46 protein-coding genes and 1 pseudogene (1 of these 47 running past the window's edge) are annotated in these 57,671 nt (G+C 66.6%); 34 read left to right on the forward strand and 13 right to left on the reverse strand.

Translation table 11 applies throughout. The features are described from left to right. Positions 1-263: 263 nt before the first annotated feature. Positions 264-944: a hypothetical protein gene (locus tag VIM26_RS26445; RefSeq protein WP_331956318.1), complete on the forward strand. Its 681-nt coding sequence runs from the start codon at positions 264-266 to the stop codon at positions 942-944. A gap of 122 nt (positions 945-1,066) precedes the next feature. Here VIM26_RS26445 and VIM26_RS26450 read toward each other — a convergent pair whose 3' ends face one another. The 6 genes from VIM26_RS26450 to VIM26_RS26475 all read right to left on the reverse strand — a co-directional run bounded on the left by VIM26_RS26450 (position 1,067) and on the right by VIM26_RS26475 (position 9,673). Beyond that, positions 1,067-2,185, reverse strand: coding sequence for a hypothetical protein (locus VIM26_RS26450; RefSeq protein ID WP_331956319.1), 1,119 nt, complete (start codon positions 2,183-2,185; stop codon positions 1,067-1,069). A 1,357-nt stretch (positions 2,186-3,542) separates the two neighbouring features. Next, positions 3,543-3,995, reverse strand: a complete 453-nt coding sequence (locus VIM26_RS26455; protein WP_331956320.1) for a hypothetical protein — start codon at positions 3,993-3,995, stop codon at positions 3,543-3,545. Positions 3,996-4,008: 13 nt separating this feature from the next. After that, positions 4,009-4,914: a nucleotide-binding protein gene (locus VIM26_RS26460; protein ID WP_331956321.1), complete on the reverse strand. Its 906-nt coding sequence runs from the start codon at positions 4,912-4,914 to the stop codon at positions 4,009-4,011. 677 nt (positions 4,915-5,591) lie between these two features. Further along, positions 5,592-6,128: a hypothetical protein gene (locus tag VIM26_RS26465; protein ID WP_331956322.1), complete on the reverse strand. Its 537-nt coding sequence runs from the start codon at positions 6,126-6,128 to the stop codon at positions 5,592-5,594. A 225-nt stretch (positions 6,129-6,353) separates the two neighbouring features. After that, the gene (locus tag VIM26_RS26470) at positions 6,354-7,496 is read right to left on the reverse strand and encodes a DUF4062 domain-containing protein (protein ID WP_331956323.1); all 1,143 of its coding nucleotides are present in this window, start codon (positions 7,494-7,496) and stop codon (positions 6,354-6,356) included. Between the two features lie 839 nt (positions 7,497-8,335). Next, complete coding sequence (locus VIM26_RS26475; protein ID WP_331956324.1) at positions 8,336-9,673, reverse strand: DNA cytosine methyltransferase; 1,338 nt, start codon at positions 9,671-9,673, stop codon at positions 8,336-8,338. On the opposite strand from VIM26_RS26475, the gene vsr reads away from it, so the two are divergent. The 7 genes from vsr to VIM26_RS26510 all read left to right on the forward strand — a co-directional run bounded on the left by vsr (position 9,648) and on the right by VIM26_RS26510 (position 22,765). After that, positions 9,648-10,031 carry a DNA mismatch endonuclease Vsr gene (gene vsr, locus VIM26_RS26480; protein ID WP_331956325.1) on the forward strand — a complete coding sequence of 128 codons (384 nt, stop codon included), beginning with the start codon at positions 9,648-9,650 and terminating at the stop codon, positions 10,029-10,031. The two genes, VIM26_RS26475 and vsr, sit on opposite strands and share 26 nt — an antisense overlap. A gap of 325 nt (positions 10,032-10,356) precedes the next feature. Continuing rightward, positions 10,357-11,022, forward strand: a complete 666-nt coding sequence (locus VIM26_RS26485) for a hypothetical protein (protein ID WP_331956326.1) — start codon at positions 10,357-10,359, stop codon at positions 11,020-11,022. Then, a complete protein-coding gene (locus VIM26_RS26490) occupies positions 11,019-13,802 on the forward strand; it encodes a DUF1156 domain-containing protein (protein ID WP_331956327.1) in 2,784 nt (927 codons plus the stop codon). Before VIM26_RS26485 ends, VIM26_RS26490 begins: the two co-directional genes overlap by 4 nt. A gap of 31 nt (positions 13,803-13,833) precedes the next feature. Continuing rightward, positions 13,834-17,256: a Swt1 family HEPN domain-containing protein gene (locus VIM26_RS26495; protein WP_331956328.1), complete on the forward strand. Its 3,423-nt coding sequence runs from the start codon at positions 13,834-13,836 to the stop codon at positions 17,254-17,256. 3 nt (positions 17,257-17,259) lie between these two features. Then, positions 17,260-18,795, forward strand: coding sequence for an ATP-binding protein (locus VIM26_RS26500; protein WP_331956329.1), 1,536 nt, complete (start codon positions 17,260-17,262; stop codon positions 18,793-18,795). Beyond that, the gene (locus tag VIM26_RS26505) at positions 18,795-19,793 is read left to right on the forward strand and encodes a PD-(D/E)XK motif protein (RefSeq protein WP_331956330.1); all 999 of its coding nucleotides are present in this window, start codon (positions 18,795-18,797) and stop codon (positions 19,791-19,793) included. Before VIM26_RS26500 ends, VIM26_RS26505 begins: the two co-directional genes overlap by 1 nt. Further along, complete coding sequence (locus tag VIM26_RS26510) at positions 19,790-22,765, forward strand: Z1 domain-containing protein (RefSeq protein WP_331956331.1); 2,976 nt, start codon at positions 19,790-19,792, stop codon at positions 22,763-22,765. Before VIM26_RS26505 ends, VIM26_RS26510 begins: the two co-directional genes overlap by 4 nt. Here the strand turns inward: VIM26_RS26510 and VIM26_RS26515 are convergent, their stop codons facing one another. Beyond that, positions 22,766-23,986 carry a DNA sulfur modification protein DndB gene (locus VIM26_RS26515; RefSeq protein ID WP_331956332.1) on the reverse strand — a complete coding sequence of 407 codons (1,221 nt, stop codon included), beginning with the start codon at positions 23,984-23,986 and terminating at the stop codon, positions 22,766-22,768. Between the two features lie 137 nt (positions 23,987-24,123). On the opposite strand from VIM26_RS26515, the gene VIM26_RS26520 reads away from it, so the two are divergent. Beyond that, positions 24,124-24,588: a hypothetical protein gene (locus VIM26_RS26520; RefSeq protein WP_331956333.1), complete on the forward strand. Its 465-nt coding sequence runs from the start codon at positions 24,124-24,126 to the stop codon at positions 24,586-24,588. Positions 24,589-25,335: 747 nt separating this feature from the next. Beyond that, the gene (locus tag VIM26_RS26525; protein ID WP_331956335.1) at positions 25,336-27,639 is read left to right on the forward strand and encodes a hypothetical protein; all 2,304 of its coding nucleotides are present in this window, start codon (positions 25,336-25,338) and stop codon (positions 27,637-27,639) included. Positions 27,640-28,003: 364 nt separating this feature from the next. On the opposite strand, the gene VIM26_RS26530 is transcribed toward VIM26_RS26525, so the two are convergent. Next, entirely contained in the window at positions 28,004-28,336 is a 333-nt protein-coding gene (locus VIM26_RS26530; protein ID WP_331956336.1) for a helix-turn-helix domain-containing protein, read from the reverse strand. Positions 28,337-28,540: 204 nt separating this feature from the next. Then, positions 28,541-28,750, reverse strand: a complete 210-nt coding sequence (locus VIM26_RS26535; protein WP_331956337.1) for a hypothetical protein — start codon at positions 28,748-28,750, stop codon at positions 28,541-28,543. 153 nt (positions 28,751-28,903) lie between these two features. Here VIM26_RS26535 and VIM26_RS26540 point away from each other — a divergent pair, with 153 nt between their 5' ends. The 13 genes from VIM26_RS26540 to VIM26_RS26600 all read left to right on the forward strand — a co-directional run bounded on the left by VIM26_RS26540 (position 28,904) and on the right by VIM26_RS26600 (position 40,884). After that, positions 28,904-29,449 carry a hypothetical protein gene (locus VIM26_RS26540; RefSeq protein ID WP_331956338.1) on the forward strand — a complete coding sequence of 182 codons (546 nt, stop codon included), beginning with the start codon at positions 28,904-28,906 and terminating at the stop codon, positions 29,447-29,449. 226 nt (positions 29,450-29,675) lie between these two features. Beyond that, positions 29,676-30,275 carry a hypothetical protein gene (locus VIM26_RS26545; RefSeq protein ID WP_331956339.1) on the forward strand — a complete coding sequence of 200 codons (600 nt, stop codon included), beginning with the start codon at positions 29,676-29,678 and terminating at the stop codon, positions 30,273-30,275. 197 nt (positions 30,276-30,472) lie between these two features. Beyond that, a complete protein-coding gene (locus tag VIM26_RS26550; RefSeq protein WP_331956340.1) occupies positions 30,473-31,189 on the forward strand; it encodes a hypothetical protein in 717 nt (238 codons plus the stop codon). A gap of 30 nt (positions 31,190-31,219) precedes the next feature. After that, on the forward strand, positions 31,220-31,933 hold the full coding sequence (locus tag VIM26_RS26555) for an SAF domain-containing protein (RefSeq protein WP_331956341.1): 714 nt from the start codon (positions 31,220-31,222) through the stop codon (positions 31,931-31,933). Continuing rightward, the gene (locus VIM26_RS26560) at positions 31,933-32,712 is read left to right on the forward strand and encodes a hypothetical protein (protein WP_331956342.1); all 780 of its coding nucleotides are present in this window, start codon (positions 31,933-31,935) and stop codon (positions 32,710-32,712) included. The genes VIM26_RS26555 and VIM26_RS26560 overlap by 1 nt, the downstream gene beginning before the upstream one ends. Before the next feature lie 170 nt (positions 32,713-32,882). Continuing rightward, positions 32,883-34,211 (forward strand): CpaF/VirB11 family protein, encoded by a 1,329-nt coding sequence (locus VIM26_RS26565; RefSeq protein WP_331956343.1) that lies wholly within the window; start codon positions 32,883-32,885, stop codon positions 34,209-34,211. Next, complete coding sequence (locus VIM26_RS26570) at positions 34,208-35,122, forward strand: type II secretion system F family protein (RefSeq protein WP_331956344.1); 915 nt, start codon at positions 34,208-34,210, stop codon at positions 35,120-35,122. Before VIM26_RS26565 ends, VIM26_RS26570 begins: the two co-directional genes overlap by 4 nt. After that, on the forward strand, positions 35,119-36,015 hold the full coding sequence (locus VIM26_RS26575) for a type II secretion system F family protein (RefSeq protein WP_331956345.1): 897 nt from the start codon (positions 35,119-35,121) through the stop codon (positions 36,013-36,015). Before VIM26_RS26570 ends, VIM26_RS26575 begins: the two co-directional genes overlap by 4 nt. Before the next feature lie 45 nt (positions 36,016-36,060). Beyond that, positions 36,061-36,270, forward strand: a complete 210-nt coding sequence (locus VIM26_RS26580) for a hypothetical protein (RefSeq protein ID WP_331956346.1) — start codon at positions 36,061-36,063, stop codon at positions 36,268-36,270. Positions 36,271-36,288: 18 nt separating this feature from the next. Then, positions 36,289-36,741, forward strand: coding sequence for a TadE family protein (locus VIM26_RS26585; RefSeq protein WP_331956347.1), 453 nt, complete (start codon positions 36,289-36,291; stop codon positions 36,739-36,741). Then, positions 36,738-37,175 carry a TadE/TadG family type IV pilus assembly protein gene (locus VIM26_RS26590; protein WP_331956348.1) on the forward strand — a complete coding sequence of 146 codons (438 nt, stop codon included), beginning with the start codon at positions 36,738-36,740 and terminating at the stop codon, positions 37,173-37,175. Before VIM26_RS26585 ends, VIM26_RS26590 begins: the two co-directional genes overlap by 4 nt. Then, entirely contained in the window at positions 37,172-37,621 is a 450-nt protein-coding gene (locus VIM26_RS26595) for a pilus assembly protein TadG-related protein (RefSeq protein ID WP_331956349.1), read from the forward strand. Before VIM26_RS26590 ends, VIM26_RS26595 begins: the two co-directional genes overlap by 4 nt. Positions 37,622-37,650: 29 nt before the next feature. Further along, positions 37,651-40,884 carry a BTAD domain-containing putative transcriptional regulator gene (locus VIM26_RS26600; protein ID WP_331956350.1) on the forward strand — a complete coding sequence of 1,078 codons (3,234 nt, stop codon included), beginning with the start codon at positions 37,651-37,653 and terminating at the stop codon, positions 40,882-40,884. A gap of 328 nt (positions 40,885-41,212) precedes the next feature. Here the strand turns inward: VIM26_RS26600 and VIM26_RS26605 are convergent, their stop codons facing one another. The 4 genes from VIM26_RS26605 to VIM26_RS26620 all read right to left on the reverse strand — a co-directional run bounded on the left by VIM26_RS26605 (position 41,213) and on the right by VIM26_RS26620 (position 44,627). Continuing rightward, the gene (locus tag VIM26_RS26605; protein WP_331956351.1) at positions 41,213-42,052 is read right to left on the reverse strand and encodes a DUF3883 domain-containing protein; all 840 of its coding nucleotides are present in this window, start codon (positions 42,050-42,052) and stop codon (positions 41,213-41,215) included. A 285-nt stretch (positions 42,053-42,337) separates the two neighbouring features. After that, positions 42,338-42,733: a hypothetical protein gene (locus VIM26_RS26610; RefSeq protein ID WP_331956352.1), complete on the reverse strand. Its 396-nt coding sequence runs from the start codon at positions 42,731-42,733 to the stop codon at positions 42,338-42,340. Between the two features lie 813 nt (positions 42,734-43,546). Beyond that, positions 43,547-44,068 carry a hypothetical protein gene (locus VIM26_RS26615; protein ID WP_331956353.1) on the reverse strand — a complete coding sequence of 174 codons (522 nt, stop codon included), beginning with the start codon at positions 44,066-44,068 and terminating at the stop codon, positions 43,547-43,549. Between the two features lie 298 nt (positions 44,069-44,366). Further along, positions 44,367-44,627 carry a hypothetical protein gene (locus tag VIM26_RS26620; protein ID WP_331956354.1) on the reverse strand — a complete coding sequence of 87 codons (261 nt, stop codon included), beginning with the start codon at positions 44,625-44,627 and terminating at the stop codon, positions 44,367-44,369. A gap of 537 nt (positions 44,628-45,164) precedes the next feature. On the opposite strand from VIM26_RS26620, the gene VIM26_RS26625 reads away from it, so the two are divergent. The 11 genes and pseudogenes from VIM26_RS26625 to VIM26_RS26670 form a co-directional block, all read left to right on the forward strand. Next, a complete protein-coding gene (locus tag VIM26_RS26625; RefSeq protein ID WP_331956355.1) occupies positions 45,165-45,476 on the forward strand; it encodes a DUF6112 family protein in 312 nt (103 codons plus the stop codon). Between the two features lies 1 nt (position 45,477). Continuing rightward, entirely contained in the window at positions 45,478-46,623 is a 1,146-nt protein-coding gene (locus VIM26_RS26630) for a hypothetical protein (RefSeq protein ID WP_331956356.1), read from the forward strand. Then, positions 46,620-48,056, forward strand: a complete 1,437-nt coding sequence (locus VIM26_RS26635; RefSeq protein ID WP_331956357.1) for an SCO6880 family protein — start codon at positions 46,620-46,622, stop codon at positions 48,054-48,056. The genes VIM26_RS26630 and VIM26_RS26635 overlap by 4 nt, the downstream gene beginning before the upstream one ends. Positions 48,057-48,136: 80 nt before the next feature. Continuing rightward, positions 48,137-49,420 carry an ATP-binding protein gene (locus VIM26_RS26640; protein WP_331956358.1) on the forward strand — a complete coding sequence of 428 codons (1,284 nt, stop codon included), beginning with the start codon at positions 48,137-48,139 and terminating at the stop codon, positions 49,418-49,420. Further along, on the forward strand, positions 49,417-50,559 hold the full coding sequence (locus VIM26_RS26645) for a DnaB-like helicase N-terminal domain-containing protein (protein ID WP_331956359.1): 1,143 nt from the start codon (positions 49,417-49,419) through the stop codon (positions 50,557-50,559). The genes VIM26_RS26640 and VIM26_RS26645 overlap by 4 nt, the downstream gene beginning before the upstream one ends. Then, positions 50,556-52,385, forward strand: coding sequence for a type IV secretory system conjugative DNA transfer family protein (locus VIM26_RS26650; RefSeq protein WP_331956360.1), 1,830 nt, complete (start codon positions 50,556-50,558; stop codon positions 52,383-52,385). The genes VIM26_RS26645 and VIM26_RS26650 overlap by 4 nt, the downstream gene beginning before the upstream one ends. Next, on the forward strand, positions 52,382-53,620 hold the full coding sequence (locus VIM26_RS26655; protein WP_331956361.1) for a transglycosylase SLT domain-containing protein: 1,239 nt from the start codon (positions 52,382-52,384) through the stop codon (positions 53,618-53,620). The genes VIM26_RS26650 and VIM26_RS26655 overlap by 4 nt, the downstream gene beginning before the upstream one ends. 210 nt (positions 53,621-53,830) lie before the next feature. After that, positions 53,831-54,454 (forward strand): hypothetical protein, encoded by a 624-nt coding sequence (locus tag VIM26_RS26660; RefSeq protein WP_331956362.1) that lies wholly within the window; start codon positions 53,831-53,833, stop codon positions 54,452-54,454. Further along, the gene (locus VIM26_RS26665) at positions 54,444-55,616 is read left to right on the forward strand and encodes an XRE family transcriptional regulator (RefSeq protein WP_331956363.1); all 1,173 of its coding nucleotides are present in this window, start codon (positions 54,444-54,446) and stop codon (positions 55,614-55,616) included. Before VIM26_RS26660 ends, VIM26_RS26665 begins: the two co-directional genes overlap by 11 nt. Before the next feature lie 720 nt (positions 55,617-56,336). Beyond that, a pseudogene (locus VIM26_RS27260) lies at positions 56,337-56,468 on the forward strand (AAA family ATPase); the annotation flags it as partial. Between the two features lie 102 nt (positions 56,469-56,570). After that, positions 56,571-57,671 carry the 5' portion of an AAA family ATPase gene (locus VIM26_RS26670; protein WP_331956364.1) on the forward strand. 327 nt of this gene lie beyond the right edge of the window, so only the first 1,101 of its 1,428 coding nucleotides appear in the window; the start codon lies at positions 56,571-56,573; the stop codon falls past the right edge of the window.

Below are 57,671 nucleotides of genomic sequence, written 5' to 3' on the forward strand. Positions count from 1 at the left end.
ACCAAGCGACGGTCCTCCCATCCGGCCAAGGATTGAGGGAGGGCCGTTGCGCTTCGATGGACGTCATCACGCTCTCGTCGCCAACAAAAAAGGGCAACCCCGGCGGGCCGCCCAAAACGCATGATCACCCTCAGTGACGCCGACCCACCCCCACGTGGTCACCCACGGTGTCGCTCAACAACAGGCGTTGGTCTCGGCGTGTTCGAAGTGATGTCCGCGATGTTCCAGTTGAATTGCTCTCGCGCCGACGAGAGGAACTTCAGATGACGAAGAGGCGGGTGGCAGCGTCGCTGGTCGTCATCTTCGTCGCGGGAACTCTGTCGAGCACTGCGATCGACAACCTGGAACTACCGGCCCGTCTTCCACTTTTCGTGGCAGGTTCGATCGCTGCCTGGGCGGTGCTGGGGGCCTTGCGCGCAGCAGTGCCATCCGGTGCTGGGCGAGGTCCGCTGCTTCTGCTGGGTGTCGCTGCAGTAGTCGTCGCTTGGCAAGCCGAGGCCTGGTTGCCGATTCGCGAACTTCTCTTGCCGCTGGTACTAATTGCCGCTGCGGTTCTTCTCTCCGGCATTGCACGCGAGACGAGTCAGGTATCGAATGGTCCATACGCGATGAACTGTTGGTTTTGGACCGCCAGGCCGGTTGCATGGACTGGCCCGCTGACGCCGCGATTGTCGGCAAGTGTGGTAGCGGGGTCGGCAACTATTGATATGACGCAGGCATTCCTCAGTGGTGAGACCGAACTGAACCTCACTCTGGCCATTTCTCGTCTGACCATACTTATTCCGTCAGAATGGCCACTGGTCACATCTGGCCCGATCGCGGGATGGGGAGTAAGGGTCGAGGACGACGCCCCTGCTCAAGCCACGGATGCCGACCCTCCAATCATTGTTCACGTTCTAGGACTTTGCGGCGTCGTTGCCTTTCGTCGTTCAGGTTCTTCTTGAAGTGATGGGAGAACTGAGCCCCATCCGGGAGCTCGCCTCCGCATGACGCAGGCTCAAGCGCCGGGCGAGGCATCCGCGCCCGGGCCGGGGAAGTCGGGGAAGACGCGTCATTAACCGACCAATCAGGCTTCTCCCAAGTCGCCATCGTGCGCGACCGCGCCCGGACCGTCCGGCGTGCCTTGTGCCTGATCCGGGGCAACGTGCTCTTCGACCGGGATAGCTAATACTGGGTCCTGCGCAGTTGGTGCATGGGAATAGTCAAAAGGAAAGGCGTTGCCGCTGTTCTGAGTCCGACGCAGCGCCAGAAAGCTCGACAACTTGATGTTGTCTTCTTTTTCACGGGCCGGATCAGTTGGAAGGTCAAGATGAAGTCCAGTCATGAGATCAAATCTGTGAAGGTCGAACGCTGTCGCGAGCAGATCTCCGTGGAAACTTGCCGCCGTTTGCGCGCCCTGGTAAGCGAGTGCCGCTAGCAGCAGACAGAGTAAAGGCGTCAGTGCCCACCACCCATAAGCGAGCAGCGGAGTCGACGCGACGGCGGACATCAAGAACGAGACACAAAGAGCCGATGCGGTGTCTAGTTGCGTCAACATGTTGCCTAGCGCTCCGTCGAGCCGCGGTGAAAGAAAGTTTCGTAGGCGCGGATAGACGACATTTGTCGTTAAGCCGTATTGTTGCCCGGCACTGTCTTCAGAAGCTCGAAGATTATTGCCGAGCGAGGTAGGGAGGAGGCGTTCCGCAAGAGGCATATGGCCAGCTGTTCTGTTTGCTCGTTCGGCGTTAGCCACTATCCGGACGCTTCTCTTCCTGCGCTCGAACTGCTCAGATAGACTCGCGCTTTGATCGGCGTTGAGAGACAGAAGTTCAGCGCCAGCGATACGCATCGCATCGTCCGCAGCTGCGAGCCGACGACGTTGCAATTCAACGCCGATATCGCTAAGGCGTCTGGCCAGACGGCCGCTGCCCCAATAGCCCTCTAGAAGGCGCACCACTGCAACCTGAAATGGTGCCAGCACCACACCTATTAGCAAGACCGCGAAGGCGAACAGCACCGCGCCTCCAGTCGTGATTTCTTTGAGGTTCGGAATAGCTAGTCTTGGTTGAAACGAGCCGGTGTAAGCGCCCGATCTTACGAGGCCGATTACGAAGGCGCCGAAGACTGCGGGTGGCACGACGTTGACGAGGTTGAATCGATCTCCAAGCGCTTTGCCACCACTGCCTGCGATTGACGTCAGGGACACGGTTTCTAAACCTTAAGTCGCCGGCTTAGCCGGGATCGCTGGATCATTCGGTTCAAATCTCGACATCGCCGACTTAGCGTGCTTGCGAAGTGGCGCACTATCGGGGTGTCCGCCGTAGCATAAAACTGGCCTAGTCGGAAATCCGAGATAGTTGACCCTGTGCCCGCACTCAGCGCAACAAAGAACGATCGGGGGCGCCTCAACTGGGCCACGAGTCCAACCGTCGAAGCTGCTCATGTTGACTGCAGAGCTCGGGTAAACGGCACGATCGTTGCCTGTGGGCACAAGACCTCATCGTGCTTGTGGCCTACTCCCGGGTCATCGCCCATGGAACCGATCATGCTCCTCCCGCTCCGTTTGCGAAAGAGCACGGGTGCAACTGCGAAGCGCCGGCGGGCGGACCCCAACTTCAAGGTCGATGCCGCATGGAACGAGACAGTGTGGACTGGCGGCATCGATACAAGGCTCAGATCGTGAATCGAACCATGCCCTCGCTGCTACGTGACCTCGGCGGCGCTGCTCATTGGGTTGGCCCCGGCACGGTAAGCCGGTTGCAGCCGCGCCGCGGAACACAGACCGCCTGGCGCCGCCAGCGCGCCACGCGCCTGCACCCTCCCTATCGCACATTGGCGGGCGAGAACGTGCCCGTCGCTAGATGCATCTCCCGAGCGTGAACTTGCACACTGCCCACGTTGAGGTCGTCAACCGCTGGCTGTTGGCGGAGCCGAGTGCCGGGTACGCCGATTCAGTGGATGTCGGGCCTGCTCAAGTTCCATCGGCGCGCTCGGCGGCGGCGAGCTAATCAACAGGCGGGTCCGCTCTGGCGAGCAACCAAGGGGAACTCATCGGCGGGCACATCGGAGGGGTCAATTCCTGGTCCGTATCCGGCACCGACCAGCGACTGGCGGATGAGGACGGCACGGTCCGCATGGTCCTCGACGTAGACCGCCACGGGCATCGAGTCATTTCAAGCCCACAAGTTCCGCGCGCAGTCGGCCAACCGTCTACGGCTGAAAGCTTTCGGGCGAGGGCATGTCGCCCATCGTGGACCTGCCATGCGGACCGTGGGCCGCCGTCACGGAGGATCTGTATGACAACGTCTGTGCGTGCGGCGACCCCTCGTGTCGGTACTTCTCTTAGCCGGGAGGAAGGCGTCGGCGAGCGGAACGCGGTGCAGGTGCTCCACGGCGCCGACATCAAGTGGCCCGGACTGATGAGTTGCTCGGAAGCTTCTTGGGCCACAGGACAGCCAGGTCGTCGATCGCGAAGGATCCGTCGATCAGCGGCGAGTCTCCGTCGAAGAAGGAAAGCATCCCAAGTGACGGACGGCTATCCGCGCAGCCCAAGGCCTCCGTAGTCAGGTGCTGAATAGCGTGCCGCAGATCAGGCAGTACACGCGGGCCGCGTCCTCCTCGGGGACCTTGATCGGTTCACTCGGATGGCAGGGCGGCTCGACGATCATCATGTCGTCCGGCTCCGCGAGGGCGTCCGGTGCCTCGATGCCGAACGAGAATGAGCGGTTCGGCTTGAAACTCATCCCCTTAAAGGCGTCGGCAAGAATGTCCTGCGCGAACTGGTCGATCGCTGGTCCGCTGACGCCCTGCACATACTCGAGCTGGGCGGTGGTCCACCACGAGTCCGTAGGTGAGGCGACGCCGCAGAGCGGGCAGAAGTACTGATTGACGGCGTCGGCGTCGCCTTCCTCTTGGTTGAACCACTTGAACTCGCGCTCGCAGGTGGGGCATTCGCGGCGGAGGAAGCCGTCGGAATCCAGCGGCAGACTCACGGGGACTCGAATCTCATCGTTCACTCGCTCGATCTCCTCACCCGTTGGTGTCCAGGAAGACCTCCTGGATGACGCTCTCGCCTGCTTCGCTTCGCGCGCTGAGGCCGACATCGAACACGTCCACCTTCTCAGCACCGCCGAACGTGTGGCGGTAACTGATCACGTCGATCGTGACTGAACGTCCGCCGCCCGGGATCTTCGCGATCGGCTTGAAGTCGTTCAGCTGCAAGGAGGCATCGCCCGGCAGCGCGACGTCGACGTCGAACGCCGTCTCGGTGCCGCGATTGACGATCTGCAGCTTGCCGATCCGGTTCCCGCCCCTGTCGAAATACTTCAGGTCGAAGTCGATGGCCTTACGGGTGGTCGTATTGGATGGCAGCCGGCGGCCGAGCGGCAGTCTCTCGCCAGGCGGCGACGGCGCTGTGAAGTCGCCGGTCGTGTGCCAGTCCGTGCCCTTTAGGTCTACCTCGCAGCCAGCCGTTTCGAGGCGGGTGGCAAGTTCCTGACGATGGGCGACATCGTTGGAGAGCCGAACAGCGTGCCGTCCCGCTACATCACTGAATGGGCGGACCCGACCAACCTCGACGAGCACCGTGCGGCGCGGGTCGCGGCCGAGCGCCATGCCAGCCTCGAAGAGCACATTCGGGCGCGCCTGGGCTGCGGGCTTCGTCTCAGGATCGCTGTCACCGTGGCCGAACTGCGGCTGAAGATAGGCGATCTCATCCGGCGTCATCAGGACGACGATGGCGGCCGCACTGGAGAGCGCGGCGTCAAGCACCTGGCCGATATAGGGAGAACCTTCGCCAGTGAGTTGCAGGGCGTGACTCCACTCCATCGGGGAAAGATTGATGCTGCGCAGGAAGTCAAACATTGCCCTGCGGAGCGCCTCGTTGCATCCGTGCACAACAAAAACGGAACGTGCGTCGACGGCTGGTTCGGCCATGCCAACTCCTGCCCTGTCCAAGCACACGCCAAAGTCGACGATGCATCAGCAATAGCCTACGACCGAAGTACGACGCCACGAGGACGGTCGGCCCGGACGCACCGGTCCGAGATGTGCGGCGGACCAACGATCTGTGCTCTGAGCCAGACCCGCGAGTAGAGGCGGTTCGGGCTGACATTCCGCACATCTCGCACGGTCTATCTCGTTGATTTCGCGGGCTGTGTAGGCCCTGTGCTGCAGGCCGAGGAGGTCGAGGACATGCTGTTGCTGGGCAGTGAGTTCGGGCTCGTCGGGCTGGGTTCGCGCGCCGATACGATCCTGATGGTTTCGGGACACGGGAGTTGCGCTGACGTGGACGAAGAGGTTGCGCGCCTCGCGGACCGGGTTGCGTGTCCCGCGCTTGCACCCTCCCTATTGCACCTTGGCGGGCGAGAACTACCCCGTCCGCTTTCGCAACCGTTGAGCGGGGGAGTGCACGCTCCCCGTGTTGGTGGAGCGCTCGTGCACCTGGACGACCGGCCGTTCGCGCGATGCTTAACGACCGCTGTGTGACGGGTGGGGCCGTGGCAGCTGGTGCGGGATCGCCCCTGAACTTCAAAACCTGGCGAGGAGGTCAGGCCGCACTCGGCGACTCACGACGACAGGGAGTCCAAGCCGCGGCGGTCAGGGTTTGCGAATTAATCGCATTGGGCCTCGCCCGACTCGGCGGAGCCAAGCGGGTCGGGAGGTTCAGTGAGCAGGTCCGGGTACTTTGAGATGACACCATCACCGCGTCCGCTCTGAGCCTGGTGGCGCAAGTACTCCAGTGCGTCTCGCCGGGTCTGTTGTGAAGCCCGCGGATGATCGGCCGCCATAGTCAATTCCTGCAGCCACTCAGCGCGCTCGGGCCGATCCGCGTTGAGGATCCGGTTGACCATCCACACTGAAAGTGGCCCGGGCTTGCGCCGCAGGGAAGCCTTCAGCAGCAACTCGTAGGCCGGGCTTGTCGCTTCGAGGGCGTGGACGAGCGGACCTGGCGATCCCAGGTCCACGTGATCAAGCCGCTCCATCAGATCGAACAAGTCGTCGGCGCATTCGACCACAGTGCCGTCTTGCTGGAGCGCATCGCAGATGGACTGGAGTTCTACCCGGCCGGTTGACGCCTGCCGGTTGTCGTCGAAGTCGTTGGCGGTCAGCAATCGCAACCTCTGGCGCAGGCGTGCGGTGGGCGGCATCCCCCTCCATTCCACACGACTCGCGCCGTCGACTGCGGGCGATCGCTCATCGACCTGTCCAGACATGGTCGTGCTGCCCGGCCGCCGAACACCGCCACCCAAGTCGCTGGCGGGACGTTTCGGCGCCGTGCCACTCGAGCGCGGTCAGCGCGCGAGCCGTTGGTCGGTTGGGAAGCCATGGTGACATTGGCCGGGCGGGACTAGCGCGCTGGCGAGGGGACCCGGTCAGATGCCGGAGATCGTCCCCTCGACGGTCATCGGGTGTGGATCCGGTGCATCTAAGTAGGGGCTTTCTGGAGACCACGTGACACGGAGGTTGCGCCGGCCCTGCCGTTCGGGCCCAAGGATGAATGCATCGACGGTCGACGCAGCCCCGGTGGTGAGGAGGTGCTCGGTGATGAGAAGTTGCGCGACGGGCCGCGCGATTGTGTCGTCGAGTCCCAGACCTCGGATCGGCTCGAGGGGGTCGACCGGGTCCGGCAGGAAGTGCGGTTCACGCGAAGTGGCTGTCCCGAAGAGGCCATCTTCGAGCGTCTGGCGTGCGATGTCGTCCGCTGACATGCCGTTCATGCTGAAGCGCATCGACACGCCATGCTGCTCCTGGACCGTCAGGGTCAGCGATTCTTGATGGGTGGCGCTGGAGACGGTACGGCTCCCCAAGCCAGCGACCTGGACCCGTCGCGCGAGATGCGGGGCGGCGAAGGGCAGATCTCCGGAGCGGTGCTCGCGGAGCCGGTCAAGCTCGGCGTGGACGGCCTTGCTGCGCACGTCGGCGGCCACGGTGATGGAGCGGCCGTCGTAGTCAATCTGCCTGGCCCTAAAGACCGTGCGCCCCACGCGCACCCAGGGCGAAAGCTCCTGCGCGGCCAGGTCCCGCAGCCGTCGCTTCACTCTCTCGGTTAGGTCCGCCGGATCGGTCCAGCCGCTGGTCGTGTAGGAGTTGCGGGCACTGGCGATCAGGTCTCGCTGCCCGCCGTCCATCTCCGCGGTTCCTTCGGCATGGACAAACAGGCACAGACGTAGGCCGTATCTTTCGGCCTCGAGGAACTCGGCGTGCGTTGCTGAGTACCCATCGGGCATCCGCACCCCGTACCGCTCGCCCCACAGCCCGATGTACACCTGCGAGCTGTGCACGCCGGCGAGGTAGGCGCGGTCGGCGGGTACATCTTGAGCGCCGAGGTCGTCCTCGAACATCACCGTTGTGGCGCCGACGCTCACGATTGCGGCACGCACGGCGGCCCGCTCCGCGGGCATGTCGGTGATGAGGCTGGAGACGAACACCCGCCGCCCGGACGCCCACGCGCGTAGGTCTGCGTCGGTGACCTGGAGTGAGGCCGAACCCTGGTCGATGATCAGTGGTGCCGTCATGTGCGCCAGTTCACCACGACAAGCGGAGCGGCGACGGATCCGATCAGCTCGCAGCGCTCCATCCTGCTGGACTGAACAGTGGCGAGCCGACGTCGTGCTGCCTTGAGCCCGCACCGTCTAGCACGGGGCACCTCACGCCCAGACCTGCGCGCTTGCCCGCGCCGAAGGGGTGCCGGGCTTGCACCCTCCCTTTCGTACATTGGCGGGCGAGAACGTTGGAAGCGGAGAGTGCAGTGGGGGCAGCCCAGACGGTTCATGTCTCAAGTCATGACGGGGCCTTCGCGGCGATCCCAGCTGGTCGCTAGAATTCGTCCGAGAGTCTCTTGTCCGCTCGGCAGGCCTTTGGCGGCTCACGCTGAGCTTCGGGCGATCCAGTGGGGGAGAAGTCACGGGGCGTTAACGGGGGAAAAACCCTCGGTCCCGAGCGGACTCCCTCGTACTCGCTCGGATAGCCATCATCAACGAACGTGCAGGTCATCGGTCCTTTTCGGACACGCTCGGTTGCAGTCGGTCCCGCCCGAAACTGGAGGGATCTCTGCAGGGGGTCGCAGGTTCAAATCCTGTCAGCCCGACGGTATAACAGCAGGTCAGAGGGCCGGGACGCGCAAGCGGACCGGCCCTTCTTGCGTCCGGGTTGCCTAACGGATGGCCTAAGTACGCCCTGGACGAACATGGACATCGGTGCAGCTCGATGGATCGACGGAACTCCTCGCCAGTCCGCCTGTGCCGGAACGTCTTCCGGTCGGCTCCGGCCGAGAATGGGCGCACTCGACAGTCACACTCGCGCCCGGAGCAGCAGGCGGTCTCCGCTGGGCGAAGATGTGTGTGACGACCTCTAATCAGGCAGGTGCCGCACTACCCGTCGGAACCAGCGCCTGTCCTGCGGCCTCCGCCAGGACCTGCCCGATCGCGCGGCCCAGCGGTATCGGCACAGCGTTACCGATCTGTCGCGCGATGGATGTCTTCGACCCCACCCAGAGGTAGTCGCGCGGGAACCCCTGTAGCAGCGCGGCCTCCAGGTGCGTGATCGCTCGGTCGGCCTCGGGGTGCAGGTAGCGACCCTTCTCCGGCTTGAAGAACTCCGTTCGGACGGTCACCGACGGCGCATCCCAGTGGAGTCGACCCATCACGTCCGCTGACCCCGAATGGTGCTTGCGCCAGCACGGCGCAAGCAGGCCGTACGGGATGTCAAAGCGGTTCCCGCCCTCGGGGATATGACGGAAGCGCTCGAGCGAGACGGGCGAGTAGTTCCGACCCAGATGGAGTTCGGTCGTGCGGAAGGCACCCGGAAGGTCGAAACCCTCGAACATGACGCGGCGCTCGGGCAACTCCACCGAGTCCCACTCGTGGGCGACTCCGCGAAGAGCCTTGCGCACGGTGAGGTGGTCACCTCGATGTGTCGCCTTCGGCCAGTTCGGCGCTGGTAAGTCGCGCCGGTGCCCGATCAGCACCGCACGCTTACGTGCCTGGTAGGCGCCGTAGTCGGCGGCGTTGAGGACCTCGGCCCGGAACGTGTAGTCCTCGAGGATGCCCCCAGGCTCGATGGCCTCCTGGAACTGCGCGAACTGCGGGGACTTCATGAACGCCGCGACATTTTCAACGACGAAGTAGCGAGGCTTGGCTTTGGTGATCGTCCGTGCGTACTCGAGCCAGAGGGCGTTTCGGTCGTCCTCGACGTCCTGCTTGCCGAGGGTCGAGAAGCCTTGGCAGGGCGGACCTCCGATGATGACGTCAACCTCGGGGACTGTCGAGTCCAGGAGCCAGTCCTGGATCGGGCCGACGTAGACCTTGTCCTTGCCGTGGTTCTGCGCGTAGGTCGCGGCAGCAGCGACATCCATCTCGACAGCCCGAACCGTCGAGAATGAGCCGCCAGCGTTCAGGCCAGCCGAGAGGCCTCCTGCCCCGGCAAAGAGGTCGAGGACGGTCATCGCCGGCGCGGCAGGTGATGCTTCGGCCGCGTCGAGCGCGACTACCTGCGGAGTACGACGAGGGGTGCCCATGAGACGGAACGGTACGTGCTGCTCCTGACACCTCACCTGAGGCGCGCCGGCACGAGGCCGCTGGAGGACACTGGACAGGCGGACCATAGTCGACGGGAAGGACAAGGGATCGATGACCATGCGGCCAAGCACCGTCGGTGTATCCGCACGGATGTCGCGCCAGCGGCGCCGGGACACGGCGCCGGAGCTTCGCCTGCGCCGTGAGCTCCATCGCCGCGGCCTGCGCTTCGGGGTGGACCGCGCTTTGCCCGGACTGCCCCGCCGGCGTGCTGACATCGTGTTCTCGCGTGCCCGCATCGCGGTCTTCGTGGACGGTTGCTTCTGGCACTCGTGCCCGGAGCACGCCACTCACCCCGCGAGCAATGCGGATTGGTGGTGTGAGAAGTTGGCGAGGAACGTCGCCCGCGACCGCGAGACCGACGAGCGCCTGACATCGGCAGACTGGACCGTCCTTCGGTTCTGGGAGCACGCCGATCCCGTCGAAGCTGCGGACGCCGTCGAGGCCATGTGGCGCGCTGTGGTGGACCGCCGATAACCGCAGGTGACGGGGCGTGTCGGCGTTTCCAGATAGCCTTCCCCGGACGAGAGGCGTCGGGCAGGGGGGGCAAGCGGTTGTGTTGAGGTGGGACTGGGAGCCGCAGAGCCCTGCATGTGCGAATTTTGGCAACGCCAACCAGTGGACGGTCAACGCCGGTCTCACATCGTTAGCACGTGAGACTGCACAGAACTCGAACGATGCCCGCGTCGGGTCCGAGCCGGCTGACCTCGTCTACACGTTCATCCGCCTCACGGGCGAGCGACGTCGAGCGTTTGAGTCCGCCCTCCGCTGGGACGGCCAGCTCCTCCCGTACCTCGAAGCTATGCAGGCGTCGGCCAAGGGTGCCGTCGCGTCGGGCCAGTTCGTCGGCTGTCTCGAAGCACTTCATCGCTCCACGGCGCTCGTCCTGCGGCGCATCGCCGACCACGGCTGCCGAGGCCTCGCGGGGCCCGAGTTCGCCGACGACGGCCCCGACTTCGCGCCGGTGATCCGCGCCTTCATCCGACAGGACCTGCCGAACTCCTACCTGCACCGGCCGTTCGTCCGATGCAGGTCGCTCGCCCAGGCACTGCTCGACGTCGCCGCACCCGCGTGCCGGGAAACCTCCGTCTCGGCGGACCGGGTCAACGACTTCGCCCGGGCAGTGAACCTTGCGACCGCAGGCGCACCGCCGGAGGCCGAGGTCGGACACATCGCCGACGACGTCGTGGCCTACCTCGCGCGGGTGCACGAGCCCGCACTCGGCCCATTCGACCGGGAGACACTGCCAACGGGGCCCGCATGCCGCGACACCTCGGACGGTTCGCTGGATCGAGCATCCGCGATCGCGGCGCGATGCGCCGGTACGCGGCCGCACCACTCCGCGTTGCTGCCACGCCGACATGACCAACACGCCACGGGAGCCGGTCGCACAGTCGCGTCGGCACCTACCCTGACAACGATCACGAACGCAACTGGCCCATGGGCCAGGGAAGGACATACCAGGTGACGCAGACGCGGAAGCTGATCGAAGTCTCGCTGCCCCTGGACGACATCAACCGGGAGTCCGCGCGCGAGAAGTCGATCCGGCACGGTCACCCCTCCACGTTGCACCTGTGGTGGGCCCGACGCCCGCTCGCCGCAGCGCGGGCCGTGCTCTTCGCCCAGCTCGTTGACGACCCGTCGTCCCACCCGGACCAGTTCCCCACGGAAGCCGAACAGAAGGCCGAGCGCGAACGCCTGCACAGCATCATTCGGCGGCTCGTCAAGTGGGAGAACATCGGCGATGAGCGCCTACTTAGGGAAGCTCACGAAGAAATTCTCAAGTCCACGGGTGGAAACCCGCCCGCGATCCTCGACCCGTTCGCTGGCGGCGGGAGCATCCCGTTGGAGGCCCAGCGGCTCGGGCTTGAGGCGCACGCGAGCGACCTCAACCCGGTCGCAGTCCTCATCAACAAGGCGCTCATCGAAATCCCTCCGATCTTCGCCGAACGCCCGCCGGTGTTCCCCCGCGCCGCGGACTCGAAGCTGGGCGAGTGGCCGCGCGCCACCGGTCTCGCCGAGGACGTCCGACGCTACGGAGCGTGGATGCGTGACCGCGCCGAGGAGCGCATTGGGCACCTCTACCCGAAGGCCGTGCTCTACGACGGGTCCGAGGCGACGGTCATCGCCTGGATCTGGGCGCGGACAGTAACGTGCCCAAACCCGGCTTGCGGAATTCGGATGCCACTCGTGCGGTCGTGGTGGCTGGGAAAAAAGAAGGGCAAAGAGGCCTACGTCGTGCCCGAGATCGTTGCCGACACCAGCGCAACATCAGGGAGGCGCGTCGAGTACTCGATTGGACACAACGCGACCGGCGCACCGACCAAGGACGCTGACGGGACGGTCGGTCGAACGGGCGCTCTGTGCATCGCGTGCGGGACGGCGGTTGAACTGAAGTACATCCGAGTAGAGGGTTGCTCGGGCCGGATCGGGGTCGATCTGATGGCAGTCGTGGCCGAAGGGAGCCGCCAGCGGGTGTATCTCGCACCATCAGATGAGCACGCGAAGGCGGCGATGATCGAACGGCCACTCGACAGTGTCGACGGCTCCATTGGCTATTACCCTCGCGATATCAAGGCGCCGATCTACGGCATGACTGATTTCTCGGATCTCTTTACGAACCGACAACTGACGGCGTTGACCACGTTCAGCGATCTCATCGGCGAAGCGCGCGAGCAGGTGCTCGCCGACGCTCTTACCGCGGGCCAACCCGATGGCTCCCGCCTGGCCGATGGTGGAACCGCGGCCCTCGCTTACGCAGACGCCGTCGCAACCTACCTCAGCCTGAGCATGAGCAAGACAACAAACACCACCTCCGCAATAACAACCTGGATGAGTGATCGCGGAGCCTTTCGTGAGGTCTTTGCACGGCAGGCCATTCCCATGGCTTGGGACTTCGCCGAATCCAACATCCTTGGGTTCAGCGGCGGGAGTTTTGCAACGATCATCGACAAAGAATCGCAGGTCATCGCTGGACTTCCGATGGGATCACCTCGGGTCCTTCAGGCTGACGCTGCATCGAGGAACTACTCGGGTCTCGTCGTCTCGACCGACCCTCCTTACTACGACAACATCGGCTACTCCGACCTATCCGACTTCTTCTACGTGTGGCTAAGGCGCTCGCTGCGTCACGTCTACCCCGACTTGCTCTCGACCCTGCTTGTCCCCAAAGCTGAAGAGCTAGTCGCAAACCCATACCGACATGGTTCAAAGGTTGCGGCAGCCAATTTCTTTGAAGAAGGCTTCGAGAAGGTATTTTCTCTAGCCCGCAAATCGGCGAGCGACGACTTTCCAATCACGGTCTACTACGCGTTCAAGCAAGTGGAACAGACCGTGGATGGAAATACCTCAACCGGATGGTCCACAATTTTGGAAGGAATGATCCGGGCGGGATGGGCAATTACAGCAACGTGGCCCATGCGCACCGAGGGCGAGGGGCGCATGACCGCGAAGGACTCGAACGCCTTGGCTTCATCCATCGTCCTAGCTCTCCGCACACGTCATGAGACCGCCGCAGCCACCAATCGACGTGGATTCCTCTCGGCGCTCAAGGCCGAGTTGCCGAGAGCCCTCGCGGAGATGCAACAAGGCGCCATCGCCCCCGTCGACCTTGCCCAGGCAACGATCGGCCCAGGGATGGCGGTGTTCTCGCGGTACGCAGGCGTCGTCGAGGCCGATGGCTCACCGATGACCGTTCGCACAGCGCTTGCACTCATTAATCAGGCGCTCGATGAGGTGCTCGCGGAGCAGGACGGCGACCTCGACGCGGACAGCAGATTCTGCTTGCGCTGGTACACCCAGTTCGGCTGGAAGCCGGCAGATTTCGGTGCTGCCGAGAACATGGCCAACGCCCTCAACGTCCCGGTGAAGCGCCTCGAGGCGGGTGGGGTTCTCGTCGCACGAGAGGGTGTCGTCCGACTCATTCGGCCGGTTGACCTCCCCCAGCGATGGGACCCCGTCCACGACGACCGGATCTCCGTGTGGGAGGTCACCTGCCACATCGCTCGCACCCTCAGCACAGACGGGCTGGACGCCGCCGCTCGGCTTATGGCCGCCGCCGGGAGGAGGGTGGACTTGGAGTCCGTCCAGATGCTTGCCTATCGCATTTACGAGCTCGCCCAGCACAAGGACCGTGAGGACGCGGGACTTTTCAACGTCCTCGGCAGCGAGTGGGTCGCTCTCTCTGCGGCGGCCGCAGGCGTCGGCAACGCATCGTCCCAGGGCGACCTCGACCTCGGCTCCCTGTGACCGATCGACCACGAACGGAGAGGGACACACTGTGGCTCTGAGCAACAAAGAACAGGTGGGCGCCGGGCTCGACGTCCTCGCCGAGATCATGGAGCCCTTCGTTGCCAGAGTGCTCACTCCGCTCGTCCCCGAGGGGCATCCGTGGACAGTGCTGCTGTCGCTCAAGGACGAAACGCGCGGCCGGACGCGCCCGGACACCTATAACCCCCTCGATCTCCAGGTCCAGCTCCGGGTGATCAACGAGCGGCTCGGTGAGTTCGGCTTCCCGTTCGACGGGCAACTCTCTCGGGCGGAGCGCAACCTTGCTGCCGAATTGGTGGACGTCCGCAACAAGGTCGCGCACAACGAGTCCTTCGGCGCCGACGACGCCTACCGAGCGCTCGACACTGCCGAACGTCTGCTCCGAGCGATCGGTGCTACTCGTGAGGCCGACGGGGTCCGTAGCCGACGTCTCGATCTCCAGCGTGGCACCTATGAGAGCGAGACCCGCCGTGCCGCCCGGGCCTCGAACACCCCCGAGACGGCCGACGCGGAGCTTCCGTCGTGGCGCGAGGTCCTCCCGCCGCACCCCGATGTACAGAACGGCTCCTTTGCAGCCTCGGAGTTTGCGGCCGACCTTTACCGGGTGGCCGTCGACCCGGTGGGCACCGCTGCCGAGTACGCCGTGCCGGCCGAGTTCTTCCGGCGCACCTACCTCACGGAGGGGCTCAAGGACCTCTTGCTCCGAGCCTCCGCGCGGGTGTCCGGCGATACCAACGCCCAACCCGTCATCAACCTCCAGACCACGTTCGGCGGCGGCAAGACCCACTCCATGCTCGCCGTCTGGCACCTCTTCGCCGGGCACTCGCTCGCCGACTATCCGCAGGAGGTTCAGGACCTCCTCCGAGGCGCCGACCCCACGGGGATCGCGGTCCGTCGCGTCGCTCTCGTGGGCAACGAGATCGCTCCGGGTCAGCCAGTGACCAAGGACGATGGCACCGTCGTCAACACGTTCTGGGGCGAACTCGCCTGGCAGCTCGGCGGCCGCGCCGGATACGACCTGGTAGCCGAAGCGGACCGAACCGGCACCAACCCCGGGGCCGCGCTCCGCACGCTCCTGACCACCTACTCTCCCGCCATCATCCTCATCGACGAGTGGGTCGCCTACGCGCGTGGACTCTACGGCCGCACGGACCTGCCTGCCGGCGACTTCGAGACCCAGTTCACCTTCGCCCAGGCCCTCACCCAAGCCGTCGCCTCCGTTCCCGGCGCCCTGCTGCTCGTGTCCGTCCCGGCGAGCGACGTCCGTCGGGACGCTCCCGCCGAGGAGTCCGCCGAGATCCACGCGTCCGATCTGGAGATCGGCGGCGACCATGGACGCGAGGCTTTGCATCGGCTCGACAACATCGTGCGCCGGGTGGCCCACCAGTGGGCGCCAGCCTCGCGCGACGAGTCGTACGAGATCGTGCGGCGCCGGCTGTTCCGCGAACCCGACAACGCGGCGAGCGCTGCGATCAACGCCACGGCCCGCAGGTTCACGGACTTCTACCGCTCCCACGGCAACGAGTTCCCCGGTGGCGTCACAGAGCGGGAGTACGAGAACCGAATCCGTGCCGCCTACCCGATCCACCCTGAGCTTCTGGACCTGCTCTACAACGACTGGTCCACCCTGGAGCGCTTCCAGCGCACCCGCGGCGTGCTGCGCCTCATGAGCACCGTGGTCCACCAACTCTGGACGCGGCAGGACCCATCCCCGATGATCATGCCGGGCTCGGTCCCGCTCGACGCCGCCGGCGCTCGCAGCGAGGTCGTGCAGTACGTCGACCCGGGCTGGGCCGAGATCGTCCAACGGGACATCGACGGCGAAGACGCCGTCTCGCGCCAGGTCGATGTCGAGCGTCCGCTGCTCGGCCGACGTTCGGTGACGCTTCGCGTGGCACGCGCGGTGTTCCTCGATTCCGCACCGACCCTCGACGCTGCGCGCAAGGGCGTCGACCGCAAGCGGATCGCACTCGGAGTTGCGATGCCGGGGGACGTCGTCGGCAACTTCGCCTCTGCACTCGACGGATTGGTCAACACCTCCAGCCACCTCTTCCGCGACGGGGACCGCTACTGGTACGACACCCAGCCGTCTCTCAACAGACTCGCGTCCGAGCGTGCCCGCGACGTCACGCCCGAGAGAGTCGAGGACGAGGTGGTCGGCCGGCTACGTCGATCGGTGTCCGGTGCGACGCCTGAGTTCACTTCGATGGTCGTCGGCCCCGAGTCCACCGGTGATGTGGCGGACGACGAGGGGGCGCGGCTCGTGGTGCTTCGGCCCGGGTACCGCCACAACGGCAAGGACAAGGACAGCCGCGCGGCGAAGTTTGCTCTCGACCTTCTCCAGCACCGTGGGACGGCGCCTCGACTCCGGCCCAACACGATCGTCGCGCTCGCCGCGGACGACGCCAGATGGCGGGACCTCGAGTCAACCGTCCGCAGCCACCTTGCCTGGCGGTCGATCATGGAGGACATCGCCGGACTCGACCTCACGCAACAACGCGCCGACCAGGCACGCAAGCGCACCGAGGAGACCAGCCGCACCATCGACGATCAGATCGTCGCCACCTGGATCTGGGCGCTGCACGGAGTCCAGCTCAAGGCGGACGAAGCGCTCACGATCGGTCAGGTCAAGTGCGACGGCTCGGAGAAGCGCCTCGCCGTACGGGTCGGCACCAAGCTCGTGCGCGAGGACGCACTCATGACCCAGATCGCGCCGGCCGCACTGCACGTCTACCTCGGGAACGAGCTCCGCGCCCGGTGGAATCGCGGCTACGTCTCCGTCGGGGAGTTGTGGGACTACTGCACCCGCTACACGTACATGCCGCGGTTGCGCGACCGACGCGTCCTCACTGGAATGCTCGCCGACGTCCTGCACGACGCGGGTTGGGTGCAGCAGGGGTTCGCGCTGGCCACGACTTACGACGAGGCGACCGGCGAGTTCTCGGGGCTCGCTGTGCCGTTCGAGGACCTGGACTTCGGGCCAGTTCTTGACACCACCCTGCTCGTCCGGCCGGATCTTGCGACTCAGCAGCGGATCCGTGAGAAGGAGGAGCGGGCTCGACGCGCACGCGAGATCATGCCGGATCCCGCCGATGGCACGCCAGAGAGTTCAGGAAGTACACGCGGGTCCACCCGTCGAGCGGGCGAGAGCGGACTAGCCGACGAGCCGCGCCGAGTCCTCACCGCCGGCGCATACACCGGACGCTTTCTCCTCGAGGACCCGTCCGCCGAGATCGCGAGCAAGCTCGCCGAAGTCGGGCGGGAGGTCCTCAAGTTGCTCGCCGAAGCGCCTGGTCTCGACCTATTCGAGGTCACCCTCGAGGTCCGCGCGGAGACCTCGGACGGATTCTCGGAACAGACGCGGCGTGCAGTCCGCGAGAACAGCGAAACGCTACGTTTCGATGTCAGCCGATTCGACGACGTGGAGTACTGAGACGTGACGGAACTAGAGGGCGGGACTCAAGGGGACGAGGTCGTCGACCGAATCGTCCTCACTCCAGACCCAGCTTTCGTCAAGAGCCTCGGCACCCATCACACCCTCGAGTCCGCCATGGCGGACCTCGTCGACAACAGCATCGACGCCCGCGCGACCACCGTCAGCATCCGCTTCATCACCAGTCAAGGACACCTGGCCGGCATCGTCGTCGTGGATGACGGCGACGGCATGGACAATACCGATGTCGACCGGGCCATGCGCCTAGGTGGCCGGCGAGACTACGCGGCGAGTGACCTCGGGCACTTCGGCGTAGGACTCAAGGCAGCTGCCCTGGGCGTCGCGAACGTCCTCACAGTGTGGTCCCGTCGTTACGGCGGTCCTCCCGTCGGGCGACGCCTCAAGAGGGTGGACATGCAGCGGGACTACTCGTGCGATGTGCTCAGCCCGGCAGCCGCCGAACGAGCCCTGAGTCACGCACTCGACGACGGTGCTCACGGCACCGCCGTTGCTCTGACCGAGCTCAAGGAGGGTGTGCACGGCGCGTCGCGAGTCGAGGGCGCCATGTGGCTTTCGAACGCTCAGCACCGGGTCAGGCAGCACCTCGGCCTCGTCTACCATCGCATCCTGGCCGCGAACCGCGTCGTCGTGGAACTCGTCGAAGTCGATGACGACGGCAACATCGGCGTGCCGACGCCGGTGCGACCCATCGACCCGTTCGGCTATCCACTGAGCGGCCGACCGGGCTTCCCGAAGCAATTGCACGCAGCGGTCGCAGGCACCACGGTCACGGTCACCTGCCACATTTGGCCACCGCGATACGAGAACAACACAGCCTTCCGCCTGCAGCAGAAGGCCGTCGAGGAGACGCAAGGCTTCTACGTCTACAGGGCCGACCGTCTCCTGCAAGCAGGTGGCTGGAACAACGTCGCGAACGCAAATTCGTTGCGGCGTCTCGCACGGGTCAGCATCGACTCCGACGGACTCGACGAACTCGTTCAGCTGAACCCCGAGAAGAACGGCACGCAGTTCAGCAGTACGTTGTCCTACGCGCTCGCGAAGGCCACCTCTGGGCTCGCGAACGACGCCGTCACGTTCGAGGAGTACCTCTCGGCGGCGGAAGGCGTCGTCGTCGAGTCCAAGAGGCGCACTCACCGACGCAAGCCAGTGGTCAAGCCTGATCGCGGATTCGCTGACGGTGTGCGCCGGGCGATCGCCGAGGAACTCGAATACCACCCCGACGAGGAGCCCTTCGACGTACGGTGGAAACGGCTGGGCACCGGGGACTTCTTCGAGATCGACCGAGAGGCACGCACGCTCTGGCTCAATCTCCGCTATCGGGATCTGTTCTCACCCGGCCAGCGTGGCCTCAACGATGCACCAGTGATAAAAGCCCTGATGTTCCTCCTCGCGCAGGACCACTTCACGGGTGTCCAGTACAGCTCCACTAAGCGTGACGAAGCCTCGATCTGGCAGGCCGTTCTGGGCGCAGCAGCCGAGGAAGAGAAGTCCCGGCGTAACGGGGGAGAGTCCAAGTGATGAACGCAGCAGGCTTCAATCCGTCCGAGCGGCACCCCGACCTGGAGATGCTCGACGGCTACTGGTCGGACGGAAATCAAGCGCGCTTGCCGATCAATGGCGTGCCTGAGTGCTTCATCGATTTGGACCCCAGCCACGGCACGCTGACGCTGAGCGTTCCCGCCGATGGGCCGGAACCCGACCTCGCGAGGTTTCGCAGCATCGAGCTTGCTACCTACACCGATGGCGGCGACGTCTGGTGGGAAATCCGTATCCAGGTCGACGACTCGCTCCACGAGGCCTACTCCCTGCTGACCCGAATCGCAGATCTCGTTCAACTGGAGAACCAAGCCGTGGCGGTTGCCACCTACCAGGCACTGGAGGCGTACCGGTTGTTGCTGGCCTCGCGCGGCGGCATGAGCGACGAGCAGCAGACCGGACTGTATGGAGAACTACTCGTTCTCGAGCACCTGCTGCGGACACTGAGCCCAGAACTAATCGTGCCTGCATGGATGGGACCTGCCAAGGAGGAGCATGACGTCGCTCTGCCAGACGTTCACTACGAGGTGAAGTCCACCAAGGGCGAGCACCGTCGGCACATGATTAGCGGGACTCAACAGCTCGAACCGTTGCGGGGCGTCCCCCTCTGGCTGGTGTCGATACAACTCACCCCCACGACACCGGATGCGGGCCGCAGCCTCATTGACTTGGTGGCGGTGGTGAGGGGTTTATCCGGTCACAGGCTCCCGCGGGTCAATGAGCTCCTGGTCAGCGCCGGTTGGCGCGACCGGGACGCGGACCTCTATGACGCCCACCTGACACTGCGGAGCAAGCCGCGGGCCTATCTGATCGACTTGTCGTTTCCCGCACTTACTGATGCGCGGATCGCCCAGGTGGTACCCAGTGCGAGCCTCGTCCGCGACGTCAGTTACCGGGTCGATGTCACGCAGCTCGACTTCGCCGGACCTCCGTCGCCGATGGATGCATTCGTCGAGATACCCGAGGAGAAGACCGAATGAGCGCACCCACGTGGCAGCACGACCTGACCATGTTGCTTGACGCGGACGCCAAGGCCCGCCCTCGACGCCTCGTCGACACCGTCAACATCCTTGCCGGGGACGAGATCCTCAGCGAAGAGGCACTGGTCCAGCACCTCGACTCCATGCCGCTGAAGGACCCGGTGGTCCACCGACTCCATCGAGCGCTTCTCGCATGGGACTCGGCGGCAGACGCACCGTGGGCCGCGCTAGACGGGGAATCTGCGCTGCCGCCCCATTCAGGCGAGCGTAGGCGGGCTGCCTACAAGCGGCTTGGCTTCTCAGAGGCGCTTTCGTCTGTTCTGGACGAGAAGTGCCCCGTCGTCGAGCATCACGAGGTCGTCATCTCGACGGAGTTTGAGCCGTGGTACGAGACCGCCAAAGTGGATCGGCCCAGCTTCTATTGGGCTCACTACGAGGACTACCTGCGCCAGAAGGGCTGGGGTGCCGACGTCATCCAGTCCCTTGACAGCGCAACCGATGACGTCGTTCGTCGCCTGTCGGACCCAACGCGGCCTGAGGCGAAGAAGACCCGCGGACTGGTCGTCGGCTACGTGCAGAGTGGGAAGACCGCGAACTTCACGGGGGTCATCTCGAAGGCGGTTGACGCTGGGTACCGGCTCGTCATTGTGCTCACCGGGACAGTCGAGATGCTGCGCGCACAAACGCAGCGGCGCCTGGACAAGGAGCTCGTCGGGCGCGAGAACCTTGTGTACGGGCTCGACACGACAGGTGAGACCTGGCTGAAGGAGTTCGACTACGCGGGCGACCCGGAGTGGGACGACGGCGCATCCTTCGTCCAGCACCCTGACATCGCGACGACCGATGGCGTACCGCGCATCGTCCGCGCAACGACTCTGGGCGCCGACTACAAGCGGCTCAAGCAGGAGCTGACCAAGCTCCGCTTCCCGAGCAGGCCGAAAAAGTCGGCTCCACTCAACGACCCGGCGAACCTAGCTGCGGCCGACGCCTACCTTGCCATCGTGAAGAAGAACGCGTCGACGCTCAAGAAGCTCATCACGGACCTCAAGGCTGTCGGCGCGACGACCCTCAGAGAACTCCCCGTCTTGATCATCGACGATGAGTCGGATCTCGCCTCTCTCGACACCACCAGTCCCGCGGCGAAGGCCAAGGATGCGAAGAAGCGAACTGCGATCAACCGGGCGATCTCCGAGATCCTCGCGCTGGCGCCGCGCGCTCAGTACGTCGGCTATACCGCCACGCCGTTTGCCAATGTCTTCGTCGATCCCACCGATGAGCAGGATATTTTCCCGTCCGACTTCCTCGTAACGCTTCACCGGCCCACCGGCTACATGGGCGTTGCCGACTTCCATGACATCGAGCGCGACTGGACGGCCGAGCCGAAGACGATCGAGACGTCGAATCGCCTGGCGTTCGTCCGAGACCTCGAGCCCGACGTGGACGCCGCCGATCTCAACGCCGAGTTGCGCGACGCCATCGACGCCTTCGTGTTGTCCGGAGCGATCAAGCTCTATCGGCGCGCTCACGACGAGGACGCAGGCAAGCACCACACGATGCTCGTGCACGAGTCGGTGAAGACGACCGAGCACCGAGAGACAGCGGAACGGGTCCGCGACGTCTGGGCTGCGAACCCTGCGACTTCGCCGAACGGTCTCGCTCGGCTCGAGTCGTTGTGGAACGCGGACTACCGCCCCGTGTGCCACGTACGGCGAGACGGCCCCGTGCCCGAGTCGTTCGAGGACCTCAAGCCCTACATCGGCGATGCCTACACTCGGATCGCAACAGACGGTGACCCGGTCATCGTGGTGAACTCGGACAAAGACCTGCAGGCGAATGCCAAGCGCCTGGACTTCGACGCCGAGCCGGTGTGGCGAATCCTTGTCGGCGGGACAAAATTGAGCCGAGGATTCACAGTGGAAGGCCTCACCGTGTCGTACTACCGGCGCGCCGCCGGCCAAGGCGACACGTTGATGCAGGCAGGTCGCTGGTTCGGGTTCCGCCGGGGCTACCGGGACCTCGTCCGCCTCTTCATCCCTGACGACCTGTACCAGGCATTCGAGGGTGTCCTGCGTGACGAGGAAGCCCTGCGTGCCGAGCTTGCCCAATACGAAGGGTTCGGCGAGGACGGCAAGCCTCTTCTCACGCCGCAAGCGGTGCCGCCCTTGATCCGTCAACACCTGCCTGCGGTCAAGCTCACCGCACGGAACAAGATGTGGAATGCCCGACTGGTGGAGCAGGGCGTCGGAGGTCGGATACGAGACCTCTACATGGTCCCGGACCGCAAATTCACGGCCGAGAAGGAGCACAACGTCGGTGCAGTGTCGCGGCTCCTGTCGCACACCGGCGAGTCCGTCAAGCTCAGCGACGGCAAGAACCTCTTCGACGCCCGCGTAGCGATCGTCGAGAACTCGGTGGTGCTCGACCTGCTCGGGGAGAAGGGTCTCCGCTGGCACGGTGCGGTCACTGAGCAGGTTCGTCCGCAGGTGCGCTTCTTCGAGAACGCAGCGAAGCATCATCGGGTCGACGCATGGGCAGTCATCTGGCCGCAGCTCGGTGAGGGCGGGTGTTGCGATCTCGATGGCGTCATAGGTCACGCACCCCTGGTGAAGCGAACCCGTCGCGACGATCGCTACGACTTTTCCGGAAGTGATCGAAAGCACCGCCTCCCTGCGGAGCTGATCGCGGCCTCCGGCCCAAAGGCCGAGGCCGAGATCCTCAAGCTCGCGTCCGCGGGTGGCATGAGTCTCGGCGTGGTCCTTGTGTACCTCGCGTGGGATCCCGTGACGCGGGACACGGCGCCAAGCTCCTCAGTACCCGCGGCGCACGGCGACATCACACCGCTGGTCTCGATGGTCATTCCAGTTGATGCCGCGCCCGGCGGGCGGGCGCTCGTATGGGAACGCATCCAAGACGACGAGCTTCACCGTGATCTGGCGGCGATTGACGACCCGAAAGCTCCCAGAAATCCCTAGCTAGCGGATCGGAGGGACGCCGTCCTGAGCCCACCTTGCCAGCGTTGCCGTGAGTCCCTTGAGGTCCTGCGCTCGCGATGACGGCGCTTTGCTCGCCTGCCGAGGGAAGTAGCCGGAAGCAAGCCACCGGCTATCGAGAGGGAATCCCCAGGAACCATGCAGCTGGCGAAGCAGCCGCCGGAAGTCCTCCTCGCCTGACGCATCGACACGGGGTTTCAGGTCGTTGATGCCCGCCACTGCGACCAACCGGAAGGCTCCCGCGAGGCAGCGGAGAACGGTGGCCGAGGCGATGAGGCTCCGGGACCGCAGATTGGCCACGGAGAGCTCGCCAGCGGCAACGGCTTCGAGGCCGGGGACTTCGTCGATGAGGAGGTCAAGGTAGGCGGTTGTCACGGCAGCGACGTCGACGCCGTCGAGCAGTGCTTCCCGCTTCTGGGTGATGCGCGACTCGAACCCGATCGAGGCAGCGCGGATTACATCCACAAGGGTCTTGGCCGACAGAAAGTTCTCACTCGCTCCGGCCATCCTGTCCTTCTCGAAGTCGACGGCACCCCTTACGAGGGGGTGCCGGCTGGCGAGATCCGCTGCTATGCGGTTCACGAGGTCCCGCTGGTCGAAGGCGGCGACCTGGGACTTGGTGATGCCCTTGGCGTTCGTGGCGATGTCCGAGAAGAATTGGCGGTGCTCGTTGGGGGTGACCCCCTCGTAAATCTCGAGGGTGATGCACTCTCGTTCGAGCCTCACCTCGAGTCGCTCGAAGTCGGCAACCCTCGTGGCTGCGGACGCTGCCCCGGCGGCGTCCCCGAGGACGTGCGCGTTTTCCCTCGCCCGCCGAGCGCTCGCGAGGCCCGCGTCGACCGTCTTCGCTGCGATGTGCCAGCCCAAGATCCGGTGCTGTCCGTCCAGGATTTCCAGTACGTCGGTCGAGTCGTCGGGGAACTCGAGAATCCCTGACTCGACGGGGCCATCCGTCGCGCCGAGCGTGAACGAGTCGCTCAGCCGGATCGCGGTGTCGAGAAGCAGCGGAGGCGTTGCCCATCGCTCGTTCGCCGACCAGTACCTCGCGAACCCCTCAGCGTGTGCGCCGTCGACGCGGCGATTCCCTGGGAACTTGTGGAGGGGATCGGGAACCGGAAGGAGCTCTGGTACCACCCGGAGCGGGACCGCCACGACAAGGACTCGGAATCCACCTCGTTCGAATCTGAATGCGGGGAAGGTCAAACGACTCCTCGTGACACTCATCCCTGTTCTCGCTCCCCAGTAGTGGCTGCCTCAATCATCGGCACGAACGGGAGCCAGCTTGACGGACACGCGCGGAAAGTCCCGCATCGAAGCTGGTCCGCAGGGAAGCTGAGCAGGTGAATCACTGGATCCCGTTCAGCATCGAGCATGACAAGCCAAGACAGGTGGACGACCTCGCGGCAGCTGTACTCGACGCGGTGCCCGCGCTGGCACGGGTCGCCGGGTCCGACGACGGACTCAAGCGTCTCGACCTCATCGCGGCGCTCGCGCCCGTTGCCCGCGTTAACGGTCTCAGCGTGACGACCGGCGGGTCGTTCGCAGCATCGGAGTTGGATCTGTTGAGCGCTGATCACCGGATCGCCCTGAGCGTCCAGGCGGGCCGGGCACGGACGAACAATGGAGCTCTGCGCGCCGTGCTTGCAGCGGGAGCGTATCCAGAGGTTTCCTGGCTGATCCTTCTCGTCCCGGAACGCTACAAGGGTGGGCTGACAGCGAAGCCGATCCTAGAGGACCTCCGGCTTCTGGCTACCACGCCCGGTGTGCGTCTCGATCTCGACGCGGTCCTCTTGGCAGCGTTCTGACGCGCCGGGCCAGCGATGCGGCGGTCGAGCCGGGCCACTCGAGTCGCCCCAAACCTGAGGCGTGTCGCCCCGGGGACGCCGGGGGTTCGCCCCCACCTTTCTGCGCGGGCGAGACAAGCGCCTTCGCTCGGCACGGTCGTGCATTCGCTGGCGGTCCGCCCCGCCGCGCGCGTCCTTGGCGCTGGGATTGACCGACCCCGAACGTGACCTGCTGCCGGCACTGCCTCGCGGGACGGGTGGAAGAAGTCCGGCCAAACCCATGTCGTGCCTTCCTTCACCCCGACGAAATCACCGTCCACGACACCGACGCAGCCACGCGTGGCGACGCGGCCCCGACCACGACAGAAGGGAAGTGGCGTCGCGATCCGTAACCGACGACGTCGTCCACCTCGCCGAGCAGGTCACCCCCGGCGGGCTCCTGCTCCCACCCGACCACCTCGCCGAGGTCAATCGCTGGATCCGAGGCCAGGACTTCGCTGATCCGTGGCACCGCAAGGTGCGGATCCCCCTGCGAGGGGCGTTCGGCCCAGTTCGTGCGACGCCAGGGTCGGGCCGCTCGACGTCCGTCGTCTGGGCGGAGGGGTTGGTGGGTCGCCCGGTCTCACTCGCAACCGGAGCCATTGGCGTTGGGATCAGTGGACCTGCGAACCGTTGTTCCATGGGTGTACCGAGAACGATTGACAGCGCACGCTCGGGTAGTGCACCATCAGCCTCGGTACACCGTAGGAACAACGAGTAGGAGTCGCCGTGAGTGCCAGCAGTTTGACGTTCTACACCGCCACGAAGAGCCGCAATCAGGGTCGTGAAGCCTGGTCGGTCATCTTTCGACACCCAGCTCGCCTAGACGTTGGCACCGGCAACACTGGGCGCCGGGTTCGGCGTGGTCTTGGTACCTCCGACGAGCGCGAGGCCGAGCGCCTCGTGGAGCAGCTCAACGAGATCCTGCGAACCGCGGAGTTGTGGGGGCCGAGCGCGCGCACCTCTCTCGAAGGCCGCTTCGACGCTCGGGTAATCGAGATCTTCTACGACGGACTGGTGGCCACTCAGCTTGACTTCGAGGCCGTCCGCGAGGAGCGGATCCCGCTTCCTACTAGCGCTGACGGCTACCGGACCGTGCTCCTCCTCGGCACCACTGGCGCAGGCAAGACGACCCTCGTTCGACAGATCCTCGGCACCGATGCCAAGACCGAGCGCTTCCCGTCTACTTCGACAGCCAAGACTACGGTGGCCGACACCGAGCTCATCATGACGGAGGAGGATACCTTCCGAGCCGTCGTGACCTTCGTCCCGCGTGACGAAATCATCGACTACCTCGCCGAGAACGTGTCACGCGCCGCACTTTCGGCTCGTCAGAACAAGCTTGACGCCAAGATTTCCCTTGATCTGCTCGACCACCAGGACCAGCGGTTTCGCTTCAGTTACGTGCTCGGCCGGGGCGGCGCGGCCGATTCCGCTGACGACGAGGACCTGGCAGATGACGACTTTCCCGACGAGATCGACGACGAAAACGACGGTGAGGAGGTTGATCTCGATCCTGAGGAGTACGGCCACATCGACGTTGCGGCGACTGATCGAGTACTGCAGGAGTGCGTTGCAGCGGTCAAGGACATGGTTGTTCGCTACGCCGACGATATCGCGGCCGGGATTGTAGAGGGAAAGGACGATGAGCGCCTCCTGGACGAGCTGATCGAGGACGCCCTCGATACCGACCTGCGGCAGTCAGAGGAGTTCCACCAGATCGTCGACGCACTCATCGACGAGATCGAGAAGCGGTTCACGGCGCTTGACGTTGGGGCACTCAGGCGGAACCGACAGGGCTGGCCGGTGTCCTGGTCGTGGGAGTCCAACGACCGCGCAGCCTTTATGAAGGTGGTGACCCGATTCTCCAGCAACTATGCGCCACTGTTCGGGCGCCTGCTCACCCCGCTGGTCAATGGGCTGCGGGTCAGTGGCCCTTTCCAGCCCAAGTGGTCGGACAAACCGGTGCGACTTGTCCTCGTCGACGGTGAGGGCCTGGGTCACACCGCCAAGTCGGTCAGCTCGCTATCCACGCACGTCCAGGAGAAGTTGCAGCGCCTCGACTCGGTCCTGCTCGTCGACAACGCGACGCAGCCGATGCAGGCCGCGCCTGTTGCCGCACTCAAGGCGATGGTCGTCTCCGGGACGGCGACGAAGCTCCACATCGTCTTCACGCACTTCGACCAGGTCAAAGGCGACAACCTGCCCTCATTTCCCCTGCGTGAGGAGCACGTCCTAGCGTCTGTGGAGAACGTCCTCAAGGCTATCGGCGAGGAGCTGACGCCGGCGGCTGAGCGCGTGCTGGGCCGCCGGATCGATAAGGCGCGGTTCTTCGTCGGTGGCATCCACGAGCGCCTGGATCCGAAGCGGAAGATCGCGCATCGCACCATTCGCCAGCTCCGCGAGCTGCTCGATCTGCTGGCGCATCCCGAGCGCGCTGCTGACACCGGTGAGAACCGCCCAGTGTTCAACCGAATGAACCTTGCGCTCGCCGTGACCGAGGCGGCCAAGACGTTCCAGCATCGCTGGCTCGGCTTGCTCGGCTTGCAGCCCAACCCCGAAGCGCCCAAGGAGCACTGGGCGCGGATCAAGGCCATGAGCCGACGCCTGGCGGAAGGGTGGCACCAGGAGGGGTACGACAACCTCATGCCGGTCGCTGACCTCACCCTCCAGCTCCAGATCCAGATCTACCTGATGCTGCAGCGGCCGGTGCGGTGGACTGTCGGCGAGCCGCCGAGCGAGGCCGAACAAGAGGCGATCCTCGATGCGCTTGCAAATGCGGTCACGCAGAAGCTGATTGAGGTTTCGAGGCGCCAACTCAAGGATGAGGTCCAGCTGGCGTGGCAGCGGGCGTACGCGCAGCGGGGTGTCGGCTCGACTTTCGATCGAGCGCGGATCATCTCCCACGACGTTTACGAGCGCGGTGCACCGATCCCGACGGCGGTCGCCTCGCCGGACCAAAACAAGTTTCTCAAGGCTGTTGCTGAGGCAATCGATGAGGTGGCTGCCGAATTCGGCGCGGAGCTCGAGTAGGCCTCGCAAGCCGATCGGGCGTTCTGCCCGGGACACTTCACCCCTTGCCTGCGACGATTTCGTCGCTGGAAGGCTCGCCGTCGCGCCCACAGCGTGGACACCAGAGTCCCACAGTGGCGTGATCACAGTGGCTCGCCCACCGAGCACTCTCAACTGCAGGTTGCGCGTACTTACTGGATCTCGGAATCGTGCATCGCGCTGCAGGCGATCGCCGACCGTGACGAGGCCGCTCGAGTCGGCCCCATTCCCGGTCGCGACGGACGGCGTGGAATCGCATGATCGCGGGAGCGCGAACGCTGGCGCGGGCGCCTGCTCACGCGGCCTGCCGCTTCTGACCGCAGGGTCCGTACCGGAGGCTGTCCCCTCACTGTGTGGCTGGCGACCTGTCGAGGTCGGTTTGATCCGCAACTGTCGTTTCCGCGCTCGGATTCCGTCGCTCGACGAAGGCCTCGACCGCTCGCGGGGCGATCTTGCGGAGCCTCCCGATGCGGATGGTCTCGATCTCGCCGGCGGCGATGAGTTGATACATGAAGCTCCTGCCGATGCCCAAGCGGTGGGCAGCCTCAGGAACGGTGAGCAGCAACTGGTCGGACTGCATCGTGAGGTTGATGACCTCCGGCTCGGGGGTCGACTCGCGACGCCTGGGCCGGGCTCGTTCGGCGGTGACCAACCGGAACGTGCGGGTGCTGGGGCTCATCTGCGTCCTCCTTCTTCCGATGACGCATCCCACTGTGGTCCGGAATATTGACGAGCCTCTTACAGCGCTCGGCGATTGCCTCTCGCGCGGCGAGTAGAGGTCGGTTCAGATTCCTCGGAAATATCGTCAGTTCGCTTACTGGATGGGTGAGGTGTCGGGGTGACCAGGTCCTGACCTGCGGGTTTGGTTGCTGTAAGACCCTTGTCAATATCCGTGAGAAGCGTGGCCGGTGTCCACCACGACATTGGGAGACACCTCATGGACACCGAATGCGACCACCGCGCGACCACGTTGCGGGTGACCGTCCGCGACCACCAACGACTGCGAGAGACGCTCTCGGTAGTCGATCAGCAGGGCTGGAACGGGCCCGAGGGTCGGGCTCTCCTCGGATTTGTCCGACGCGACCTCGTCCATCCGCTCGTGGTCTCGCACGGTTTGCGCGGCGCTGCGGCCCGGCAGGCGGAGGCCACCGGATGGGACGTCGCGTGGACCGAGCTCGCAGACCCCCGGCTCCGCACAGCCGACTCCCCCTGGGGGGTCCTGTGGACCCGCGTGCGTCGAGCGATCTTGGGCGAGGCGCTCGCTGATCGCTACTGCGTCGCGACCAGGCAGGCCTGGCAAATCTACGGCGACCTCGGCGGCACCCGGCACGGCGACCAGTGGTGTCCCTTCGACGAGGTGGTCGACCTCGACCGTGAACCGGCCGACCCGAAGACAGAAGTCGAGGTCGCGCCCATCACCACTGCGGTCATCGACGCGTTGATCGGCGTGGGTTGGGAGCGGGCGCTGGCAACCGACATCGTCGAATCCCTCGTCGACCGGGGAGCTAGCGGCCGGTGGCGGCGTGGCGACCTGTCGGGCGCACGACGACTGGGCGTGAAGTTCGGGATTCCGCAGTGGCAGGCGCACCGTGTGATGACGGTGATGCTCGGAACCCTCAGTTGGCCCGGGCTCGTCGAGCGGTTGGCGACAGGCGGCGACGCTGCGCTTCAGGACCCCGCGATGCTCGCCGCGCTGCGCGCGACGGTGCGGCCCTGGAGCAAGGGGCCGGCGTACGAGGCGCGGGTGGCTGCCCGACAGACGACGTTATCCACACATCGGCGGGCGTCGTGACGGAGTTGTCCACAGAGTTCTCGAGAAGCCACCCGGATTCCCGCGATCTTCGGTACTCCTGCTGTGTATGGAGACCTGTAGGGCACGGGACGGGCGCCCGTCTGCGCCGGCGTCAGCAACTCGTGCCGCGCCAGGGGTTACGCGATCCGGTCATTTGGTGTCGAATGGAACGCATTGCTGGTGTACAGCCAGGCGCAGAGAAGGCGGACGACCCGACAGGGGGCTGGTGGTCGCCATGATCCGTGTGCATCGCAGTCGCCGACCGGTGGCTACTGCCCTCATGTTGGTCGTCGTCGCGCTTAGCGCAGGCTGCAATGGCGATGGAGAGAAGGACCCGACACCTACGAAGTCGTCGGCGACGGTGTCGCCAACACCGACGCCGTCGCCCACGCCGTCAGCGGATCCCGAGGTCGCCGCAGCTGAGGCTTCAGTTCTCAAGGCCTACCGGGACTTCTGGGCCGCGAAGGTGGCGTGGTACGCCGATCCACGGGCTCAGAGCGATTCGAATCTCTCGCACTACGCGATCGACACCGCTCTCGCCGACGCGCAATCGACCATATTCACGTTCCGCGCCGATGGAATCGAAGTTCCGGGCGAACCAGTCCTGAGCCCGCAGGTTTCGAACGTCAGCCTCGGTACCGCGCCAACGGCCACAGTCAACGATTGCGTTGACGTGAGCAACTGGCAGGCGATCTTCCGGGACTCGGGAAAGTCCGCGGTCGCACCAGGTCAACTGAAGCGGGTCGTTGCCGTCGCGGAAGCCACCATCTTTGACGGTCGATGGGTAATCCGGTCCTACGCGGCACAGCGAGACCGCGGATGCTGACCCGTCGGCGTGACGGCCTCGTACTCGTCCTGGCCCTCGCATTTCTCGCCAGCGCCGAGTCATCAGTGGCCGCGGTCGCTCCTGTGTGCCCTCCGAAGAGCGAATATTGCGTCGTCAAGGCCGAGACACCCAACCGCCCGGGTAAGCCGGAATCGTCATCCCAGCCAGCCGCCGGCTCACCGGGAGCTCGCACGTGTATGGCCAGTTTGCTGAAGAGCCGCGTCGAGTGCCACGACGACATGTTCGGGTGGTGGAGCCAGGTCGACGAGTGCTACTTCCGGCTTGAGGAGCCGCAACCCGCGAGCACGGACCCCATCTGGGAGGGGAACTACCCCAACGGCGCGATTTATCACGCCATGTGCCCAGGCGTGGTCGGAAGCGGCGGGGGCTGGGGTTGGTTCCCAACTCCACCGGACGGTTTCGGTGCCGTGACGGCTACGCCGGCCGAACTCGCCCAGCAAGCGATCGACAAGATGCAGCTGGCGGGGCCGGCGATCGGGATCGCGCCGCCGCCTGGTGCGACGGGCCTAGTCGGTCTGCCGGTGTGGCTGTGGACTCAGGTGTCCCCGACGACGTGGGGACCGAACACCGCGACGGCGTCGGTGCCGGGGCTGACGGTCACGGCGACGGCGCGCGCGAAGAACGTCGTCTGGGACATGGGTGATGGCACAAAGGTCACCTGCACGAGTCCCGGGACGGTGTACACGAAGGGCAAGGGCGGCGGCACGTCCCCCACGTGCGGGCACGTCTACCAGGACCCATCGGCCGGGCAGCCCGACGACGCGTATCCGGTGACGGCAACGACGACGTGGGAGATCACGTGGACCGGCGGCGGAACCACCGGAACGTTGACCGTGACCCGCTCGTCGTCGACCACGATCCGCATCGGCGAGCTCCAGGTGCTCGTGACGTAGCGACCATCCCCAGTACTGGAGGTGCAACCCATGACGACGAACAGCGGCGGACCTCCGCCACTCAAAGGCTCGGCCAACGGCGGGGCGACGGCGAACGGAACGGCGCACTCCCGCGCGATGCCGGTGACACCTGCGGCGCCCGCCCCCCGCGGCAAACGACGCCCGGTCATCGTTGCGCTCGCCCTGGCGCTCGCGATCGCTGGCGCGCTCGGCGCTTCCTGGCTGGTCGGGGCGGCGGGAGACCGGATCACGGTCGTCGCCCTGGCGCGTGACGTCCCGTATGGGACGGTCCTCACGCGCGAGGACCTGACCCTGACCGACGTCGCGGTCGACGCCGGAGTCCGCGTCGTCCCGGCCGACGACGTCGGCGCAATCGTCGGGCAGTTTTCGGCCAGCGACCTGGTCGCTGGGTCGTTGCTCGCGTCCGGTCAGGTCACCGGCGCCCTGCCCCCGGGTGAGGGGGAGGAGCTGATCGGGTTGTCAGTGCCCGCGAACCGGGTCCCCGCCGGCGGGCTGCGCGCCCGGGACCGGCTGTTGCTCGTCGACACCCCGTCGGCCGACGCCGACCCGCCGACCAGGTCACCGGCCTCGTTCGAGGTGAGCGTGGTCCGCGTCGGTGCACCGGATCTGAATGGGGTGAGTGTGGTCGACGTCGTCGCACCCACCGGCGACGGACCTGCGGTGGCTGTGCGGGCGGCGACGGGGCGATTCACGCTCGTTGTCCAGCCCAGAGGGGGGCGGTAATGGCGCTCATCGTGCTGTGCTCGGCGAAGGGCTCTCCGGGCGTGACGACCACGGCCCTTGCGTTGGGGTGGGTGTGGCCCACCGCCCTGCCCGGACGTCGGTCCCTTGTCGTGGACGCCGACCCGGCGGGCTCCGGAGTGCTGCCCGGGTTCTTCCAGGCGAACGCGCCGCAGGTCGGCGGCATCCTGGGCCTGGTACGCAGCGGCGACGGGGTCGAGGTAGACGACCTGCTGACCAACGCCGTGGCTCTGGAGTCCTCTGGCGAGCGGCTCGTGCTGCCCGGGATCGTTGACCCGGCGCAGGCCCGCGCGCTCGCGGGGGTGTGGTCGCAGCTGGCGCACGTCGCGCACGATGCCGACGTGCAGGGTCTCGACATCCTGGTCGACGTCGGGCGGCTTGGGCACCTGCATCAGCCGAGCATCTTGCTCGACCGGGCGGATCTGGTCGTCGTCGTGCTGCGAGCGAGCCTGGTCTCGATCGCGGCCGCTCGGCCCGCCGTCGGGCACCTGCAGGAGCTCCGCGGCGCGGGCGGGGCGGTCGTCGGTGCGTTGGTCGGGGATCAGGCGCCGTACACGGCGAAGGAGATCGCCAGTGAGCTCGGCGTCGAGATCCCGATCGTGGTGCCACGAGATGCGGTCGCTGCGCGGATGTTCTCCGACGGCATCGGCAACTGGTCGCGGATGGCTCGCTCACCGCTGTTGCGCTCCGCTACGGCCGCCGCCGGCCAACTGGTTCTGAGAGTTCCGGCGTTGGCGCCGACCGAGGGGTGGGGCGCATGAGTGAGTTCGAGTCGGACGGGCGGATGCTCGGACCGGGTGCACGGAACGGGCGACCGGGGAGTTCACCGTCGCGTCCGACGATCGCCTCCGTCGTTCCGCTGCCGGGTCGGGCACCTGTATCGCCAGTTCCGACGCGGTCGTCCGCAGCAGATCATGGGTTGGTTCGCGAGTTGCGGCAGACGGTCGCGGAGAAGCTGTCCGCCCGGTTGCAGGGCGCACCGGTCCCGGACCCGAGCGCGCGTCGGGCGCTGGGCCGCGCGTTGGCCGCGGAGGAGATCGCGGCCAGGAACCGGGCCCTGATTCGCACGGGTGAGGCTCCGTGGACCGGTGCGGCGGCGTCCGACATCGAGGACGCGGTGATGGCGGCCCTGTTCGGGTTGGGCCGCCTGCAGCCCCTCATCGACGACCTGGACATCGAGAACATCGAGGTCAACGGGTGCGATCAGGTGTGGCTGTCCTATGCGGACGGCCACGACGAGCAGGGACCGCCGATCGCGGACTCCGACGCCGAACTCATCGAACACCTCCAGCTCCTCGCTGGGCGGATGGGCTCGGCCGAGCGGACCTTCACCACGACGCACCCGTCGTTGCACCTGCGCCTGGACGACGGGTCGCGCCTGGCAGCGATGGCGTGGACATCGCCGCGCCCGCAGGTGGTCATCCGCCGGCACCGGGTCCGTGACGTCGACCTCGACGGCCTCGTCGCGCTCGGCACCCTGGACACCTCGCTGGTCGCGTTCCTGCGCGCTGCGCTGCGGGCGGGCAAGAACATCGTGGTGACCGGGTTGCAGAACGCGGGCAAGACCACGATGATCCGGGCGCTGGCGAACGAGTTCGCGCCGATGGAACGGTTCGCGACGATCGAGAAGGAGTTCGAGCTGCACCTGCACGAGCTACCCGAGCGCCACCCGCGGGTGATGGCCCTGGAAGCGCGGGAGGGGTCGAGCGAGAAGGACGTGGCCGGGCGCCGAGCGGGTGAGGTCACGTTGACCGACCTGCTCACCGACGCCCTGCGGATGAACCTGCGCCGGATCATCGTCGGGGAGGTCCGCGGCGGCGAGGTCATCCCGATGCTCGAGGCGATGAGCACCGGCGACGGGTCCCTGTGCACGATCCACGCCCGCTCCGCCCACCACGCCATCGACCGGATCGTGACGTTGTGCCTGTCCACTGGGGGCGGCATGACGGACACCTTCGCCTACCGGCTGCTGGCCGGGTCGGTCGACCTGCTCGTGCACCTGGACCTGGTCGACGAGTCCCCGATCGGCGGCCGCAAGCACCGGTTCGTGTCCCAGGTCCTCGAGATCAACGGCCTCGGCGAAGGCAACCGGCCGGCCACGACCGAGGTCTTCGGCCCTGGCGCCGATGGGCGGGCCGTACCCAAGCATCGCCCCGGATGCCTGGCCGAGCTGGTCCGGCGCGGCTTCGACCCCGGCTTCCTCGACCACCCGGGCGGCACCTGGGACCACCCGCTCACCCTCGTCTGGGGGCCGTCATGAGGAACATGCTCGCGGTCGTGTCCGGGGCGCTGATGGGCGTGGGCACCTGGGGAGTCCTCGTCGGACTGATCCGGGTACCCGTCGATGACCCACTGCGGCGCGCGCCCGCGTGGCGGCGGCGCCGGGCCGCTCGTCCTCCGGCAGCCCTGACCCCGTGGCGGCGGTGGCGTTGGCCTGCCGCGGCCGGCGGTGGTCTGATCGCCTGGGCGGTGTCCGGGTGGCCCGCCGTCGGACTCGTGGTCGCGATCATGGTGGTCGGCCTGCCGGTCCTGCTCGGAACCGCGAAGGCGGTCGCGCGCGCCATTGACCGCGTCGAGGGCGTCGAGGAGTGGACGCGCCGGTTGAGCGACCTGCTTGTCACCGGCATCGGCCTCGAGCAGGCGATCACCGACTCCCAGCGAAGCTGCCCAGCGGTCATCCGCTCCGAGGTAAACGCCTTGGCGACCCGGCTCAGTTCCCGCTGGCCCACCGAGACCGCTCTGCGAGCCTTCGCCGAAGATCTCGACGACGCCAGCGGCGACCTGGTCGCCTGCGCACTCATCCTCGCCTCCCGTCGCCGCGGACCCGGCCTGTCCGGGGTGCTGAGCTCCGTGGCGGACTTCGTCGCCGACGACGTCGCGGCACGCCGCAAGATCGAGGCCGAACGGGCGAAGCCGCGCGCGACCGCCCGCGCCGTCACCTTCATCACCCTCGGGGTGGTCGCCGTGGGCTCGTTCAACAGCGACTACCTCGCCCCCTACGCGACGCCACTCGGGCAGCTTGTTCTCGCGGCCCTCACCTGCGCGTTCGTCGGGTGCCTGGTCTGGATGCGATCACTCACCGTCACACCGCCCGAACCACGGTTCCTCACCGTTTCCGCTGAGTCCGTCGAGATCGGCGCCGGGACGCACGCCGAGGGGAGGAGCAGATGAACGGCTGGCTGATCCTGCTCGCGGGAGCCATGACCGGGGTCGGCGTCGCCCTGCTCGTCGGCACGCTGGTCCCGACCCACCCCGACCTGCACGCCGCGATGGCCCGACTGGACCCACGAGCCGTCGAGGTCGACGCTTTCGACCCGTCCGGGCGGCACCCGCGCCTCGACCGGGTTCGTCGCCGGGTACTGCCACCGCTGGTCGAGGCGCTCGGGTTGCGACGCTTCGCCGCGGACCTGCACGTCGTTGCGCAGACCGCGGAGGACCTGGCCGTGCGCAAGGTCGCCTACGCGTTGGCAGGGCTCGCGGCACCGGTGCTGCTCGCCGTCGTGCTGGGTGCGACAGGTGTAGTCCTGCCGGGAGTTGTGCCCGCCCTGCTCGGAGTGGTTCTGGCCGGGTTGCTGTTCTTCGTGCCCGATGCCGACCTGCACCGGCGCGCGAGCACCGCGCGGGAGGACCTGCGGCGCGCCGCGAGCGTGTACCTCGAGCTGGTCGCCCTGGAACGAGCCGCCGACGCCGGCACCAACGAGGCTCTCGACCGTGCCGCCAACATCGGCACCTCGCGCGAGTTCGTCCAGATCCGCGACGCCCTCTTCAGCGCCCACCTCGCCGGCCAGCCACCCTGGCAAGGCCTCGCCGACCTGGGCGCGGCAAACGGTGTGCCCGAGTTCGGGGACCTCGCCGACATCACCCGCACCGCGGGGGAGTCAGGGGCGGCGATCTACGCCAGCCTGCGCGCCCGAGCCTCTTCGCTGCGCACCCAGCTGCTCACCGCGGCGACGGCGAAGGCCAACGCCGCGAGCGAACACATGGTCGTTCCCGTCGCGATGCTCGGCCTGACCTTCATGGTCCTGCTCGCCTACCCCGCATTCGCCCGCATCCTGTACGGCTGACCCGCCGCAAGACGACCAGGAACACACCGCCCAAGGAGGAACACCATGAATTGCATCGCCGCACTCATCGTCCTGAACGGCTACCTCGTCACAGCCAGGCGCGTCGTCCACGAGCGCGTCTCCGGCCAAGAGCCCGAGGCCGGGGCGACCACCCTGGAGAACGTCATCCTCGTCGTCGGATTCATCGGCCTCGCGATCGCGGCAGTCGCGGTGATCACGGCCGCGGTCAACCGCCGGCTCAATCAGATCAACTGACAAGAGGATCTGGTGCAGATGCTGACCGGCGCACGGAGGGTCGGCTGGCTCGTGCGAACCGTCGCGCGGGCGCGTTCCGCGGACGGTGAGAACGAGCGTGGCTCGACGTCGCTCGAGCTCGCCATCCTCTTCCCGGTCCTCCTGCTCGTGATCACCGGCCTCGTCCAGTTCGGGCTGTGGTTCCACGCTCGATCCCTCGCCCTGGTCGCCGCCGAAGAAGGTGTTACGGCCGCGCGCACCTACCACTCCGGGGAGGGCGCAGCCACGGCCCGTGCCCGGCAGTTCCTCGACAACAATGCCGCAGACACCCTCGCGGACATCACCGTCACCGCCAGCCGGTCGGGTGCTGAGCGGATCCGGGTCGAGGTCACCGGCCGTGCCCTGTCGATCCTGCCCGGGGTCCCGGGCCCGGCCGTCGCACAGTCGGCGCAGGGTCCCGTCGAGCGCTTCACGACAGCGGGTGACCCATGAACCGGCTCCGACACCGGCTCGGCGACGACGAACGGGGCAGCGCCACCATCGAGATCGTGATCCTCACCCCCGCCGTGCTGCTCCTGCTCGGCCTGATCATCTTCGCGGGCCGCCTCCAGATCGCTGCTGGCGCCGTCGAGTACGCCGCGGCGTCTGCGGCGCGCGAGGCCTCGCTCGCCCGCACACCCGACGGCGCCCGAACCGCGGCCACCGCGGCAGGCACGGACTCCCTGCGAAACCAGGACCTGCGATGCGTGACCCGATCCGTCGTCCTCGACGTCTCGGGGTTCGCCCGCCCTGTCGGCCAACCCGCACAGGTCACCGCCACCGTCACGTGCACTGTCGCGTTCGACGACCTGGCGATCCCGGGCCTGCCAGGGTCCAAGACCCTGACCGCGCAGGCCTCCTCCGCCCTTGATCGGTACCGATCGTGAACCGGCTCTTCCGGCGCCTGCAGCGCCGGATCGGGGAAGAGTCCGGTTCGGTGACGGTGTTCCTGGTCATCGTCGTCGTCGGGATCCTGATCCTCGCTGGGCTAGTGGTCGACGGCGGCGCGAAGCTGCGCGCCACCCAGAGCGCCGACGCGATCGCCGCAGAGGCGGCCCGCACAGCGGGGCAGGTGATCAACCGGCCGGACGCGATCGCGACCGGGGCGGTGGTCGTGGACCGCCAGGGTGCCGCGAACGCCGCCCAGGGATACCTGGCAGCGAACCAGGTCAACGGCTCGGTCGCGCTGGGCGAGGACGGCACGACCCTCGAGGTCAGGGTGACCAGCTCGGCCCCGACGGTCTTTCTCGGCCTGATCGGCATCCCCACCCTGACTGCCACCGGCCAAGCCAGCATCGAGCTCGTCCACGGAGTCACCGGAGGCGGCACATGACACACCCCGGTGCTCGAAGCACCAGACGCGTGACCGGCGCCGAGGTCGCCCGGTCGCTCTCCTCCCTGGCCCTCCTGATCGCGCTGACGATAGGGCTGCCGCTCCTGCTCGTCGTCGTGGCGCCGATCTCCCTGCCGAACGAGTGGCCCTCGCTCGGTGAGCTGTGGTCCACCCTGATGCGCCCCGACGATGGGCGACTCTTTCTGGGTGCGCTCAAGGTCGCCGGCTGGGGTGCGTGGGCCTGGTTCGCGATCTCCGTTCTGGTGCAGCTCGTGTCCGACCTGCGCGGGCTCCCGGCGCCCCATTTGCCGGTGTCCGGCGCGGCGCAGCGCGGCGCGGCGGTCCTGCTGACCAGCGCGGCCTTGCTCTTCAGTACTGGCGGCACAGGACTTGCTCTGGGGCCACCATTGCCAGCGGCTGCGGACTCCGCCCCGCTGTTCCGCACGGCCAAAGATGCGGCGTTCGGGAGCGGGCCGGCTAGTTCCGGGGCGGTCGCTGGTGCGACCGAGGTGTCGACGGTGACGGCGCCGTCTTCGGCGCCCACGGCGCTGTTGATCGCCGCCCGATACCCGACCAGCTCGGCCGTATCGGTCGATCCGCATCCGCGGCTCGTCGTGCACGGAGGCGACACCCTGTGGGGCCTGGCTGAGAGGCACCTCGGGCGAGGCGAGCGATTCATCGAGATCTACGAGCTCAACCACGGCCGGCCCCAGGCCGACGGGCGGACATTGACCGACGCCGGTGGCATCTATCCCGGCTGGATCTTGCGCATGCCCACGGATTCACACGCCCTACCAGCGATGGTCGCGCCCCACGCGGCCGACGGTGGGTGGCAGGAAGTGCACCAGGTGGTTGCCGGGGAGACGTTGTGGGGCATCGCCGAGGACCGTCTTGGCGACGCAGCCCGGTATCGCGAGATCTACGATCTGAACGTCGGCGCGCCCCAGACCGACGGTGGGGCGCTCGCTGATCCCGGCCTTATCAAGCCCGGGTGGTTCCTCACCCTTCCCCCCATCACGGACCTCGGCACAGCCCAGAGCAGCTCGGCGGCCCCGGACCCTACGCAATCGCCATTGCCGCGCTCAGCCCCCGCACCCAAGGCTTCGCCGTCACCAGAGTCGCCTCCCGATGCGCCATCTGCTTCCGCTCTTCCGGGCCGGTCGGAGAACTCGAAACGTGCACCCGACGTGGCGAAGGTACCCGGGCATGGTGAAGCAGGGCACCGCACCGATGAGCACGCCGAGACGGCGTTCGGCGCGCAAGGTGCGGGGCTCGGAAGTGAGTTCTTCGTCGGGCTGACGGCGCTCACCGCGGCCGGGTTCGTCGGGGAGATCGCCCGGCGTCGTCGCCGACAGCAGCGCCTGCGGCGCACCGGTCAGCGAATTGCCATGCCGGAGCCCGGGACCCCGGAGGCACTCGCCGAACGTCGGCTCCGGCACGCGCCCCAGCCGGTCACGATCGCCGACCTCAGGCGCGCGCTACATCATTTCGGACCACAGTGCGTCGCCGCCGGACGGGACCTGCCCCGGGTCGGCGTCGTGCTCGTCTCCGAAGATCGCGTCGTTCTCCTGCTCACCGAAGACGACCCTCACGTCATCGGCCCGTTCACCACGACCGGGAATCGGGAGTGGACTGCCTCCCCGCAAGACTTCGCAGCCCAGGAGAGCGTGGAGGACCTGGACGCGTACCCCGAGCCGTACCCCGCACTGGTGTGCGTCGGGGTCTCCGGCGACGCCATCGTCCTGGTGAACCTCGAGGCCGCCGGGCTGCTCGCGCTGAACGGCCCCGACGACATCGTGCTGGGTTCGCTTCGGGGAATCGCAAGCGAGCTCGTGACCTCGGCCATGATCGGGGGCGCAAGCGTGATGCTGGCCCCGGACTTCACCGACCTCGTAGAGGCTGCCGACGCCATGCTCATACGCGCGGCGCCCAACGATGCGGCGCTCGTGACCTCCCTGGAGCGCACCGCTGACGACTGCCGCGCGGTCATCGCCGCGGCCAACGCACGGGACGCTCTGCATGCCCGGTCGATGCTCGCCGGCGACGAGACCTGGAACCCGGTCATCCTCGTCGGGCCCGGCCTGACGCAAGCGGTGCCCCCCTGGGCCGGATACGCAGCCGTGACAACCGACCACCCTGAGGCGCGCTGGCGTCTCGACCTCGAATCCGGGTCCCGGGCCCGATTGGAGCCGTTCGGCGTCACCCTGCGCCCGCAGCACGTCACCCCCCAGGACTACGCCGCGCTCATCGACCTCCTGCGCATCGGTGGCATCGACCCCGACCCAGACCAACACCCTGAACCCCCAGACGCCGACGCGGAGATCTCCGCCCCCTTAGCGGCGTTGCCGAGCGCGTCCGAACAGGCCCTGCTCGAAGGTGTTGAACTCGATGTCGAGGATCAGGCGGAGTCGGATGAGCCGGACGACGACGCCCGGGGCGAGCCCGAGCTCGTGCCGATCCCCGAACTCCAGCCGTCGACGGCCGCGCCACGAGTCCTCCTGCTCGGCCCGGTCGAGGTCACGGGAACAACCGCTGAGGTCCCGCCGGACCGGGCACGCCGACAGACCGAACTGGTCGCGTTCCTCGCCCTGCACCACCGAGCGACGGTTCAGGCTCTCGAGGAGATCATCGGCGAGGGAGGCCTCATAGGGCCGACGTACCGCAACACGTTCGTCTCCCGAACCCGCAGCTGGCTCGGAGTCGACGCGGACCGCAACCCGTACCTCCCCATCGCTCGAGGCCGCAGCCACTACGAGCTCTCCGGGGCCGTCAGTTGTGACTGGTCGGACTTTCAGCGCCTGGCCAAGACCGGCCTCTCGAAAGGAATGGACGGAGCAAACGATTTGCGTGACGCCCTGCGCCTGGTCCGGGGACGCCCGTTCGCGGACGCCCGGCCGAACACCTACGAGTGGGCGGACCCGCTGCTGCAGGAGATGACCAGCCGAATCACCGACGTCGCTCAAGTCCTCGCGCGCATGGAGCTCGAAGCCGGCGAGCTCCGTGCGGTCGCGGCGACCACCGCTGTCGGACTCCTGGTCGACCCCTGCAACGAGAAGCTGTTCCGCCTCGCCATCCGGGCGGCGCACCAACGGGGGGATCGAACTGAGGTCAACCGCCTCATCGACAAACTCCGAGATCGAACCCGCCAGATCGACCCGGGCGGTGACTTCGAACAGGAAACCGTCGACCTGCTCATCGAGCTCGCCGACCATGCCAATAATCGCTTGCGGGCTACAGCGCTCACGCGCGTCGCGGACGCGTAGATGCACTGACCCGCCAGACGCTGAGCCTCGATCCACGGGTTGGTTCTCTTGACGTTTGAACGGCACCGGAGTTCGGGTTTTCGAGCTTGGGCGTGAGGGTGCGGCCGGCCTGTCCGGTCCTTCCACATGGGGCGGTGCGTCGAACTGCTGGTGTTCTTCGTCCCGAAGCCTGTGCGCGTGCCTGATATGACGCTCGGGCTTCTCTCTCTGCGGGCTCGGGGGTTCCGCTCGGGACCGTGGGAATCCACCCCGATGTGCGCCGGGTGTCACTCAGTTAGTGACCCAGTCCTCTGGCGCGGCAGAAACGGGTGGCCAAGCCTCTGGTTGCTCAACCGACCTGCCACCGCTCGGGCTTGACGCCCAACCCCTCGACGTCGGTCCAGTCAAGAACCTCGACTCTGGCTTCGCCGAGGGCGTCGAGTACTACGTAGATGCGTCCGCTCGGGTCGTGGGAGAGGACCGAATGCTCAAGCCGCGTGAGCATGAAGCGCACCTCAGCGCCCCCCGTCCCCTTGACCTCAACCAGTCGTTGCCTCCCGTCAGGATGTTCGTAGAGGAGGTCGTATCCGCACCCGTCCTGCTGACGGTCCCGGACTTCCCTCCAGCCGTCGCCGCGAAGGTGGCCACGGGCGGCTGAGATTGCTGCTTGCTCGATGCGACGGATGAGGTCCTGATCCGACGACCATCCGCCCGCCTTTGTGGCCACAGGGGACTGCTCGATCACGATTGCCGAACTATCGAAGCCGGACCTGAAGCACTCCGAGAGCCGTCTTGCCGAGTCAGCGGAGACCGGTCGAAGGCTCTTCTGAAGGTCTGAGTTCATGAACCCAAAACGCTCACCCCGCTTATTGCCCGGGAAGGAGTCGCGGATCGGTGTCTTCAACTCCTCGTCCAACGCAAAAGGGATGACGTACGAGTACAAGTCCGGCTCTGGCCAGGGCACGTTCTTGGCTCTCAGCGCTGGTGCGGTTATCCGGACTCTGGCCAGGAGTCCTGAGCCGGGTTTGGGCGATCCACCTCTCCAGATGTAGACAATGTCGCCCGCTCGTGTTGCTGTCGCGCTGGTCTTGCCTTGCGGGTTCGTGCGGATGCCGAGCAACCCGGCCTCTTTGCAGATCTGCCAGTTCGAGGCATCCTCGTAGCGCACGCAGAAGATGTAGTTACCCATTCGCGCAGTGTAGAGACCCGAGCGCGCTAGGCGGGCGTGAAGTTCAGTCGGACGCCGTCGACATCTGGGAATCGCGGGTGCAGCCTGTGGTGGGGGAGGGGGACGATGCGCGCCCGGCCTGTCGTGACATCCCGGGGGGCCGGCCTGGTGTCTTGGGTCCAGGTCGGCGCCGTGACGCTCACAGTCGGCACGGGTTCCGTGGCAACCTCCGGAGCGAAGCGGAGGGGAGCGGAGGGGAGCGGAGGGGGGCGCCAGCCGCTTTGACAGCGGGAAAGCATGCGGCCGTCAGCGAATACGCTCGCGGAGACGCGCCATGAGTTCGTCGCCGCGCTCGTACACGGCGGCGGTGTTGGTGCGGTAGAACTCGCCGAGAGTGGGGTCATATGCGGAGGCTCGGGCAACGGCTGCACGTGCGTCGGCCACCGCACGAAGGTGCCGCTCGGTGAATTCTCGCCCTGCTTTCTTCGCCAATTCAGCCTCTTCCTCAGGCGTCGATCCGCCCCACTTGATGTGAGATATGTAGTTGAGGCTCGCTATTGCCACTGCGACGGCCGAAATAGCGCCGTGATAGACGTCGTTCTCTTCGTCGCGCCGACGACCTCGGACGTTGAGCAGGTAGGTGATGAGGGCGCCGAGTAGAACCGACGCGAGGGGTAGCCCGAGGGTGAGAACGGTTGCCATGCGTCAATACTTGACTCGGTGCTCATGGGCTGTGGTGGCGACACGCGGAGATATGCGTTGGTCTGGCGAGCGAGCCTTCGACGCTTGGAGCCGCATGGGTCGTCGCGGGCGAGGACGGCGCGCAGCGCCGCCCGCAGGCCGCCAAGCGCCGGAGGCGCGCCTTGATCTCTTAGAGGTCAATTCGGCAGTCCGGATCAGCCCGAGGGGTGGTCGCTGCCAACGGCCGCGGGGATAACAGCTCGTAGCCGTCGGGGACTCGGACGAGTGTCTTCGCATGGAGTACGGCGCGCGACTCGGCTGCCTGCGGCGGGAGTCACCTCGAGATCGATGGTTGCCGCCCCGGGTCGGGAGGTACAGCGCGGAGGGGTCGACCTATGAGGCTCGAAGTCCTTGTCATACACATCTAAGAGCGCTATCTTTCTGGTATGACGACACCTTCGATCGACCCCAGACCCTTCACCGACGCTGTCAATCGACTCCGGAGCGACGGACTCCGCTTCCAGGACCTAGCGACGAGATCAGACGAGGCGCGCTCGACTGCCTGGTTCAATAACCTCGTCAACAATCGTGACCCATGGTACGTCTCGCCCCCACCAAAGAAAGTGTGGCCCGGCCTCGCGAAGCTATTTCGTTCGGACGTGGGACATGTTAGGAAGTTGATTGCCCAAGAATGGTTTCAGACGGAGACTGCATCGAGCACTGTCTCCCCGAGAATTCTCGGGCTCGCTACCACTCTCGAATTGCTATCCGAGGATGACTTCAAGCTCATTGGCAAGATCGCGCGTCGACTCGCTAACGAGTTCGAATTTGACTTCACAATAGATCCAACGAGCGACGATAAGTAGGCCACCCCTCCGGAGCGCCGAAAATTGCCGTCTTGTCATCGTGCGGCTTGGAGCGCGGCCAGCGCCTACCGGCCGGATCCGTTTCCTCGAGTTCGTGCAGGCCGTCGAGAAGGTGCCTCGCACCGGCTGAGTCGACTTGCCGGACCAGTTCGGGCCAGGTCTTCGGCGCTCCGTGCGTCATGACGCCTGCGGCTGCTCCGTCCGTGAGAAGCAAGAGGGCTTGGACCTGGTCGAGCGGCACTGTCCGGCTGGTCGCCTGAGTTGCTGCGGCGGGGTCGCTCTCGGCGATCCAGTAGCCCCCGGGCTGATTGCGGACGAGGCGTTGGGCTGCTTGGAGACCGGCAAGCCGTTGTACGTATCCGCCGCCGTTGCGTAGCCGCTCGCGGTATTCCTGGCGCTTCGCCGTCGCGACCTGGGCTCGCCGGTCGTCGGTGATCGCGGTGCATGTGTCGTCGGGGTGCTGGATGACGAAGGTGGAATCTCCGAGCACCAGGACGTCGAGTGTGTCAGCATTGACCCGGGGGTGCTGGATGGTCCGCCGGGCCGCAGCTCGTAGTCAGCGCGGACTTGAGCGACGGAATCCGCGAGGATGCGGGCGAGGGGATGCTCGGACTCGGGAAGCCTGTCGCGGATCGCGTCGCGCAGGGTGCGGGCGTACCACTCGCCATCGCGGTCAGGCAGTACCGGAGGGAACGCCGAAGCCCCGTCGAGGACGATAAGTGCCCGACCTACGATGGCGTAGGCGTCCTGGTTGTTCGCGCCACCTGCCAGGGTCGCGGCGTCAACGATCACGAGTGAACTCTGGGCGGGACGGCGTAGTCCGTGGCAGTGATCGTCGCTCCGTCGAAGGTCGAGCGGACGACAGCGGAGAACGGCGCTTCACCGACTACGGCGTAGAGGGATTCGGCCGTGCCGGGTGTCGAGAGGTGATGGATCGCACCGACCGAGCCGATTGCGTGCACGCCCGCGATGAGAAACACGTTCGCTTCGTCGGTCCGGATGCGACCGATGTAGGCGACGTCCGTGTGCTCTGCCGGGTAGTTGTCCACGGGGAACCCCACACCGCGCCGGTCTTCCGGTCGGTGATGACCCATCGGCCGGCCACGTCGGTGGTGAAGTCGAGCATCGGGTCAGCCCTCAATGCGTCGGCTGTGACGGATGAGGACTTGGGGCCGCAGATCGCCACGACATCGCCAGTGGGCCGCCACTGGCTGTCGGTGGGGATGTGGAGCTGGTTCACGATGAAGCCGTAGGAGCGCAGCAGGTCGCTCCGGTAGGGACCTGTCCGGCATGGCTCGGGTGCGCACGGCGACGGTGACCGGGCCGACGCCGAACAGGACTCGAGTCGTCGGTGGTCCGCCCTTGCGTTGCTGGGAGACGCGGCTCTTGGAGATCCACGCGCGCGGCCCGCGCGAGTGAGAAGGTCGCCGCGACCGTGGGGCCGACGCGGAGGTGTCGACTTGTCTCGAGCCCGGGTCAAGAACGGACCAGCGGCACCCCGTTTTCCGGCTGCCCGCGCACTCCTGCTGTGTAGAGGGCATCGCTGACGGAGCGATCGCCCACCTACTCGGGTGGGGTGGCGGGACATGTCGATGTCAAACGTGGTGGCCGCGGTGCTGCCGGCGGGGGATCCGGGGATCACCCCGAATCAGGATGGTCTGCCTGGACTCGCCGTCCTGCGGAGCATCGTCGGCGCGCTGCTCACGTGGGGGCTGGTGGCGTGCGTCGCCGGGCTGGTGATCTCAGTGATCGTCTGGGCAGTCGCGCACCACCAGGGCAACTACTCCAACGCGTCCGGCGGCAAGACCGGCGTGCTGGTCGCGGCCGGTGGCGCGCTGTTGATCGGCGGAGCGAACGCGATCATCACGTTCTTCTCCGGCCTCGGCGCGGGGATCTGAGATGCCAAACCCTTTGCTCGAGGCTTGCGTGGGCCCGCTCGGTGCAGTGTGCGATGCGGCTACCGGGGTCACGGGCACGGTCAGCGCGGCGGCGTCCGACTACGTCCTGGGCGGGCTCGGCCGCGCGTTCGTCGACGCCGCGCAGTCGATTGCGACGGTCAGCCTGGCCGCGTTGGACACCACGACCGCGATTGACCTGACAGCCTCGTGGTTCAGGGCGAACGTCGCGGTGATCGCCGCGATCACGCTGCCGGCGGTTGTCGGCCTGTTCGTCGTGCAAGTGCTGACCTCGGTCCTGCGCCGCGAGCCAGGCGGTCTGGTGCGCGCCGTCGTCGGCGTCGGCAAGGCACTTGTCGGCGCGACGCTGGCGCTGGCGGTGACTCAGGTCGCGCTGACAGCGGTCGACGGGATCTGCCAGTACATCGCCGCGTCGGCCGGGATGACGGTCTCGGCAGCCGCGGCGAAGTTCTTCGACTTCGCCCAGCTGATCTCGGGGCCCTCCCCGGTGTTGCAAATGCTCCTCGGGCTTGCGCTGATCGTCGGGTTCATCCTGCTGTGGGGCGTGATGCTGTTCCGCAAGGCGGCCCTGATCCTGATCGCCGTCTTCGCGCCGATCGCGTTCGCCGGCTCCGCGTGGGATCAGACCAGGGTGTGGACCCGGCGTTGGTTGGAGATCGTCGCCGCGCTGGTGTTCTGCAAGGTCGTCATCGTCGTGGTGTTCGTCGTCGGGGCTTCTGCGTTCTCAGGTTTCGGTCCCGCGCAGCCGGATCATCCCGCGATGGCCACCGGAACGGCGACCGCCGGTGCGAATGGGCTATCCGACCTGCTGGTCGGGTTGCTCCTGTTGTCGATCGCGGTGTTCGCGCCGTGGCTCACGTGGCGGTTCGTGCACTGGTCCGGGATGGAAGCCGCCGCGGTGATGAACTCGGCCGTCGCGGCGAATCCCGTCACCTCCGGCGTTCGCCGGGCGGGCGCTCAGGGCAAGTCCGTGGCGCAAAGCGCCCTGGGGTCGATGGTGGTCGCCGGTGCGAGCGGTGCGGTCGGCGCGGGCAAGGCCGGCGCCGCGGCGGCGGGCGGCGGTCGACCGAACGTGGCGCCCCGACCATCGCCAGGCTCGTCGCAGCGGGCCGGGGGTGGTCAGGCATGAGCGCAAGCGCGCCGACGACGGCGATGACGACCCGATTTGGGCGCCTGGACCGCGGCGGTCTGCTCCTCGGGCTCGGCCTGTCGCAGCTGGTGGTGCTGGCCTTCGCCGTGACGATCGCCGTCGCGACCATCTACACGAACGGCCTGACGGGACTGCTGGTCTCGGCTCCGCTCTGGGCGCCGATGACGTGCGCGGCAACTCTCAGCGTGCGTGGTCGATCTCTCCTGGAGTGGATTCCGCTGATTGCGGAGTGGGAGGTCCGGCGCCTGGTCGGCGGGACGACCGCGATCACCCGACTCGACCGGCGCCCCGCCCCTTCCCGGCTCGAGCTGCCCGGCGTCGCGGGCCGGCTGACCGTCCTGTCGACGCCCACCGTGGGTGGTGCGCTGATCCACGACCGCCGCGCGGGGACCATCACGGCCGTGCTCCGGGTGGACGGGTCCGGATTCATGCTCGACGACGGCGCGACCCAGGACCACAAGGTCGCCGGCTGGGGCAGGGTCCTCGCAGCCTTGTGTCAGCAACCATCGGTGATCCGGATCCAGGCGCTGCACCGGACCCTGCCCGGGGGCGGCGACCCGGTGCGCCGGTGGTGGACCGAGCACGCTCTCTCCGGCTCGCCCTGGCCTGCCCGCATCCTGGCCGACCTGGTCGCCCGCAGCGAGGCGGAAGCGGACCGGCACGAGACACTTCTGGCCGTTGCGCTGCGAGTCCCGCGCGGCAGCGCCCGCGTCGTCACGCCGGCCGGACTCCTCGCCGTCGAACGTCAACTCGTCACCCTGCGCGACGCCGTCGCGAGTGCCGATGTGCGGGTCGACGACTGGGTCGACGAACCGGCACTGGCGTGGGCGATCCGTTCGAGCTACGACCCCGAGGGGGCGGCCCGCGCCCACGGCCCGGTCGAGGCGAAACCGGTCGTGCCAGGCCCGATGGGGATCTCCGAGCAGTGGACCCACGTTCGCACCGACACCGCGTGGCACGCCGTCTACTGGGTCGCGGAATGGCCCCGCAGCGAGGTTCATCCGAGCTTCCTGCAGCCCCTCGTGCTCGGGCCTGGCACTCGCCGGACGTTCGCCCTGATCGCCGAACCGCTACCGCCGGGTCGAGCACTGCGGGAGATCCGGCAAGCGAAGGCGGAGCACGCAGCCGACTCCGCGCAGCGCGCCCGGGTCGGGCAGATCGAGGACGAAGCCACCCGCGCCGAGGTCAGCGAGCTGTTGCGCCGCGAGCAGGACCTCGTCGCGGGGCACGGCGACCTGCGCTTCACCGGTCTGCTGACCGTCACCGCGCCGAGCTCCGACGAGCTCGACGCCGCATGCGCGGCGACCGAGTCCGCCGCGGCCCAGGCGATGTGCGAGCTGCGGCGCCTGGTCGGCCAGCAAGCCTTGGCTCACCTCGCCGGTGCGATCCCGCTCGCCCGGGGGGTCCGATGACCAGGACGCCAGGCCACCAGCAGCGGCGCCCGCGCCGATCGACATCGCTCCTGCGTGTCAGGCGAGCGAGGCTGCGTTTCTTGCTGCCGCTGCGGTTGCCCGCCCACCGCGCGTCGTCGGCGACCCTCGCGGGTGCGTACCCGTTCCTCGCTGCGCGCGCCTGCGACACCGGGGTGCTTCTCGGCGCGGACGCGCTCACCGGCGGACCGTTCTGCTTCGACCCGTGGGCGCTGTACGCCGCCGGGACGCTCACCAACCCGAACGTGCTGCTCGCTGGGGTGATTGGGCAGGGCAAGTCGGCGCTGGCGAAGTCGATCGCGGTCCGGTCCATCGCCGTCGGGCGCCGCGTGTACGTGCCCGGCGACCCGAAGGGGGAGTGGGCGCCAGTCGCCGAGGCGGTGGGCGGCGTCGTCGTCCGCCTCGGCCCAGGGCTGCCGACCCGGCTGAATCCGCTAGACGCAGGGAACGAGGAACCCGCGGTCGCGCACGGGCGCCGGGTACGGCTCCTCGCCTCGCTCGCGGAGACAACGCTCGGACGCGAGCTGCACGCCGTCGAGCACGGAGCCCTCGACGCTGCCCTGACGACTGCCGAGACCACGCTCCGGCCCACGATTCCCGACGTGATCGCGGCGCTGGTCACGCCCGACGACGTCGCGGCGCGCACGGACGGGTCCACCGCCGCCGAGCGGACGGCCGATGGGCGCGACCTCGCCCACGGACTGCGCCGCCTCGTGCGCGGGGACCTCGCTGGCATGTTCGACGGAGCCTCCACCCAGACCCTCGACCCGGACGCGCCGATGGTCGTTCTGGACCTGTCCCGCCTGGGATCCAATGAGGACGCCCTCGCGCTCGCGATGACATGCGCGCAGACGTGGCTCGAGGCGGCCCTGGCCGGCCAGGATGGCGTGCTGCGGTGGGTGATCTACGACGAGGCGTGGCGGCTGCTGCGGTCCCTGCCGCTCGTGCGGCGCCTGCAAGGGCAGTGGAAACTGTCCCGCGCGCTTGGCATCGCGAACCTGCTGATTCTGCACCGACTGTCCGACCTGGACGCCGTCGGCGCCCACGGGTCCGAGGCCCGCGCGATTGCCGAAGGGCTGCTCGCGGACTGCTCGACCCGGGTCATCTACCGCCAGGAATCCGACCAGCTGCGCGCGACCGCCGCGGCGCTGGGATTGACCGATCCCGAACGTGACCTGCTGCCGGCCCTGCCCCGCGGGACGGGCCTGTGGAAGATGCCCGGCGAAGCCCACGTCGTGCACCACCTGCTCCACCGCGACGAAATCACCGTCTACGACACAGACGCCGCCATGCGCGAAGACCCCCAAACCAGCCCCGACCACAACAGAAGGGAAGTGGCGTCGTGATCCGAACCGACGACGTCGTCCACCTCGCCGAGCAAGCCACCCTCGGCGGACTCCTACTCGCACCCGACCACTTCGCCGAGGTCAACCGTTGGATTCGCGGCCAGGACTTCGCCGACCCATGGCACCGCAAGGTATGGACCACCCTGCGAGAGGCTCACGTCGCGGGCACGCCCATCGGCGCGGAACCGGTCGCCGCCGCGATGGTGGAACGGTTCGGCACCCGGCAAGCCGATATCGTCCGCGTGCACGACCTCTTGCAAGCCACACCCAAGGACCCCGACCCTCGGCCGCACGCCCGCGTCGTCGTCGAGTTCGGTGCACGCCGGGAGATCGCAGCCCAAGGGGTGCTGCTCGAGGTCGGCGCTGCGTGTGCGGCCCGCGACCACGAGTCCCGACACCTCAAGTCCCTGATCCAGATCGTCGCCGCCGCGCTCGCACTCGCGGGCGAACGATGGGACGACGCGATCGGGCGCGCCGCCCCGAGCGTGACTGAGTTGCTCCCGGTCTCGTTGAGGGCCGCCGCCGCAGACCAAGAGCTCCGCCGCGCGGCCGACAAGCGCCTCGGCTACCTCCCCGAGCCGTCCTCAAGCGACGCAGCCGTCAATGAAGCCCGGCTGATCGCTGCCCTGGCGAGCCACCCCACCGCGATCGCCCCCACCGCGGCGTGGCTGACACCGGAAAGCGTCACGAACGCGCCCTGGCGGACCGTCTACCAAGCGTTGATCGCCATGTCCGACGGCGGCGAGCACATCGACCCGGTGTCCCTCGCCACCCGCGCGATGCGCGGCGCCCGCACCTCGGGGCGCGCCCCGGACCTCGCCGAGCTCCTCGACGGGATCAGCGCCGAGGCCGCATCCGTGCCTGGGCACCTGAGCCGGGTCGTCGCGGGCGACCAGCTTCGGCGAACTGCCCGTGACGGCGCTCGCACCCTGCGCCGCGGGGCCGCCGACCCGCGCGCGGACCTGGACGACGTCCTCGGCCAAGCCGCAACGATTCTGCGCTCCATGAATGACCTCGCGGCTGTCCTCCCGTACGTTGCCGGCCGAGCAGGAGGGTCAAACACGCGTCAGCCGCGAGCACTTGACGCAGGTCCGCCGAATCAGAGTCCGGACCGAGGCGACGGACCGGTCCTACGGTGAGGCCCACCTCGAGGGGCCCCGCGACGAACGGCGTCTCCTCCCGTGCACCCGGCGCACTCGACCCGACCGACTGGGCGCTGATCGCTGGCGCTCTCGCGTTGGGCCTCGGGGGAGTGCTCTGGTGCGGAGCCGCGCTCGGCTGCCTCCTGACCGGCCGCCAGGTGCCCGACGGCGGCGCGCTGGAAGCGCTCGGCGCACTTCGCAGTCTTGGCGACCCGGCGCGAGCGTGGCCGGACCCGTCCCAGCTACCAGGCCCGGTCCCGTACTGGGGCGCGACGATCTTCGTGGTCCTCGCGCTGGGGGGCCTTGCCATCGCGGGCTACCAACTGTGGTCGCGAACCACCAGCAGCGACGCAGCCCGCGCCGACCAGCTCCGCAACCTGCCCGGCCTGGCAACCGCCCGCGAAGTCACCACCGCCGCCGGGAAGAAGGCACTGCTGCGACGGGCCGCCATCGTGCGACCTTCAGCCACACTCACCACCGGGGCCCCGACCGAGGTCGGGTACCGGATCGGGCGTATGCGCGGCCACGACCTGTGGTGCTCGGTGGAGGACTCCGCGCTGCTCGTCGGGCCACCCCGGATGGGCAAAGGCCTACACGTCGTCATCCCCTGGGTGCTCGACGCCCCTGGACCCGTCGTGGCCACCTCGACCCGACCGGACACTCTCGCCGTGACCATGCACGCCCGCACCGTCCGGGGGCCGGTCGCGATCTTCGACCCCCAACGCCTCGCCGGCCTGCCCGGCGGGCTGCGCTGGTCACCTGTACGCGGCTGCGAAACCCCCCGCACCGCGCTCGTGCGCGCCCGCGGGCTGGCCGCCGGCGCCGGATTTGGGCGGACCGTCTCCGACTCGGACTTCTGGTCCGGGCAGACCGAGACAGCCCTGCGCTGCCTGCTGCACGCCGCAGCCCTCGACGGCCGCGGCGCCGTCGACCTGTACCGCTGGTCCCTGGATCCCGTTCTCGCCGAAGACGCCGTCACGATCCTCAGCCGCGAACGCCGAGCCGCGATCGGATGGGGCGAAGCCCTTGACGCAGCCGTCCACGCCGACCCCCGCACCCGCGACTCCATCTGGCTCGGCGTCCGACAATCCTTGGCCGCACTCGCCGACCCGGAGGTCCTGGACGCGGTCGACCCCGGCCCGCGCGAAGCGTTCGATCCGGCAGCGTTCCTGCGAGAATCCGGCACTCTGTACCTCTTGGCGGCCGCCGTCACCTCCGGGTCTTGCGCGCCGCTGGTGGCAGCGTTCGTCGAGGACATCACTGAGACTGCCCGCGTGGTCGCCGCGCGCTCGCGCGGGGCGCGGCTCGACCCACCGCTGCTGCTCGCGTTGGACGAGATCGCGAACCTCACCCCGCTGCCGTCCCTGCCCCAGCTCATGGCCGAGGGCGGCGGCACCGGAATCACGACCCTCGCCGTCCTGCAGTCCCTGGCCCAGGCCCGCAACCGGTGGGGCGAGCACGCCGCCGATGCCATCTGGGACGCCGCGACGGTGAAGATCGTCCTTGGCGGGCTCGCGAAGTACCGGGACCTGGACGACGTCGCCCGCCTCCTCGGCGAGATCGACGAGCTCACCGAGACCCGCTCGCGCGGACGCGCTGGCGAACGGTCGACGTCCACCTCGATGCGGATGGTCCCGGTGATGCCGCCGTCCGTGCTTCGCACGCTGCCGTTCGGGACCGCCGTGCTGCTGCTCCGTCAGACACGGCCCGTGGTTCTCGATTTGTGCGCCTGGCCGGACCGGACCGACGCCAAGGAGTTGACCGTCGGTCGCGCGGCAGTGGAGGCCGCTACCGCGGCGGCAGCCAGCGGTGCGGGCCGATGATAAAGGCATTGGTCGCGGGCGGGGGACTCGGGTTCCTTGCCATTCCCGCGATCGCGATCCTCGGCGCTTTTGGCGTCGGCGGCTCAGCGCTCGCGTGCCTCGAGACCGCCGGCGGCGGCGCCCTCGCGACTGACGCGTCGGTGCCAGTCGAGGCGCGTGCGTGGGTCGCGGCGACCAAGGAAGCGTGCCCGGACCTGCCCGAAGCGTGGATCGCCGCCGTAATGGCGCAAGAATCCGGCTTCCGGCCGGCCGCCCACGCCGACGACTCCAATGGCGGGACCTGGGGGCTCTTCCAGCTCAACAACGGCATCTGGACCGCGCAGTACGGCCACCCCTGGTCCGCGGACCTCAACGACAACGGCACTTGGGACGTGACCGAACCCGAGATCCACGCTCGCGTCGGCGGAAAGTACTTCTGCGACCGGCTGACCGGCGTCCGAGAGATCCGCACCAAGCACCCGGACTGGGCGTCATCACGGCTGCCGATCCTCGACGCCCTGATCATCGCCCACAACGCCGGCGAGTCCCGGCTGCGCACGTACCCAGCCATGCCGGCCGTGACTGCCAGGTTCATCGCCCAGGTGAACGAACGCGTCTCGGCCTGGAGCAGACCAATTGAGGCGGGCGCCGTCGCTGAACCGACAGCCGGCGCTGCAGTGGCCGGGGGGAGTGCGATCCACGACCAACCCCGACCCGAGCCGCCATCGACTGGGTGTCTACCTGCTCTCGGGACGAGCGATGTCGTCGCCGTCCCGCCGGGCACGCCGCACGACGTGGCGACGGCCGTGTCGACCGGGCTGAGCTACGTGGGCGTGCGGTCCGGATGGCGCCAGCTGTGCGATCGGCTCGCGTGCCGCGCCTATGGGTACGCGACCTCCGGGTACCCCTCCGCCAAGGCCCACTGGACCCAGATGCTCCTCACCGGCCACGCCCACCCCGGCGACACCTGCCCGCCCCTCGGGTCGTTCGTCTTCTGGAACACCGGAAGCCCCTTCGGGCACGTCTCTGTCGTCGTCCACGCCGACGCCGGTTGCGACCCGAACAAGATCCAGGTCACCGCCAACGAAGTCTTCGACTCCGCCACAGGCAACCACGGGGGCGTCTACCAACTGTCGCTCGCGCACCTCAACGCCGGCTACGTCAACGGCCGCGGCTATCTCGGCTGGTCCGACCCCATCTGCGCCGGCGCCCGACTACCCGCTGGGACCGTGCATCCCGCACCATCCGGGAGGTGAACCAGCGATGGGACCACGACGCGCCGACTGGCGATACCGCGCTGTGTCGAGACCGCTCGTGTGGGGGTGACCGCTACACCTTGAGCTGAGGGCAAGTACCTGACCGGCGACCTGCCGGGCCGGGTCTTCTCTCGCGCAGGCAACTCGAGGTTGCGACTCTGTTACATCGGTGGTAATAATATGCCCACACGATACGACAGGAAGGTCCACATGACCACGGACGTGCTTCGCCAGGCGGTTCAATTTCAGGCCACCAAGCTCGGTCCCCGCCTGTTCGAGGGCATGTCATACGCCACCGCCGACGCGGACCGTCGCGTACACGGTTTGGATCATACGAAATACCCGCACCTGCGCCCGCTTCTCACGCGGTCGCTCTTACGCGAGTACTTGGAGTCGAACGGACTTCCGACCGGCTGGCGACTCGAGGGCAATCCAGCTCTCATGGGCCAACTGATGCTCGCGAGCCCGGAAAACCAGATGATCATGCGGTTCCTCAAGGAGCGCCGGCGTGCCTATCCAGGAGGAGTACCTGTTGCCGGCTCAAGCACCGCGCGGCAGCAGTACTGGGACCTTGACGGAGGTGGCCGGAGCGACTGGGAGGCCAACCTCCTGCTTCTTTGGGACTACATCCCCGTGGTCGACGGTATCTGGGGTTTCACTTTGCGGATCGTGAACACGATCGAGTCGGGCATTTTTGGCCGTGAAGTCCGCTGCGATCTCAATCTCGACGTTGTCGGTGGCGGTGAGATCTTCGACAATCTCGAATGGCAAGGGGATGAGCAGGAGCAGAGCTTTTTCAATGTCGAGGTGGATCCTGCTGCCAATGACTGGTGAAATTTTGGATGCTTCGTTGCTGCGCGGTGAGCGGATCGCGAATCTACGGGACCTCTTTGGGCTAAGCCAGGAAGATCTGAAAGAGGCGCTTGGCGTTTCACAAGGCTTCCTTTCCCGTGTTGAGCGCGGTGACAAGCCGCTTTCCCTAGCCCTTGCGCAAGGAATTTCCTCGCAGTACCGGGTCCCGCTTACCTTCTTTTCGGTCTTGCCAAGCCCCTACGACAGCGGTCCTGTGACCTTCCGTAGGAAGTCGCGCTCGACCGTACGTGAGGAGCGCCGTGTTCGGGAGCTATACACTGAGGCATCCAGGCTATTTCGGCATCTCTCAGTCGAGTCTGGATACACAGGCAGCCGACTGCCGAATGCGTCTGAACACGACGGCGACCCAGAGTTGTGCGCAATGGCTCTTCGTCGAGCCGACGGGCTCGGACCCGACGAACCAGTCAAGAACCTCACCCGCCTGCTCGAGCGCCAAGGGGTTGGAGTTATCAGCGGACTAGATCCAGCCGCATCGTCTCGGGCTGATCACGATGGCGTATCGCGTCCTTCGGTGAGCAATAAGCGACCTCTTGTGGCAACTGTTGGTCACCTTCCTGGTGAGGTGCAGCGCCTCACGATCGGTCACGAGGTGGGCCATCTAGTCTTCGATACAAGCCTGCCAGGCCAGATAAGAAGCACGCGCTCGGCCGAAGAGGCCCGCGCCTTTAGATTCGCAGCAGCCGTTCTCCTGCCGGCAACGGTGGCGACCGGCGGGGTTTCAGACTCGCTCACTCTTCATGGATATCTTCGCATCAAAGCCGATTATGGAATTTCAGTTGGAGCCATCGTCCGCCGGGCGCGGGACCTCGGTGCAATTTCAGCTGCGCGATATCGAAGTCTTAACATCCAGATATCATCGCAGGGATGGCGTGTGTCAGAGCCTGTGCCTGTTGCCGCCGAAAAGCCGCTTCTGTTGAAGCAAGCTCTTGAGCATGTGTACGGAAGGTCCGCGTCAATTCGTGCAGCCGAAGCGGTTGGAACTGTTCCATCGTTCGTTGCCTGGTGGGCCAACCCCGAGCTTGACGACGCTCGCGAGTTGGCGAAACCGAACGTGTTCGACTTAAGCGACTTCCGAGAGCGCCGCGGGCGAAGCGAGGTGACGCGACCGGAAAACCGACGTTGACCGCGCCTCGACGCTCCTGCAACGAGCTGAGGACGAGAAATGTACGAGCGACGAGCGTAACGATCTCTTCGGCGTGCTGCTCGGCGAATCCGACGTCCCAGGTGGAGTGGTGCGAGGCGTTCCGGCGTCTGCCTGTCCTGGTGCGGGAATAGGTAAGGTCGGCTCGAAGAACACGACCAAGGGTCGACGACAGATGATCGTCGAGAGATGGGTACGGAGACCGCGACCTGTTCCCTATTGTTGAGCAAATTTGGAGCGGGACCGCCTAGGTCGCGCTATTCGGGTTGGTGAGTCCGCCCGGCGCGCTCCACCTGCTGGTCTCATCGAAATCAGGGGGTTGGGAAGAACTGCTAGCAAGAGATCTGTCAGAACTCCTGCCTGACCTTGGATGAGCCCAGGACGGAACCTCAGGTGGATTCGAGGACAATCGCCGCGTCGACGTGGACGTCGGTGTTTGGGCGGATCTGTCGACTCCGAGCGACCGATAGCTACCGTCAACCGCTCACGCATGCGGTTCATGCACGGCCCTGCACTCAGTGTTCCCAACCAAGGAGAACCCGACAGGTCGAAAGGCAACCCTAGACCTCGGATCGCGGCCACGAGCGAGCCGGCGATCGATTCCGCACGAAGTTCACCTCCGACCCAGCCATAGCGCACCGGCGGCGGATACGATCGGAGGTGGCTATCCCCGTCAAGACGGGCCGTGCGAAGGGGTAAGAATTGCACATATCATCGATTCACCTAGATGGATTCAAGAGATTCACCGACACAACCATCGCTGGACTGCCATCGACAGCAAAGCTGGTAGTCCTCGCCGGACCTAACGGATCAGGCAAGTCGTCTCTATTTGATGGCCTCAAGACCTGGCATTGGTATAACGGCGGAGTCGGTGGAAGCTGGGACGAGACCTATGGAACGAAGGCCGGCGCACCTAGTGCCAGTTGGACGCAGCGCGTGCGGGTCGAATTCCACGAACCCGTACCCTCGGGGCCTGAGGAGCAGAAGAAGCTCATCTACGCGCGCACGGCTTTCCGCAACGAAGCCGACTTCAACCTGTCAGGATTCAACCGATTAGCCTCTCCTCTAGACTCCAACCGAGTCACGCGCATGATTGACAACGACGTTGTAGTTTCTGAGAATTATCAACGCCTGATTATGCAAACAATCGACGGCGTTTATGATACGAGCATCCCCGACTCGATGACAAAGGGGGAAATTCGCGATCGCATAATTGGCCAAGTGCGGACGTCGATGCAAACGGTCTTCCCAGATTTGGTCCTGACTGGTGTGGGCGGCCTCGGCGGACAGAGTGGCGACAGCGGAACATTCTATTTTCGGAAGGGCATTTCCGAAGACTTCCTTTACAAAAATCTGTCCGCGGGCGAGAAGGCCGCGTTTGACTTGATCCTTGACGCCGTCATCAAGCGTGAATTCTTTGACGACTCCATTTGGTGCATTGACGAACCTGAGACTCATCTGAACACGCGAATTCAAGCACAACTTCTCATGGCGCTCGTCGACCTGGTCCCGGCAAAGAGCCAATTGTGGATTGCAAGTCACAGCATTGGATTCATGCGCCAAGCCTGGGAAATGTCGAAGGCGCAAATCGGGGGCGTCGTGTTTATAGACATGGAGGGATTAGACTTCGACGCACCGGTCACACTTTCACCCGTCTATCCATCTCGTGACTTCTGGAGCAAAACACTGAATGTGGCCCTAGGAGATCTGGCTTCGCTCGTCGCACCCGAGCGTGTCGTGCTTTGCGAAGGTCGGCCCGCGAGCGGAGCCGGTGATGCCAAGGCCGCGTTTGACGCACAGTGCTATCGAAGGATCTTTGCGCAAGAGCATCCGGAGACTGACTTCCTATCCGTAGGCAATTCGGCGGATACGGTCAACGACCGGCTTGGGATAGGTCGCGCAATCCAGACGATTGCTCCAGGAACGCTAGTCACAAGGGTGATCGATCGCGATCATCGCAGTTCCAACGAGATAGACCTCTTGGAGAAGGAGGGCACACGTGTCCTAAATCGCCGCCACCTTGAAGCCTATCTTTTT

Source organism: Pengzhenrongella sp. (genome assembly GCF_036565025.1).
In the GTDB taxonomy this organism is placed as follows: Bacteria; Actinomycetota; Actinomycetes; order Actinomycetales; family Cellulomonadaceae; genus Pengzhenrongella.

Bases quoted from the DNA above. Each gene is read 5' to 3' on its own strand.
- VIM26_RS26460 (WP_331956321.1), bottom strand. From the start codon at position 4,914: ATGGCCGAACCAGCCGTCGACGCACGTTCCGTTTTTGTTGTGCACGGA.
- VIM26_RS26605 (WP_331956351.1), bottom strand. From the start codon at position 42,052: ATGGGTAACTACATCTTCTGCGTGCGCTACGAGGATGCCTCGAACTGG.
- VIM26_RS26660 (WP_331956362.1), top strand. From the start codon at position 53,831: ATGACCACGGACGTGCTTCGCCAGGCGGTTCAATTTCAGGCCACCAAG.
- VIM26_RS26610 (WP_331956352.1), bottom strand. From the start codon at position 42,733: ATGGCAACCGTTCTCACCCTCGGGCTACCCCTCGCGTCGGTTCTACTC.
- VIM26_RS26550 (WP_331956340.1), top strand. From the start codon at position 30,473: ATGGCCAGTTTGCTGAAGAGCCGCGTCGAGTGCCACGACGACATGTTC.
- VIM26_RS26510 (WP_331956331.1), top strand. From the start codon at position 19,790: ATGAGCGCACCCACGTGGCAGCACGACCTGACCATGTTGCTTGACGCG.
- VIM26_RS26505 (WP_331956330.1), top strand. From the start codon at position 18,795: ATGAACGCAGCAGGCTTCAATCCGTCCGAGCGGCACCCCGACCTGGAG.
- VIM26_RS26575 (WP_331956345.1), top strand. From the start codon at position 35,119: ATGAACGGCTGGCTGATCCTGCTCGCGGGAGCCATGACCGGGGTCGGC.
- VIM26_RS26485 (WP_331956326.1), top strand. From the start codon at position 10,357: ATGCAGGCGTCGGCCAAGGGTGCCGTCGCGTCGGGCCAGTTCGTCGGC.
- VIM26_RS26555 (WP_331956341.1), top strand. From the start codon at position 31,220: ATGACGACGAACAGCGGCGGACCTCCGCCACTCAAAGGCTCGGCCAAC.
- VIM26_RS26580 (WP_331956346.1), top strand. From the start codon at position 36,061: ATGAATTGCATCGCCGCACTCATCGTCCTGAACGGCTACCTCGTCACA.
- VIM26_RS26665 (WP_331956363.1), top strand. From the start codon at position 54,444: ATGACTGGTGAAATTTTGGATGCTTCGTTGCTGCGCGGTGAGCGGATC.
- VIM26_RS26570 (WP_331956344.1), top strand. From the start codon at position 34,208: ATGAGGAACATGCTCGCGGTCGTGTCCGGGGCGCTGATGGGCGTGGGC.
- VIM26_RS26470 (WP_331956323.1), bottom strand. From the start codon at position 7,496: ATGACGGCACCACTGATCATCGACCAGGGTTCGGCCTCACTCCAGGTC.
- VIM26_RS26625 (WP_331956355.1), top strand. From the start codon at position 45,165: ATGTCGATGTCAAACGTGGTGGCCGCGGTGCTGCCGGCGGGGGATCCG.
- VIM26_RS26465 (WP_331956322.1), bottom strand. From the start codon at position 6,128: ATGCCGCCCACCGCACGCCTGCGCCAGAGGTTGCGATTGCTGACCGCC.
- VIM26_RS26630 (WP_331956356.1), top strand. From the start codon at position 45,478: ATGCCAAACCCTTTGCTCGAGGCTTGCGTGGGCCCGCTCGGTGCAGTG.
- VIM26_RS26560 (WP_331956342.1), top strand. From the start codon at position 31,933: ATGGCGCTCATCGTGCTGTGCTCGGCGAAGGGCTCTCCGGGCGTGACG.
- VIM26_RS26530 (WP_331956336.1), bottom strand. From the start codon at position 28,336: ATGAGCCCCAGCACCCGCACGTTCCGGTTGGTCACCGCCGAACGAGCC.
- VIM26_RS26635 (WP_331956357.1), top strand. From the start codon at position 46,620: ATGAGCGCAAGCGCGCCGACGACGGCGATGACGACCCGATTTGGGCGC.
- VIM26_RS26535 (WP_331956337.1), bottom strand. From the start codon at position 28,750: ATGGACGAGGTCGCGTCGGACAAATCCGAGGAGAGCCCGACCCTCGGG.
- VIM26_RS26585 (WP_331956347.1), top strand. From the start codon at position 36,289: ATGCTGACCGGCGCACGGAGGGTCGGCTGGCTCGTGCGAACCGTCGCG.
- VIM26_RS26445 (WP_331956318.1), top strand. From the start codon at position 264: ATGACGAAGAGGCGGGTGGCAGCGTCGCTGGTCGTCATCTTCGTCGCG.
- VIM26_RS26590 (WP_331956348.1), top strand. From the start codon at position 36,738: ATGAACCGGCTCCGACACCGGCTCGGCGACGACGAACGGGGCAGCGCC.
- VIM26_RS26655 (WP_331956361.1), top strand. From the start codon at position 52,382: ATGATAAAGGCATTGGTCGCGGGCGGGGGACTCGGGTTCCTTGCCATT.
- vsr (WP_331956325.1), top strand. From the start codon at position 9,648: ATGTCGCGCCAGCGGCGCCGGGACACGGCGCCGGAGCTTCGCCTGCGC.